Here is a 57,671-nt window from a genome sequence, read left to right as displayed (position 1 = left end):
GATCCTTCATATTGGCCTTGGTAACGAGGTTCGCGCCGGTGTCGACATTCGCCTCGACCTTCTCGCCCTTCGACGCGGCGAGTGCGGTCTTGATGCCGTCGTAGCCCATCCGGTACGGGTCCTGGACGACGAGGCCGGAGATGACGCCATCATTCAAGAACTTGATCAGCTTCTCGTCGCTGTCGAAGCCGATCAGCCCGACCTTGCCGGCAAGGTTGTTCTCGGCGATCGCCTGGCCGACGCCCTGCGCCATGATCAGATTGGAGGCAAAGATGCCCTTGAGGTCGGGATTAGCGGTGATCAGGTCGGTGGCGATGTTGAGGCCGGTGGTGGCCTGACCGTCGGCGTATTTGTCGGCGATAAGCTCGAGGCCCGGATACTTGGCCTTGATCTGTTCGATGAAGCCTTGCTTGCGCTGCTCGAGCGAACCAGCGCCGGGAAGCGCCGTGATCAGCGCGACCTTGCCTTCCACCTTGCCCCCATTGGCGGCACCGATGGCGGCGGCGAGACCGTCAGCGGCGACGCGGCCGCCCTGGACGTTGTCGGTGGTCAGGAAGGAGGTGAAGGCCTTGGAGTCGGCGCCAGAGTCGATGCCGATGACCTTGACCTTGGAGGCCGCCTCGTCGATCGGCTTGCCGAGCGCCTTGAACTCGGTCGGCGAGATGACGACGGCGGCCGGGTTGCTGGCGACGGCGTTTTCGAGGATCGAGATCTGGCCGTTGACGTCGGTTTCAGCCTGGGCGCCGAGCTCCGGCACATTGACGCCGAGATCCTTGCCGGCCTTGCGGGCGCCGGCCAGAACGATCTGCCAGTAGAAAGAGGTCGTATCCTTGACGATGATCGGAATGGTCACGTCGGCCGCCGAGGCGGGCGCGGAATGCATCGCGCCGGCAAGCATCGACGCTGCTGCCAGGGCCACGAAAGCGCGGCGGTTGAGAAGGCTGGTCACGAATTTCATTAGGTTCCTCCCTAAGTCGCCTGGTGAAGGTTTAGCTCCGTTCGGATAGGCGTGGCCCAAACGGAACTTTATCAATAAAAAACAGTTGCACTGTTTTGATAGTGCATCGATCCAGCCGATGCAAGCGGTGTTTCCAGTCAGTCCTCCAAAGGCCTGACAATGCCTCGCCTACCAGCGCGGCTCCTTCCCTTGTCGTAGTCAGGCGCTCCCGTTTCCGTTCCGAGAACGTATGGAATATTAATTCCATATGTCAGTCAATATGGAATGTTCGTTCTTTTCTGGATCGCGACATTGTGAAGTCGGCCCCTGACCCTATGGACATCGCGAAGTACGGGGCCTCAAGCCAGTTCCTGCACCACCGTGTAGGGACGATACTTGGCATATTCCGTCTCCGGCACGTCGATATCGAGCAGTTCGAGGTTGCGCGTCAGGTTCGCCAATTTTGCCGTGCCGGTCAGCACGGTGGCGACGGCTGGCTCGTGCAAGGGAAACTGGAACGCGGCCGCCGGCAGCGGATAACCGCCTTCGCCGGCGATCTTCTCCATGGCGTCGACACGGTCGAGCACATCGTGGCTGGCGGGCTGATAGTCGAAATGGGCGCCTTGCACCGGCCCGGTCGCCAATATGCCCGAGTTGAAAACGCCACCGATCACCAGCGACGTCTGTTGCGCACGGCACAGGGGCAGCAGTTCGGCTTCCGCGCTGCGGTCGAGCAAGGAATAACGGCTGGCGAGCAGGACGCAGTCGAGCGGCGCCCGGCGCATCACGTCAAGGCAGATTGGGACTTCGTTGACGCCGAGCCCATAGGCGGAAATCGTACCGGCCCGCTTCAACTCCTCAAGCGCCTTGAGCCCGCCATCCATCAGCTGGCGGAAATGCAGCTTGGTCTTCTCCACACCATGCGTGTAGACGCCGATGTCGTGCACATACAGGATGTCTATCCTGTTTAGCCCGAGGCGCGCATAGCTGAAGTCTACCGACCGCATGATGCCGTCATAGGAATAGTCGTAATCCAGCGCGAAGGGCAGCGGATCGACATAGGAGTGGTCGGGAACCTGGTCTTCCGGCACCGGGCGGAACAGGCGGCCGACCTTGGTCGAAAGCACGTAGGAATCGCGTGGCTTGTAGCGCAGGAAGCCGCCGAAGCGACGCTCCGACAGGCCGAAGCCGTAGAAGGGCGCGGTGTCGAAATAGCGCAAGCCCGCCTCCCAGGCGCCTTGCAGCGTTTCCATCGCCGCCTCGCGCGAACAGGCGCGGTAGAGGCCGCCGATCGCGGCGCCGCCAAAGCTGATCTCTGTGACCTCCAGCGCTGTCTGGCCGATGCGGCGTCTTTCCATGCACAACCTCCCCGTTCCCGGCCGTTGTCCAGCCCGGCAAGTTTATCAGATATTGCTTGAATTTCAGAGTGTCGCGCCGAGATGCCAGGGCACGAACTCGTTGTCGCCATAGCCGAAATCCTCGCTCTTGGTCTTGCGGCCCGAAGCCGTCTCGACGATGAGTTCGAAGATCTCGCGGCCCATGCCGGCGATGGTCTTTTCGCCGGAGGCGATGACGCCGCAATTGACGTCCATGTCCTCTTCCATCTGGTGATACATGGTCGAGTTGGTGGCGACCTTGATCGAGGGTGTCGGCCGGCAGCCGAAGCAGGAGCCGCGGCCGGTGGTGAAGACGATGACATTGGCGCCGCCCGCGACCTGTCCCGTGGCCGAGACCGGGTCGTAACCGGGCGTGTCCATGAACACCAGCCCGTTGCCGGTGACCTTCTCGGCGTAGCCGAACACGCCGTTGAGCGGCGTCTGGCCGCCCTTGGCGACGGCACCGAGCGACTTTTCCAGGATGGTGGTGAGGCCGCCGCGCTTGTTGCCGGGCGAGGGGTTGTTGTCGATCGAGGCGCCATGCTTGGCGACGTGATCTTCCCACCATTTCACATAGCCATCGAGCTTCTTGGCGACCTCGGGCGTCGCCGCACGATAGGCGAGCAGATGCTCGGCGCCATAAATCTCCGTCGTCTCGGAGAGGATGCCGATGCCGCCGACGCCAGCGAGAATGTCGACCGCCGCGCCCAGCGCCGGATTGGCCGTGATGCCAGACATGCCGTCGGAGCCGCCGCATTGCAGGCCGACGACGATCTCGCTGACCGGAATCGGCTCGCGCTTCAACTGGCCGACTTCCTCTGATATCTCGGCCAGCACGCCCATCGCCTTTTCCACCGATTTGCGCGACCCGCCGGCATCCTGGATGTTGAAGTGGCGCTTGCCGGCGGCGGCACCCTTCTGGCCGTAGAGGGTGAGCTGGTTGACCTCGCAGCCGAGGCCGACCATCAGCACGCCGCCGAAATTCGGATGGCGGGCATAGCCGGCCAAGGTCCGGTGCAGCACCATCATGCCGTCGCCGGTACCGCTCATGCCACAACCCTGGCCATGGACGATCGGCACGAAGCCATCGATGCCGGGATATTTCGGCAGCAAGGTCCTGTTGGCCGTGTCGGCGATCGAATGGCAGACGGTGGCCGAACAATTGACGCTGGCGATGATGCCGATGAAGTTGCGCGTGCCGGCGCGGCCATCGGCTCGGCGATAGCCCATGAAAGTGCGGGCGCGGTCAGCTTCGGTTGCGTGCTCGGCTTCGCTCGGCGGCACCACCGGCAGCCGGCCGGCCTCGAAAACCAGATTGTGCGAATGGACGTGCTCGCCCGGCGCGATGTCCTGTGTGGCGCGGCCGATCGCCTGGGCGTATTTGACCACGGCTTCACCCGCGGCGATCGGCTTGATCGCCACCTTGTGGCCAGGCTCGATGACGGCGGCAGCGAGCGCGCCGCCCGGCAGCGTGGTGCCGATCTCGATACGGCCATTGGCAACGGCGACATTGTCGGCGGGAGATAGAAGAATGGTGTTCGAGGCGTTCACGGGCGTTTCCTGGGTGATCCTGGGATGCGCGGATTGACACGCGCCTGTTAAGAGATAATGTCTTTTATCGTGAAAAAACAGTTTTGCGTCAATTGTTTTTTCGCTCGGGTCGGCCCTTGGTGGCGCTGGAAACAATGAGCCTGGCCCAGTGAAAGCGATTCCTGCTTTCAGGGTCCTGGGAAGATCATATTGCGCTTCAAGCCGGCCGCCGCAAGCGCGGGGATGAATGGGTCAGGGATGTCGAAGAGCAACAACGTCTACAAGGATGCCTACAACCGGTGCCTCAGGCTGCTCGACGAGACGCGCAGCCTGCCGTCGGAACCCGAGCTGGGCGCGCTGCTCGGCGTCAGCCGCACGACCGTGCGCAGCATCCTGGCGCGTATGGAGGAAACCGGGCTGATCGCCTGGAACAAGCGCGCCAAGACGGTGCTGCGCGACCCGCATCCCGACGATTTCTTCCCCGAGGAAGAGACCGACACACTGGCCGAGATCATCGAGCGGTCGTTCATGCGGAGGCTGCTTGCCGGCGGCGCCGAGGCCGGCATGCAGATCAACGAGCTCGAACTGGCGCGTGAGATCGGTGTCGGCACCACCAGCGTGCGCGAGTTCCTGATCCGCTTCTCCCGTTTCGGCCTGATCGAGAAACGCCGCAACAGCCATTGGGTGCTGAAAGGTTTTACACGCGCCTTCGCGCTGGAACTGACCGAGATCCGCGAGATATTCGAATTGCGCTCGGCCGCCGCGTTCACCGCGCTGCCGCGGGATAGTCCGGTCTGGGGGGATCTCGACCGGCTGGAGGAGGAACACCGCGCTCTGGCGCGCGAGATCGCAACGCGCTTCAATGAGTTCTCGGAGCTGGACGAGCGCTTCCACCGGCTCATCCATCGCGCATCGCACAACCGCTTCATCGTTGATTTCTACGACGTCATCGCCATGATCTTCCATTACCATTACCAGTGGAACAAGGCGCAGGAACGCGAGCGCAACGAAGTCGCGATCGGCGAGCATCTATTCTATATCGAGGCACTCAAGTCGCGCGACCTCGGCAAGGTCGATGCAGCCTGCCGCAAGCATCTGAAGTCGGCACGCCAGACATTGCTGACCTCGATCCCGGAAAGCCGGCAACCCCAAAAGAGCTGATCCTGCCGCGTTGCCGCAGCAGCGAATTGGCGATTTTCGACCTGTCTCGGCCGTGCTAGGTATCGTCATCGATTGTTTGAAGAGGCAGATGGCTTGATCGGCCCGGGGAGACGGTGGAGCATTCCGGTCGCGCTTGTCGCGGCCTATTTGCTGTTGCTCCAGTCGACACTTGGTGCGTTCGCCTTCAGCACCGTGTCGAGTGCCGCGCAGCTCGACGCCTTCGGCAACGTCATCTGTACCCACGACGGCGCCTCCCAGCTTCCCGGCGGCGACCAGCATCCGTCCCACCTGCCGGCCTGCTGCACACTTGGCTGCAGCATGTTTTCGCCGGCCTATGCGCCGCCGCCCGATGCCGGGCTTGCACTTGCGTCCTTTTCCTTCGAGACCGTCGCCTTTGTCTTCCCGGCGGCCACGCATCTCGACTTCGCCCGCGAACGCTTCCCGTCGAACCCGCGCGCGCCGCCGCTGGCGGGTTGAGCCTGCTTGCTTGCGGAACCTTTCGCGAGCGTACTCATCCAAGATCAAAACCATTCGCGACCGGCGACGGCGCGATCACCACGTCATGGAGCAACCATGTCCCATTCTTTCCCTCTCGCGGTGGGCACTTTGTTCAGCCGCATTCTGTCTCGCGTCCAGGAACGTTTCGGCGTTGCCGCCCTGGCTTTCGTGATCATGCTCGGCGGCGTCCAGACTGTCCTAGCGCATGAATTCAAACTCGGTGATCTCGAGATCGGGCATCCGTGGTCGCGTGCCACGCCGACCGGCGCCAAGGTGGCCGGCGGCTATTTCACCATCACCAACAATGGCAGCACGCCGGACCGGTTGCTGTCGATTACCTCCGACGTCTCCGAAAAGGCCGAGCTGCATCAAATGGGGGTCAAGGACGGCGTCATGACCATGCGGCCAGTGGACGGTGGCTTGGAAATCCCGGCAGGCGGCAAGGTGGCGCTCGCGCCCGGAGGCTATCACCTGATGTTCATCGGCCTGAAGCGGCAACCCAAGCAGGGCGAAAAATTCGCCGCGACACTGACCTTCGAGAAGGCCGGTAAGGTCAGCGTCGAGTTCGCCGTCGAGGGCATGGGCGAAATGGGTGGCATGGACGACCACGCCAATTGATCGTGTGATCGTGCCGATCCACCAATTTCGACATCAGAGGGACCATCATGAACAGATATCTTTTGGCGGCCGGCGCGTTTCTCGTGCTGGGGACAAATGCCGCCTTCGCGCACATCACGCTCGAGACCCAGGAGGCGGCGGTCGGCTCGACCTACAAGGCAGTGCTGCGCGTGCCGCATGGTTGCGACGGCAAGGCGACGACCGCCGTACGCGTGCAGATTCCGGAAGGGGTGATCGCGGTCAAGCCGATGCCCAAGCCTGGCTGGACGCTGCAGACCAAGAAGGGCAAGTACGAGAAGTCGTACCAGCTCTACGGCCAGGCGGTGGCCGACGGGGTGAAGGAAATCGACTGGAGCGGCGGCAATCTGCCGGATGAATTCTACGACGAGTTCGTCTTCCGGGCGACGCTGACGGCGGATTTGCCCGCCGGCCGGAAACTCTACTTCCCGGTGGTGCAGGAATGCGGCGATGCCGCCGCCCGCTGGATAGAGGTTCCGGCGGCCGGACAGGATGAGGACGCGCTTGAGAACCCGGCGCCCGGCATCAAGCTCACGCCGAAGAAATGATTTTCTGGCGGCGCGCCTGTCGGCAAGGTGCGCCGCCAATTCCATGGCGACAGCATGAACGAGAGATCCCCACTTCAAAGGCCCGCAACGACCAGCAAGCGATTCGGCTGGCCCTGTTGGCTTTTCGCGATGGTCATCGCGTTCATCGTCATGGCCTCGACAAGCCAGGCCCTTGCCCATGCGGCGCTGATCAAGACCGACCCGGCCGACGGCGCCGTGCTGGCACAGGCGCCGGCGCGGTTCTCGCTGACCTTCAGCGAGCCGGTCTCGCCGCTGGTGCTGACGCTGGTGAGGCCCGACGGCACGCCGGTTGCGCTGACATCCTTCCGCCTCAGCGAGCAGACGGTCGAGATCGACAATCCGCGGGCGCTCAAATCGGGCACGCATGTGCTGAGCTGGCGTGTCATTTCCGCCGACGGCCATCCGGTCGGCGGCTCGCTCTTGTTTTCCATAGGTGCGCCAAGCGAGCCGCCGGACGTCTCCGAAGCGATCGACTGGCCGCTGCGGTCAGCGATCTGGATCGGCAAGGTCCTTCTCTATGCAGGTCTTTTCTTCGGCATTGGCGGCGCTTTCGCCCTTGCCTGGCTGGCCGGGGATGGCCGTGCCGGTCAGCGCTTTGTTGCCGGGGCGATCCTGTGCGGACTGGTGGCGGCGCCGCTGTCGCTGGGCTTGCAAGGCCTCGATGCGCTCGGCGCGCCGCTCTCCCATCTGGCGCAGCCGGTTGTCTGGCGCACCGGTCTTGGGACCAGTTTCGGCTGGACGGTGCTGATCGCCCTGATAGCGCTGGGACTTGGCCTGGTGTCGCTGGCCGCACCGCGCGCGGCTGCCAGGCCACTTGCCCTTGCCGGGCTGGCGGGTGTGGGCGCGGCACTTGCCGCAAGCGGCCACGCAAGTGCGGCCGAGCCGCAATGGCTGACACGGCCGCTGGTTTTCGTGCATGGCGCCGGTATCGCGTTCTGGGCGGGCGCTCTGGTGCCGCTCGGTCTCGCGCTGAAGCGTCAAGCGGCCGGCGCCGTCGAATTCCTGCGTCGCTTCTCATGGGCCATCCTGCCCGTGGTCGCCTTGCTTGCCGCGGCGGGCATCGTGTTGGCCGTGATCCAGGTGCGGACGCCCTCGGCGCTGGTCGACACTGCCTATGGCCGGCTGCTGCTGGTCAAGCTCGCGCTGCTGGTCTTCCTGTTCACGCTGGCCGCCGTCAATCGCTGGAAGCTCACCGCTTCGGCCGAGGCGGGCGCGACCGAGGTGCAACGCAGGCTCACCCGCTCGGTCGGCGTCGAAGTGCTGATCGTGTTGGCGATCTTCGGTGTCGCCGCGGGCTGGCGCTTCACACCGCCGCCACGGGCGTTGGCGATCGCGGCGGCGCAACCGGTTTCGGTCCACATCCACGCGCTGCAGGCGATGGCCGATCTCAGCATCACGCCTGGCCATGCCGGGCCGGTTTCCGTCTCGATGATCATCATGACCGGGGATTTCGGACCGCTCGATGCCAAGGAAGTGACGCTGGTGCTGTCGAAGCGCGACTCCGGCATCGAGCCGCTGAAGCGCGCGGCAACCAAGCCAGGCGACGGCAGCTGGCGTGTCGGCAACCTCGTCATCCCGGTTCCCGGCCGCTGGACGGTGCGCATAGACATATTGGTCTCGGACTTCGACGTGGTGAAGATCGAGGCGCCGATCGACATCAGGCCGTAACTCACGGATGTGATACCATTGTCGAACGGGAAACGTCTGCGTACGGCTGTAACACAATTCGGCGAGGCGGTTGACGCGGCCCGAAACGCTCGTCAATCATCGCCCGCAAAACACGGCCTCAACAAAGCGATCCGAAAGCAGGGAAGAAACGATGGAGAAAGCCGAAATCGGCCTGATCGGCCTTGGCACGATGGGCTCCAACCTGGCGCTGAACATCGCCGAACACGGACACCGCATCGCCGTCTTCAACCGCACCAAAGCACGCACGGACGCCTTCGTCGAGAATGCCGGTGCGCTCAGGGACATGGTCGTCCCCTGTTACAGCCTGGAAGAGCTTGCCGCGGCGATCCGGCCACCCCGCCCGATCATCATCATGGTGCTGGCCGGCAAGCCGGTGGACGAGCAGATCGAAGCGCTGCGCGGCGTGCTGTCGGCCAACGACATCGTCATCGATGCCGGCAATGCCAATTTCCGCGACACGATGCGGCGCTTCTCCGAGCTCTCCGGCTCGGGTTTGACCTTTATCGGCATGGGCGTCTCGGGCGGCGAGGAAGGCGCGCGCCATGGGCCGTCGATCATGGTCGGCGGCACCGAAGACTCCTGGAAGCGTGTCGAGAAGGTGCTGACCGCCATCTCCGCCAAGTTCAAGGACGAGCCGTGTGCCGCCTGGCTCGGTACGGACGGCGCCGGGCATTTCGTCAAGACCATCCACAACGGCATTGAATATGCCGACATGCAGATGATTGCCGAGATCTACGGTATCCTGCGCGATGGCCTGGGCATGGGGCCGAAGGAGATCGGCACGGTATTTTCCAACTGGAACAAGGGCCGGCTCAATTCCTACCTGATCGAGATCACCGCCAAGGTGCTCGCCGCCGACGATCCGAAGACCGGCAAGCCGGTGGTCGACATCATCCTCGATCGCGCCGGCCAGAAGGGCACCGGCAAATGGTCCGTCATCGAGGCGCAGCAGCTCGGCATTCCGGCGACCGCGATCGAGGCGGCGGTGGCGGCGCGCGTGCTGTCGTCGATCAAGGACGAACGGCAGGCAGCCGAAAAGGCCTATGGCAATATCGGCGTGACGAAAATTTCTGGCGACAAGGATACGCTGCTGAAAGACCTCGAACTGGCGCTGTTCGCCGGCAAGATTGCTGCTTACGCGCAGGGCTTTGCCGTGATGGCCGGCGCCTCGAAGGAGTTCAACTGGAACCTGCCGATGCCGACCATCGCCAAGATCTGGCGCGCCGGCTGCATCATCCGCTCGCAAATGCTCGACACAATGGCCGAGGCCTTCAGCAGTGGCGGCGCTTCGACCAACCTGCTGATGGCGCCGGCTTTCATCAGCTTGATGCAGGAGGCGCATCCGTCGCTGCGGCGCATCGTGGCGAGGGCTTCCGAAGCCGGGACGCCGGTGCCGGCGCTGTCTTCGGCGCTTGCCTATTTCGACAGCTATCGCCAGGGCCGCGGCACCTCGAACCTGATCCAGGCGCAGCGCGACTTCTTCGGTGCGCATGGTTTCGAGCGCATCGGCGAGCAGGGTGCGTTCCACGGCCCTTGGGGCAGCGGCGCGGCGCGTTAGTCGCCTGAGCGCCGATAGGCCACAACGCCCTTCGGCTCGCTCAGGCTCTGCAGCGAGCCGGGCGCGGTGCCGCCGATCCAGCCGAGCACCGAGCGCGCAAGCTCGGAGCCGGCCAGCCGGAAATCTTCGTTGACGACCAGCAATTCATGCCGGAACAGATGCAGCAGATCCGACGACTGCTTCGACACCACGTCGACGTCGCGGCCGAGCTTGAAGCCGGCATCCTCTATACCGGCGACGATGGCGAGCGTCGCGGCGGCGGCGCTGCTGATAATGCCGTCCGGTCTGATATCGCGCCGCATCAGCTGCGCGGTCCTCATCCTGATCTGTTCGATCGAATGGTCGATCGAGATGGTGTTGAACGGCACCTCGCTGGCGCCGACTTCGCTCAGCGCGTCGGCAAAGCCGTCGACCGTATGGCGGTAGTAGCTCAAACCGGCCGGCGGCGTCACCAAAGCGAGCCGGCGGCGGCCCATGCCGGCGAGATGGCGCACGGCCTCGGCAGCGAAGGCGTAGTTGTCGAAATCATGGTAGGGATGAACCAGCCCCATATCGGTGCGGCCATGCGTGGCAAAGGGAATGCCGCGCTCCAGCATGTAGCGGGCGCGGGGATCGTTCGGCTGCGTGCGCGAGATGATGACACCGTCGGCCGAACCGGTCTCCACGAGATAGCGCACCGGATCCAGCGGATCCTGCGAGCGCGAATAGGGTGTGACGATCAGGTGGTAGGGCGTGTCGGCGATGACTTCGGTGACGCCATAGATGATGTCGGAGACGAAGCTCATGATCTCCTGCTCGGTGTTGAGCACGAGGCTGATGACATTGGTCTTGCCGGTCCTGAGGCGCACGCCGGCGCGGTTGGGCCGGTAGCCGATCTGCTTGGCGACGAGCTGGACGCGGCGCCTGGTCTCGGCGCCGATCTCCGGGGCATCCTTCAGGGCGCGCGATACGGTGGTGACGCCGAGCCCGGTCATGAAGGCAAGCGTCTTCAGCGTCGGCCGCTTTTGCGCCGACGCCTCTTCGGTTTTTTTCGTCCGCTGTTTGTCCATTCTTCCCGCCCGTCAGGCGCATAGCAGCCGCAGGCCGGGTCGGCAATCGCCGCAATCCGCAATCCGGCGTGATTTCAGGCCTTGTGTGGTTGCAATATACTGAAACGTTACAGATTGCCAATCTCGGCTTGTCGTGCGCCAATATGGTCACGGATGTCTGGCGGGCAGATTCCTCCGGGAATCCAAGGTGAAGGCTGTCCTGGCGGCGACTTTGCCGAGTTTTACAGGCAAATTGACCGTTTTGCACTGCAATCGCTACGTGTTGCGGTGCAGCACGCCCGTGAGCTCCAGGAATTTATTCGCGCTTCGAAAAAATGTAAGGTCACCGGCACGACCGGGGTTGCACCATCGGCGCAATTGCCGTATCGAAAATCTGTAACGTTTCAGATTTCTGGGAGGAAGCCGAAATGCGATACAAATTCCTGACCGCTGCCTTTGCCGCGACAGTTGCGCTCAACGTTGCCGGGCCGGCGGCCGCGACCGATCTGGAAGTCACCCATTGGTGGACCTCCGGTGGCGAGGCGGCGGCGGTCGCCGAACTCGCCAAGGCATTCGACGCCACAGGCAATCACTGGGTCGACGGTGCCATCGCCGGGTCCGGCGGTACGGCGCGGCCGATCATGATCAGCCGCATCACGGGCGGCGATCCGATGGGAGCCACCCAATTCAATCATGGCCGGCAGGCGGAAGAACTGGTGCAGGCCGGCCTGATGCGCGACCTCACCGATGTCGCCACCAAGGGCAAATGGACGGAAGTGGTGCGGCCCAAGAGCCTGCTCGACAGTTGCACGATCGGCGGCAAGATCTATTGCGTGCCGGTCAACATCCATTCCTGGCAATGGCTGTGGCTGTCGAACGCGGCCTTCGAGAAGGCCGGCGTGCCGGTGCCGAAGAACTGGAATGAATATGTGGCCGCGGCCCCGGCGCTGGAGAAGGCAGGCATCGTGCCGCTCGCGGTCGGTGGGCAGGCCTGGCAGGCATCGGGCGCCTTCGACGTGCTGCTTGCCGCGGTCGGCGGAACCGACACCTTCCTCAAGGTCTACAAGGACAAGGACGCCAAGTTCGCAGCCGGTCCCGAAGTCGCCAAGGTCTTCAAGGCGGCCGACGATGCGCGCAAGATGGCCAAGAACACCAATGTGCAGGACTGGAACCAGGCCACCAACATGGTCATCACCGGCAAGGCCGGCGGCCAGATCATGGGCGACTGGGCGCAAGGCGAGTTCCAGGTCGCCGGCAAGACCGCCGGCAAGGACTATACCTGTCTTCCCGGCCTTGGCCTGAACGAGGTCATCGCCACGGGCGGCGACGCCTTCTATTTCCCGCTGCTCAAGGATGCCGACAAGGCCAAGGCGCAGGAAGTACTGGCCGAAACCCTGCTCGATCCCAAGACCCAGGTCGCCTTCAACCTCAAGAAGGGTTCGCTGCCGGTGCGCGGCGACGTCGACCTCGCCGCGGCCAATGACTGCATGAAGAAGGGCCTCGCCATCCTGGCCAAGGGCGCGGTCATCCCGTGGACGGACCAACTGCTCTCGCAGGACAGCCAGAAGCAGAAGGAGGACCTGTTCTCGGAGTTCTTCGCCAAGCCCGACATGACCCTCGAAGAGGCGCAGAAGCGCTTCGCCGACATCATCGCTTCCGCCGATTGATCTCAGGCGCCCCCGCCAGCTCCCGGCCCTTGTCCATCGAGGGTCGGGAGCGTGAGGCTCTTATTGTCCCAGCGAGGCTGCCGAGATGAGCAACAGCGAACGCCCCAACCGGCTTTTCCGCAATCTCAACGCGAAAATCGCCTCGATCCCGATGGTGCTCACCGCCGGGGTGGTGTTCGTCGGCGGCACGGCGTGGACGGTGCTTTATTCCTTCACCAATTCGAAGCTCCTGCCGCGGCTGAATTTCGTCGGGCTCGACCAGTATTACCGGCTGTGGGCGACGCCGCGCTGGCTGATCTCGATCGAGAATCTCTTGATCTACGGCGTGATCTCACTGGTGTTCTCGCTGGTGATCGGGTTTCTGCTGGCAGCCCTGCTCGACCAGAAGATCCGTTTCGAGGACACGTTCCGCACCATCTTCCTCTACCCCTTCGCACTGTCTTTCATCGTCACCGGCCTTGTCTGGCAGTGGCTGCTCAATCCGGATTTCGGCGTCCAGGGAGTGGTGCGAAGCCTGGGCTGGACCAGCTTCGACTTCAATCCGCTCTACAATTCCAGCATCGTCATCTACGGCATATCGATCGCCGCGCTTTGGCAAGGCACGGGACTGATCATGTGCCTGATGCTGGCGGGCCTGCGCGGCATCGACGAGGATATCTGGAAGGCCGCACGGGTGGACGGGATACCCATGTGGAAGACCTATCTCTTCATCATCATCCCGATGATGCGGCCGGTTTTCATCACCACGCTGGTGATCATCGCGTCCGGCATCGTCAAGGTCTACGACCTCGTCGTTGCGCAGACCAGCGGCGGTCCCGGCATCGCCTCCGAAGTGCCGGCAAAATATGTCTACGACTACATGTTCTTCGCCCAGAATCTCGGCCAGGGCTTTGCCGCCTCGACCATGATGCTGCTGTCGGTGATGATCGTCATCGTGCCGTGGGCCTATCTCGAATTCGGAGGCCGCAAGCGTGTCTGACCATGCCGTCTCCTTGTCCGCCACGTCGTCAAACCCGCAAGCCGGCGTCTCCGGACCGAGCGGACCGAAGCCGCGACACGTGTTCTCGCGCCGCAACATTTTCCTCTACGGTACGCTCATCGTCGTGGCGCTCTACTACCTCCTGCCGCTCTATGTGATGGTCGTCACCTCGCTCAAGGGCATGCCGGAAATCCGCCTCGGCAACATCTTCTCGCCGCCGCTCGAGATCACCTTCGAGCCCTGGGTCAAGGCGTGGTCGCAGGCCTGCACCGGCCTCAATTGCGACGGGCTTTCGCGCGGTTTCTGGAACTCGGTGCGCATCACCGTTCCCTCGGTGATCCTGTCGATCGCCATCGCCTCGGTGAACGGCTACGCGCTGGCCAACTGGCGCTTCAAGGGCGCCGACACATTCTTCGTCATCCTGATCGTCGGCGCCTTCATTCCCTATCAGGTGATGATCTATCCGATCGTCATCATCCTGCGCGAGATCGGCCTCTATGGCAGCCTTACAGGCCTGGTGATCGTGCATTCCATTTTCGGCATGCCGATCCTGACGCTTCTGTTCCGCAATTATTTCACCTCGATGCCGGAGGAGCTGTTCCGGGCGGCGCGCGTCGACGGCGCCGGCTTCTGGGGCATCTACCTGCGCATCATGCTGCCGATGTCGCTGCCGATCTTCGTCGTCGCCATCATCCTGCAGGTAACCGGCATCTGGAACGACTTCCTGTTCGGCGTCGTCTACACCCGTCCCGACACCTATCCGATGACGGTGCAGCTCAACAACATCGTCAACTCGGTGCAGGGCGTGAAGGAATACAACGTCAACATGGCCGCCACCATCCTGACCGGCCTGGTGCCGCTGGTCGTCTATTTCATTTCCGGCAAATTGTTCGTGCGCGGCATTGCCGCCGGCGCGGTGAAAGGGTGATGGCGATGGCGGCGAACGGCACCAGCGTTTCGATCCAGGACTTGTCGCTGAACTTCGGCGCGGTCTCGGTGCTGCAGACGCTCAACCTCGATGTCGCCGAAGGCGAGTTCATCGTGCTGCTCGGACCTTCCGGCTGCGGCAAGTCGACCTTGCTCAACTGCATTGCCGGCCTGCTCGACATTTCGGAAGGCCGCATCTTCATCAAGGGCAAGAACGTCACCTGGGAAGAGCCCAAGGACCGCGGCATCGGCATGGTTTTCCAGTCCTATGCGCTCTATCCGCAGATGACGGTGGAGAAGAACCTGTCCTTCGGGCTGCGTGTCGCCGGCATCGCCAAGGACGAAATCGCCAAGCGCATCGCGCGTGCCGCCGAGATCCTGCAGATCGAGCCGCTTTTGCAGCGCAAGCCGGCGGCACTCTCGGGCGGCCAGCGCCAGCGCGTGGCGATCGGGCGGGCGCTGGTGCGCGATGTCGATGTCTTCCTGTTCGACGAACCGCTGTCCAATCTCGATGCCAAGCTGCGTTCGGAGTTGCGCGTCGAGATCAAGCTTCTGCACCGCAAGCTGCAGAACACGATGATCTACGTCACCCACGACCAGATCGAGGCGATGACGCTGGCCGATCGCATCGCGGTGATGAAGGGCGGTGTCATCCAGCAGCTCGACGCGCCGCAGACCATCTACAACCGTCCGGTCAACCGGTTCGTTGCAGGGTTCCTCGGCTCGCCGGCGATGAATTTCGTCGAGGGGCAGCTGGAGGCTGGCACGACGGCGGTGTTCAAGACCGGGGATTTGACCATACCGCTCGATCGCTACGGCTTCGACGGCGCCGGCACCAAGAGCGGGCCTTGCGTGTTCGGGATCCGGCCGGAGCACGTTGCCTTTGGCGAGGCCGCGAACTCCATGCCCTTTGCCACCGATGCCGCCGTGGAAATCGTCGAGCCGATGGGCTCCGATACGCTGGTGTGGACGAAACTCGGCGGGCGCAATTTCTCCTTCCGGGTCGAGGCGGAAAAGACGCTGCGCAACGGCGATCCGATCCGGATCGGCTTTGATCCCGCTCGCGCCTCGCTGTTCGATACCCCATCCGGCAACCGCATGTAGCTCCCAAGAAGACCATCCTCCCAAAGACAATCCCCAAGCAGAACGGACAGAGACGATGAACTGGTCATTCCAACTTTATAGCGCCCGCAATTTCTTGCCTTGGACCGATGTGCTCGAAATGCTCGGCAAGCTCGGTTACGCCGAGGTCGAAGGCTTCGGCGGCGTCTATGACGATCCCAAGGCCTTCCGCGCCGAACTCGACAAGAACGGCCTTGCCATGCCGACCGGGCATTTTTCCATCGATGCGCTGGAGAAGGATTTCGACGGCGTGCGCCGGATCGCCGAAACGCTCGGCGTCAAGCTCTTGATCTGCCCCTATCTGATGGCGGAGGACAGGCCATCCGATACCGCCGGCTGGCGCGGCTTCGGCGAGCGCCTGGCCAAGGTCGGCGAGGTGGCCTCGAAGGCCGGCTATGGTTTTGCCTGGCACAACCATGATTTCGAGTTCAAGGCGCTCGCCGACGGCTCGCTGCCGCAGGATCATATCCTGTCCTCCGCCCCCGACATTGGCTGGGAAATGGACGTTGCCTGGGTGGTGCGCGGCGGCGCCGACCCGCTGCCCTGGATCGAAAAGCACGGCAAGCGCATCGTCGCCGTGCATGTCAAGGACATGGCGAAGCCGGGTGAGGGGCTGGATGAGGATGGCTGGTCGGATGTCGGCCACGGCACGATCGACTGGGCGGACCTGATCAAGGTGTTGCGGGCCAAGAGCGCGGCGAAATACTTTGTCATGGAACAGGACAATCCCAACGACATCGAGCGCTTCGCCCGCCGCTCGATCGCAACCGTCAAGAGCTACTAGGAACAACCACCATGGCAAAGAAACTGGGTATTGGCGTCATCGGCTGCGGCAACATCTCGAAGGCGTATTTCTCGCTGGCGCCGCTGTTTCGCGGCATCGAGATGCGCGCCTGCGCCGACATCAACATGGACGCGGCCAGGGCACGGGCGAAGGAATTCAAGCTCCGTGCCGAAACCGTCGAGGATCTGCTCAAGGCCGACGATATCGACATCATCGTCAACCTGACCATTCCGGCCGTGCACTACGAGGTGTCGAAGCAGGTGCTCGATGCCGGCAAGCACGTCTATTCGGAAAAGCCGTTCGTGCTGTCGCTCAAGGAGGGCCAGGACCTCAAGACGCGGGCCGAGAAGAAGGGGCTGCGCATCGGCTCGGCGCCGGACACGTTTCTCGGCGGCGCGCACCAGTTGGTGCGTGAACTGATCGACGAGGGAAAGCTCGGCCGGATCACCAGCGGCACCTGCCATGTCATGGGCCATGGCATGGAACACTGGCACCCCAATCCGGACTTCTTTTTCCAGCCGGGCGCCGGGCCGGTGCTCGACATCGGACCGTACTACATCACCAATCTCATCCAGCTGATCGGGCCGGTGAAGCAGGTGGCGGCTTTCGCGACGACCCCCGCCAAGGAACGGACAATCAGTTCCAAGCCGCGAGCGGGTGAAAAAATCCCGGTCAACACGCCGACCACCATTCACGGCCTGCTGGAATTCGAGAACGGCGCCGTGGTGACGCTGAACACAAGCTGGGACGTCTGGGCTCACGGCCACGCGCCGATGGAGCTTTATGGCGAGGCCGGAACGGTGTTCGTGCCGGATCCGAACTTCTTCGGCGGCGACGTTCGCTTCACCGAAGAGGGAAAACCGGTCAAGAAGCAGCCGAAATGGAAGCATCCGCTGGGCATCCCCAATGAGATGCACGGCCAAGGCATGATGGCCAATTACCGCACGGCGGGCCTGGCCGACATGGCGCTGGCGATCGCCGAGGGGCGGCCGCACCGCTGCTCGATGGAACTCGCGCTGCATGCCGTCGATGTCATGACTGGCCTCCTGCGCTCCGGCGAAACCGGCAAGTTCGTCGCCATGCAGACCACATGCGAGCGTCCGGCCGCGCTTGGCGTCAAGCAAGCCAAGGATCTCCTGGCCAAGAAGAAGTAGTCGCGGAGATTATCGATAATTTTGCTTGCCCTCTCCCCGTTCCTCCGGGGAGGGGGTAAAGGATGGCGTACGGGCACGTTCATCGCCTCTGCGATGACGGTGCCCTGTCCGTTCAGATCCGAGGATTTCCCATGCCCTATATCGCCGCTGAAAACCGCTACGAAAACATGATCTACAACCGCTGCGGGCGGTCCGGCCTCAAGCTGCCGGCGATCTCGCTCGGGCTGTGGCACAATTTCGGGAACGACACGCCGCATCGGACCAAGCAGGCCATCGTCCGCAAGGCTTTCGACCTCGGCATCACCCATTTCGACCTCGCCAACAATTATGGTCCGCCGCCCGGCTCGGCGGAGACCGCTTTCGGCGAGATCCTGCGCACCGATTTTTCCGCCTATCGCGACGAGCTGATCATCTCGACCAAGGCCGGTTACGAGATGTGGGCCGGTCCGTACGGCGAATGGGGCGGGCGCAAATACGTGCTGGCCAGCCTCGACCAGAGCTTGAAGCGGATGGGGCTCGACTATGTCGACATCTTCTATTCGCACCGTTTCGATCCCGACACGCCACTCGAAGAAACCATGGGCGCGCTCGACCATGCGGTGCGTTCGGGCAAGGCGCTCTATGCCGGCATCTCGTCCTACAATTCGCAGCGCACCCGCGAGGCCGCCGACATATTGAGGCAATTGGGCACGCCCTGTGTCATCCACCAGCCGAGCTATTCGATGTTGAACCGCTGGGTCGAGGAGGACGGGCTGCTCGACACGCTCGAAGGGCTCGGCGTCGGCTCCATCGTGTTTTCGCCGCTGGCGCAAGGCATGCTGACCGATAAATATCTCGGCGGCATTCCCGATGGCAGCCGGGCCTCCCAGGGCAAGTCGCTGAAGACGGCTTTCATCAACGATCGCACCATTGCCAACATCAAGTCGCTCAACGCGATTGCCGGCAAACGCGGCCAGACGCTGGCGCAGATGGCGCTGGCATGGGTGTTGCGCAAGGGCAAGGTGACGTCGGCGCTGATAGGCGCCAGCCGGCCCGAGCAGGTCGAGGATTGCGTCGGCGCGCTCAAGGTGCTCGATTTCAGCGACGCCGAATTGGCCGAGATCGATACTTACGCGCGCGAGTCCGACATCAATCTGTGGGCGGCCTCCGCCGAGCGCAAAGGTCCGCCAAGGAAATAGGCTCGCTCGGTAAGCCGGCAAACAAAAACGGCGGGATGTTCCCACCGTTTCCCGTGGCAATCCGAAGCGGTCGCTTCAGGGCGACTTTGGCTTCTGGGCGGTACCGAGCCCAGCCTTGGGCTTTTCGGGCGCCGGGGCGGATGTCTTCATCTTGGCCTCGATCCAGCCGGTGTAGTTGGCCAGCCGCGTGTAGATGCCATAGGCGTCCTTGTGGCCGCAGGCAGCGCTGCCATCGGCCGGGCCTTCGCCCCAACTGACGACGCCGACCTGGATCGGGCCGCCGGCGCCGGTCATGAACAGCGGTCCGCCGCTGTCGCCATTGCAGGCGTCACGCACGCCGCTCGTGGTGCCGGCGCAGATCATGTTGCTGGTCAGCGGATCGGTCATGTCGGCGGCAATCGCATTGGCCGCGGCATCGATGCCCTTTTCCGAATAGCGCATGCGGTGCGACAGGTCTCCGAGAGCCGCTTTCAGGTCATGGGCATAGATGGCCTTGATGCCGCTGTTGCAGGCGCTGTTTGGCTGCAGGTCGAGATCGGCGACCATCAGCGTGGTCGGGAAGGTGCCGTCCTGCATCTTGCCCCAGCCGGTGACGGTGGTCTTGCCGGTGTCTGGTGTCGCGTCATGGGTAAGCTTGATGGTCGGCGCATCGGCCGGGTCGGCGAGCCGGAGCAGGCCGAGATCGTTGTCGAGCGTCTGTTCGCTGTAGCCCTCGTTGACGATGACTTCGACAACCTTGTGCCGCTTGCCTTCGCTGAGATCCGTGGCACCGGTCAGCACGGTGACGGAATCGGGCGAGATCGGGCGGCCCTTGTCGTTGAGGCAGTGCGCAGCCGTCAGCACCCATTGCGGCGCGATCAGGCTGCCGCCGCAAAACTGCGCGTTGGCCTGAGAGGCCGGATTCTCGTCCAGCCTGGCGGTGGTGAGGAGTGCCACCTGGAAAGGATAGGCGCCCTTTTCAGCCTGATTGCCGCCATAGACGCGATCGGTGCCGTCGGGGTTCTCCGCCGCTGCCTTGGCCCTGGCATCGGTCACCCGCTGCATCGGCGAAACGGCCGCTTCCGGCCTGACGGCGGCCTCGTCCGCCTGGCCGGCGTTGATGAATGCAACGGCAGCGGCGATGCCAAGCAGCGATGCGGCAACGACCTGCCCGAACCGATTTGTGATGTGCACCCGAACCCCCTCCTGAGACAATTCTCCCGCGCGGATCGACGCCGGGCATTGTGCAACCAGAGGCCGCCGGTTCGGCGATCCGGACACGCACCCTATCGAACGGCGCGCGATCGGTCACAAAACCGAATCCCACTTTTGCTAACCGTGCCCGCGAGCAGAACCCGCACAAAACTCTATAGCCCCCCACGGGCTACGTGGAAGCGATTTATCATTGCCAATTTTGGATTATTTTAGGCAGTATGTCGCGGCAGGGTCTTAGGCGGGGGCTTTAGATTGACCGAGGCAAACAACGATCCGGTACGTTCGCCGATAGCCTTTGCCGATTTTTCAGCACCACCACGATCTCGACAATATTTCTGTATTTTGATCCAGTCCTTGCTGACTTTTGGGAGAGTCTCACCATGACAAAACTGACAAAGCTTATGATTGCTTCCGCATTGCTTTCCACCGCAATGTCGGCAGTCCCTGCTTTCGCCGCCGATCCTGGCTCCGCCAGTGCCGGCAATGGCGAAAGCATGCGGGACGTGACTTCGGGCGACTACAAGCCCGGGCGGGCCAAGCCGATCGCGCCGCCGACGCTGACTGACGAAGACAACCGCGCCGCGCCGATCACCGACGAGAAAGCGGCTGTCAAATCCTATGGCATCGTCGGACGTTCAGCCGATGGCAAGGAGATCAAGATCGAACCGAGCGAAGCGCTGCGGGAGATCATCATCAAGGAACTGAATGCGCCGGCCAATGGCGCCGAGGGCGACCCGCGCAAGACCGAGGATCCTGACCTTGGCGAAGGCGAAGCCGGACGTCAGGTTTTCGGCACCGACGATCGTGAGCAGGTCAAGAACACCAAGACCTATCCGTTCTCGGCAATCGGCTATCTCGAAGCCAAGTCGAAGACCGGCTATGGCAGCTGTTCGGCAACGTTGATCGGCCCGCGCACCGTGCTCACCGCCGCGCACTGTCTCTACAGCCACGAGGACAAGGACTGGCTGTCCGACTACCTGTTCGTGCCGGGCCTCAATGGCAGCACCGCCGATGACGCTCCGTTCGGCGCCTTCGAATACGAAAGCGCCTATGTGCTGCAGGGCTTCATCGACAACTACCAGGGCTATTACGGTTCGGTGATCCCGTGGGATCTCGGCATCATCACGCTGAAGCAGGATGTCGGCACCAATCTCGGCTGGCTGGGCTACGCCAACTATGACGATCTCGGCGACTTCACCGCCAACCTCGTCGGCTATCCCGGCGACAAGCCGATGGGTACGATGTGGAAGGCGAGCTGCGAAGTCCATGCCGAAAACATCGCTCCGGAGTATTTCCAGTATGACTGCGATACTTTCCCGGGGTCGAGCGGCAGCTCGGTCTATGCCTATGACACCAAGTCCAAGCAGCGCATCATTACCGGCGTCAACGTGGCGGAAAGCCCTGAGGCCAACACCGCCGTGCGCCTGAACGCCGCCAACGTCCAGTGGATCAACAGCCTCTACAAATGACGGCTGCCGACGGTCGCGGCGCGTGCCGCGACAGAGAAACAAAGAACCGGCGGCGGGACGTTCCCGCCGCCGGTTTTCTATGCGATGGCGTGCACGGTCGGAGCCGTCACTTGCGCCAGCCCACCGCCACGATTACGCTTGGTCATCCAAGGGGTTGGGCGTTGAGGGGTGGGATATGGCAAGGCCAGGAATCTTCGCAATGAGGGCAATGGCTGCCGCTCCCCTGCTGGCGGCGTTGATGTTGTCGGCATCTCTTACCGGACAGGCCTTCGCCAACGGAGGCAGTTCGCAGCCAGCCGGCGCCTGGGCGGAGCGCGTGCAGGTCCTCTATCAGAGCCGGACGCGTTCGGTGCTGCGCAGGATGGTGCGGGTGTGGGATTTCCAACCGGAAAAAAATCTCGACTTCACCTGGGAGCCGGCCGCTGGCCAGTCTCCCGATCGGACGATCGCCGAAGACGGCACCGTCAACGGCAAGGGCCGCCTGGTCTGGCGCGTGCGCGGCTCTGCGAACTATGACCCGAAGACCGTCTATTCCAGTTATTTTGGCTCCGTCAGGAACGGCCGGCTGGATGGGCAAGGGCGGCTCGAGCTTCGTTCGGGCGAGGTCTTCGACGGGCTGTGGCTTGAGGGAGAATTCAACGGAAAGGGCATCCATATCGATGCCGAGGGCAACCGCTATGAAGGCCAGTTCGTCGCTGGCGTCGCGAATGGCGAAGGCCGGCTCATGTCGAAGACCGGCGAAATATTCGCCGGCTCCTTTGTCGACGGATTGAAGAACGGCAAGGGTCGGACCCGGCTCGCCGGCGGCACGGTCTATCAATCGCAATGGGTGATGGGCAAGGAGGTCGGCAGCTCGCGTCCAGACGTGCTGGCCGATGCCCGGGTCGGCGGCCTTTTGAAGGCGCAGACCGGCGGCGGCGACGCCGACAAGGTCGAGATCGGGGTCGTGGTGGATCAACGTATGACGCAGCAATCCGACATGCAGTACCAGCACCTGGTGCGCGACGAGGACATCGCGATCTATCCGCAGGCGGATGAGGACAATGACAGCTGGAACGGCACCGGGCAGGTTACGACCAGCAATGTCTTTGGCCGCAAGGACTGGGACGAAGCGCCGGCCTTCGCCGAGGTCGACCTCAAAACGACGGACCAATCCAAAGTCAGGCTCGACCGGCTGGAAATGAAGGTCGCCTCGAGCGATGCCTACCGCAAGCCGATGCTGTCGATATCGGAGCATTTCGGCTGTGTCGGCTTCCGGCCGGATTTCTCGATCATCAACAATGGCTGGGGCGACGCCAAGGACATGAAAATGTCCATCCAGTTCACGACCGTGGACGAGGATGGCAATCCCAGCGGCCAGCCAAGCCGTATGTTCAGCAAGGACATTGGCAGTTTCGGCGAGGGCGTCGACGTGTCGATCAAGAGCGTGCTCACTGAAGCCGGCGTCGACACCGCCAGCCTGGAGACGGGGCGGTTTCCCTGTCCGTCGGTGGACAGTCTCAATGTCTGCCGCAGTCAGTTGGCCAACAAGATCAAGTTCGGCGAGGTCGCCGACTATCTCGGCAATATGCAGCAGGCGATGACACTGAATGCGATCGGCAAGCTCGATTATTCCTGGACAGATGACGAAGGTCATATCAATCAGAACAGCGAGCCGTTTCGCACCTCGGTGACCGTGGCGGTTTTCGAGACCCCGGAATCGATGGCCGAATGCGGCGATGGCGGTGGCGGCACACCGGAAGCGATGCGCTACCAGAACATCGAGTTTCCAATCGGCAAGCACGACTACACGATCGCCATGCCGGTGCGCGGCAACAAGAACATCAGCGCCTATACGGCGCGGCTGAAGATGTGGTCGTCGATGTCGTCCATCCACAACTTCAGCATCGCCGCGCATTTCGCCGATGGCAGCGTTCGCGAGAGCAAGCCGGTGACCTTCTTCTATTTCAAGCCAAAGCGGTCGCTGTTCGAGACCAAGACCGAGCCGGCGGCGTGTTATCTGCCACGCGACATGGTCGGCTGCAGCGGTTAGGACGTATCGATATTCAGGTGATGCCGGCCCGATCTTAAGCCTGGCGCATCCTGATCCAGGAACGGCTATTTGCGGCCCATCTCGAAATAGTTGGGCAGGGGAATGAGCCGGGCGAAGATCGTGCCCTGGGGAAAGACGCGCAGTTCCAGCATCGATCCGGACGAGCGTTCCGCCTTCTGGTCAAATAGGAAATTGCCGAGCGAATAGACTTCAGCCACATCGCCGCCGCCGAGCGGCACGATTGCCTCGCTCGACACATGCGGATGGCCGCCGACGATGGCCGACACACCGCGCAGCCGCATCTGGTCGGCGAGCATCTCTTCGCGCGCCGACGGCTCGGTCTTGTATTCGCGGCCCCAATGGACGAAGGCGACCACCGGGCGTTCGGCATTTTCGTGCAGCAGGCGGTCGAGCAAGGCAGGGGTGAGCAGGTCGGTGTTCTTCGAGCCGTTGGTGTCGATGTCGGTCAGGCCGACCAGGTCGAGATCGGCGAGCGCCAGCGTCTCGCCCTGGGCGACATGGGGGATGCCGGCTTCGTCCAGCGCCTGCAGCGTCTCGGCATAGCCGGACGGGCCGAGATCGTAGGCATGGTTGTTGGCGAGGCTCACGCCGGCGACATGCAGCCGCTTCAGCATGTCGACAGCGAGGCCCTCCGGCATCGCCAGCGTCATATCGTCGATCGCCTCCGGCACGTTGGGCAGGATGACGCCTTCGAGATTGACGATCAGCGGCCGCGAGTTGGTCAGCGACAGGATGCTGTCGACGATGCGGTCGGCAACACCGTCGCGGACCAAAATCTTCTTCATGGCGCGGCCGAAATTCACGTCGCCGGCGAGATAATAGATTTTGTCCTTGGGCCGTGTGGGGTTGTTGAAGTCGGGGCCGAAAGCGCCGAACAGCGCCACCACATAGCTGGTGGTGCGCTCGACATAATCCGATGTGTGTTCCTGCGAGTTCTCATTGGCGACGACCAGCGGCAGGGCGCCGAACAATTCGCGCTGCAGCCTGGTCTGGATGTAGAGCGCGCCGACCGAATCGGCATGATCGGGCTGGCGCAGTGCCGCGATGCCGTCGAGCGAGCTGGCGGCCAGCATGTTGAGCGACTGCTGGTCGAAACGGTGTGCCTCATGCTGCGGCAGATAGTGCGAGAAGTCGGTGGATTCGACGATCAGCGTGTCGTGGTCGACAATTGTCTTAAGTGCCTCGGCAAGCCTGTCCCAGTCGCGGCGCCGCGCCTTCACCGACATCGCCACCGGCACGATTTTCGCCTCGGGGAAATAGTGGTGCAGGAAAGGCAGCATGGCACGTACGCCATGCTCCTTGTCGAACAGGCAGGACTCCTCGACCATGTCGCTGTTCTTCTCCAGAAGCCGCACGGCATCGGTGTCGGCCTTGACCGGACCAAGCACGGTATCGAAGCCGCGCGCCGTGGTGGCGTAGAGCTTGTGCGTCTTGTGGAAATGGTCCGGCGACAGGATGACGATGCGTTTGTAGCGGAAGCCCGAGGCGGCATGAAAACCCAGCGCCACCAGGTCGGCGGCCAGGAGATGATGCGGCACGGTGATGCCGGTCAGTCGCTGATTGGATGGCTGGACCTCGGCCGCGCTGGCGATGGCATTCTCGAACAGCTTGGCGTCGTCGTAGAAGGGCGGGAAGTTTGAGCTGCCGGACGGGCAGATGACGGGTGCGGTGAAGGCGGGCAGGGGGAGGAGGGTGAACAGGAGGGCTGCCAAGATCTGCAAAATGTCGGCGCCCAGTCGGCCCCCCTCTGTCCTGCCGGACATCTCCCCCTCAAGGGGGGAGATTGGCAGCTTCATTGGCGGCGCTCTCTTTCTCAACGCCAGGGTTTGGCGAAAGCCAGGAAACAGCTGATCTCCACCCTTGAGGGGGAGGTGTCCGGCAGGACAGAGGGGGGTCCCTTGGCGCCGACGTTTGATGGTCACGGCTCGGCCAGCACGATGTTTTCCACGCCGCCGACATAATAGAACGGCTTCTGCTTCGAAGCGGTCAGCCGCACCACCTCGTGCGAAATGAAATCGGCCAGCCCGAACAGCGTGACGCCGCCATCCGGGGTTCTCGCCTTGCCGCGCAGGCCCTCGAGGATCGAATAGGTGAAGACGCCGTGGCCGAGTTCGGGCAATTCGGCGGCGGTGTTGTTGGCGGCGGTGGCCGAGAAGACGACGATGCGCGCGTCCTGCGCATCCTTTTCCAGCCGCGGATTGAAGGCGTTGGCGGCGTGGCAGGTGTCGAGCAGCATGAAGCGCATGCCTTTGGCCCGCTCGACCGATTTCTGGATGTCGGACCAATCCACCAGCGAAGAGCGCTTCCAGCGCTCGGCGTCCTGTTTGCGGCCATCGGTCGGGATGAAATAGTAATCCTCGTCGATGTTGATGCCGTGGCCGGCTACGAAGATGATGGTGGTGTCGTGCTCGCCAGGCCGGTCGAGGAAATCGGCGAGCTGGTCATCGATCGTGTGCGAGTCCGGTTCCATGATGCTGCCGGCACTGGCGACGGTGTAGGTCTGCTGCGCCTTGTCGGGGCTCTCGTCGAGCGCTTGGCGGTTGACCAGCACCAGCGATTCCATCGACGAGAACAGCGGCGCCGACTTCTGCGCAACCACCTTGAGAAACTCGGTGGCATCGTCGACGGGGTAGCGCAGGTCGCAGGCGTGGCCGGAACAGGCATCGGTCAGGAACGGGTATTTGTCGACACCGATGACCGCGACATAGAGCTTGCCCTTGGCTTGGGCCTTCTCGGCCTTCCTTGCCAGCGTCGTCACGCTGCGCTCGGTCAGATAGCCGTATTCATTGGTGCCGGTGATGCGAATGGTGTTTTGGCCATCCTCGACCGGAACCTCGACGATGGTGTTGTTGCCGTCCACCGAGCGGGCGGTGACGTCGCCGACATTGCGGCTGTTCGAAAGGATCGAGAAGCCGGCGGCATCAGCGCCAGCCTCCCTGGCGCCCGTGATTTCGACCGCGACGTAGCCGTCTCGCACCTTGCTCTGATCGCCGGCGAGGCGGATGCCGAACTCCGGCGGCTTGCGCTGGAGAAGCTTCTGCAACTCGTCGTCGACGCCGGGCCGCATCTCCTTGACCGCCTGCCTGGCGCTGCGCAGGATGATGGCGCGGCGCACCATTTCCGGGCTCCAGAGGTATTTCTTCAGCTGGCCGGCGCGGATGAAGCGGCCTTCATGGTCGCGACCCTGGTTGACGTGCCAGCCGATCAGCTTGTCGCCCTCGTCGGAGGAATAGTAATAGCCCTGCGGCATCCAGGCGATCCATTGCGACCCGGCAAAAAACATCGACACGATCAGTTCGTGCGTCTTCAGGTTCCAGAGCCGGAGCGTCTGGTCGGCACTGCCGGTGACCAGCAGGCTGGCCTTTTCGGAGGCGACCATAGCGTTGACCTCGCCGGTGTGGCCGGTGAATTCACCTGATACCCTGGCGGTCGCGGATTTGTACTCCAGCAGCGTGCCGTCATTGCCGCCGGTGATCAGGCCAAGCCCGTTGTCGATCAGCGTGAAGGCGGAATGGGCAAAGCCGTTGGTGGCGTCGTTCTCGATCGTGCGCACGACCTTACCGCCATTGGCGATTTCCAGCACTGCGTTTTCCAGCGCGTCCTTGCCGCCGACCGTGGCGTGCAGCGACCACTGGCCGCTGGTCAGTGTGGCGCGGGCAAACGAGTTTTGCTCCGTCAGCAGCTGGGGGTCGTCGAAGAACCGCTCGGCGGTCGGCAGTTCCAGCTTCTTTTCCAGCGCGCCCATTTGTTCCGGGCAGGCGACGCGCTCGGGGCAGGGGTTGGCATCGCCCCAGCCGATGATGCCGTTCGCCGCGTCGATGCCGACCGCGGTCACCGGCTCCCCCGATCCTTGCAGCAGGGCCTTGCGTTCACCCGTCGCCGGGTCCCAGACCTGGATGGCGTTGCGGGTACCGCCGGCCGTCGCCACCAGCGACCCGTCGGCATTGGCGGCGCTGGCGTAGACTGTGCCGTCATGGCCGGCATAGTCGAGCAGCTTGTCTCCAGTGTCGGTGTTCCAGACGATGGAGCGGTGCTTGTTGGCGCAGCGGTAGCCGCAGGAAGCGATCAGACGTGACCCCTTGGCGAAGGTCAGCGAACCGATGAGGAAATCCTGCTTCGGCATGGCGCGCACCAGAGTGCCGTCAGCCGCACGCCAGATTTGGACCTGCCCGTCCTTGCTGCCGGTGCCAAACTGGCTGCCGTCCTGCGAAACGGCCAGCGCCATGACGCTGACGTCCCGCAGCTGCTCCGCTTCGGCCGGTAAGGCGATCTGCTCGCCCTTCGTGATGTCCCAGAGCCGGATGCCATTGTCCGTCGTTGTCGCCGCCAGTCGGGTTCCCACCGCGGCGAAAGCCAGTTTGTCGATATGCCAGGAATCGGCGTCGAGCTTTTTGTCCAGCGTCCATCCGGCCGTGGATTTGTCGTCCAGCCTCCAGAGATAGACGACGCCATCGGCGCCACCGCCGGCCAGCATCTTTCCATCGGGAGAGAAGGCAAGGTCATAGGTCGCGTAGTCGGCTGCCTTGAGTACGGCCTTCATCTTGCCGGTGGCGAAGTCGAACAGCCTGATGTCGCCATAGGGCGGCCTGTCGCCGAGACCAGCGCCGAAATAGCCGCCGGCGGCGATCGTCTTGCCGTCCGGCGAGACCGCGACCGCGAAGATCTTGCCGTCGTTGCCGTTGCCGAGATAGCCACGGATGGTGCGCAGGCTGACGCCGTTTTGCCAGTCCCAGATACGGATGGTCTTGTCGTCGGAGGCCGAGACGAGATTCTCGCCATCGGGCGTGAAGGCGAGATCGGTGACCCGCGCGCTGTGGCCGCCAGTGTCGAGATCGAGGTGGAAATCCGGGGCGTCCTCGGCACGGGCGACCGACGCGGCGACCAAGGCTCCAGCCATGGCGAGCCAGCGGAAGGCACGCATGAGGCGGAGGCTCATCCTTGTCATCGTTATTTGGCTTCAGCCGACGGTCGCCCGCTGCGCACATAGGCTTCGATCGCCGTGGCGAAAGTGGGGGAGCCGGCCTTGCGCTGTTTGTCGACATAGCCGGCAAAGTAACTCCAGAAGGAGACGGCATAGTCGCGGAAATAGGCGTCGGTCACCTTGCGCGAACACAGGTCGCCATCGACGCAGAAGGACAGCCGGTTGAGGAAATAGACGATGCGGTCGAAATTCTCGCCGAAGTCGGCGAGCGGCATGTCGCCACCGGAAGCGCTCATCGCCTCGATGCCGATACGTTGCCGGAATACCTGCTCCTCGGTCGGCGAAGGGTTGGCGCTGAGCAGATTGTCGTATTTGGAATTGAGGGCCGCGAGGCGATCCTTGAGCGCTCGTTGCGCCTGCTGATAATCCTTTGTCTCCCAAAGCTCGACCAGGGACATGGTCTGCTCCACGCGCTTCTGCTCCTGATTGGCCAGGAACTGATAGACCGAGAATGCCAAGGTGAAGATGATGGCGAAGCGCACCAGCATGCCCGACCAGGCATAGACCAGCATGCGCCAGTCGCGGTCGGTGAAGGGGTTGCTTTCCTTCTTGATCTCATGGCTGCTCGGCCACGGGAAGCCTTCGGTGGTTTCCGGCAGCGCCTGCTTCGCAGCCGCGTCCTTTGCCGGTGTCACTGCTGCTGCCTGCTTCGTCGTGCCCCCCGGCTTCTTCATTTGCAGCTATCCAGTTCGATGGTGGCGGAGGGATCGAGCACGACGCCCGGCGCTTCGAGCTGCTTCTTCAGGCACGCCAGTTGCGGGCGCGAGACAATGAACTGCACGTCCGGTTCCGCCGGGGCCTTGTTCGGCGACGGCAAGGCCTCGACGATGCCGCGCGAGGCGCAGCCCGAGAGATCGACGACGATCGCGTCGCTGCTGGCCTTGGCGATCTGGTCGTACTGGTCGAGAAAGCAGGTCGCCAGTTCCGAATTGATGACCACCTGCTTGGCGCAGAGGCCGCAGGCGTCCTGTGCCGACGCGTCGGCAACCAGCAGCAGGCCGGCGGCGATGCCGCCAACCGTGGCACTCCAGGAAAATAGGCTATAGCTCACGAACCACCCCATCCATTGCGCCGGCCGTGTCATCTCCCGACGCTGCGGCTAAAAGTTTTCACCCCATCGTGCCGGCAGTGCAAGGCCTGGCCATGAACACCCCCGCCTGGATTCTCAGGCGCGCGGCACCGTCTCCATCGGGAAGATCATCACCGCTCCCCTCGGGCCGCTCTTGTCGGCAAGCCGCATCACCGATCGGGTCGACGGCGCCACGCCGATATCGGCAAGCATGTCGGAGAAGCTGGCGGAGCCTATCCCGCGCGTCATCGACGCGACACCGTCCTGCGCCAGAAAGCTCAGATCCTCCTTTTCGCTTTCCGGCGGCGCCTCGGTCAGCACCGCGATCATCCGCTCCATGCCGAAGCTGGTGTCGGTGAAGGCGAGCAACCCTTCCTCGACGGTAGCCTGCGGGGCGAGGCGCTCGGCAACGATGTGAGTGATCGAATAATCGCTGCCGACATAGAGCACATTGATGTCGACCAGCTGGTCCGACCTGTTCTTCGCCAGCACATGCACCTCGTCGCCGGGCGAGACGCGTGGCACCACCGAGGCCTGCAACGGCTCCAGCCCGTCCTTGTCACGACGCTTGACCTGGAATTGCACGTCGACGTCCTCTGGCTTGTAGTCGGAGGCGGCCGCCAGCCTGGAAAGACCGGTGGCCCGGAAGATGGTGCGCAAATTCCTTACCGTCGCATCGACAAGCTTCTGGCGGTCGTCGGGGTGGATGATGATCAGCGGCGGCCTACCGCCATCCTTCAAGGTCACGTCGCCCGAAGCCGGCAGGAACCACAGGGCCGGCTTGTCGGTCGCGTTCCCGTCGGCGCCGGCAATGGCATTCTCGCGCATCACCGCGAAGCGAAGTTCGGCGCTCTTGCCCGGATCGACCAGTTCGATGTTGAAGCCGGTCTCCTTGGCCGCTGCAAGTTCGTCGAGAACCGAATTGACGAGTGCCGTTTCCGTCTCCAATCCCTTGGTCGCGGCCGGCCGTGCAACGGCGAGCATGTAGTCGACGGCGATCTCCGCCACCCGGGCATACGCATTGGCGGGGATATCGGCAACCTTGAGTGCGGGCTTCTTGTCGAAATCGACCGGCTTGACCCGGCTCTCCAGGTTCTTGGCCGATTCCACTTCGAGATAGCCGACGGCGTCGGATAGCGACGACAGCGCCGACGGCAGGATGGCGAGCTTGCTGCCCGGCGTGAGGCGATGCAGCAGGCCGGCGCCGATCGTCGCCTCGCCGTCCTTGACGATAATGGGCCATTGCATGACCGCATCCGTCTTGTCGGTGCCGAAGACGCGCGCGTCGAGTTCGCCTTCGAACAGCGGCGTCGGCCGGGTACGGCTGTCGGCCGAATATTGCTGCAGCACGGCCTGGCCAAGCTGGCGATAGGTGACATTGGGATTTTCGGCGAGCTTCGACAGGATGGTGAACGTGAAGAGGCCGAAGCGTGGCGCGTCGGCCGTGCCCTTGGGCAGCGGCATCTCCGGTGTCGTCTCGACTGTCTGCGCGGCATAGAAGGCGACCAGTTTGCCCTTGGTGATTGGCTCGCCGCCAGTCGGCGTCAGGTTGAAGGCCGGTTTGCGCTGGCCATTCTCGTCGAGGCCGCGCGATGCGCTTGCAACGGTGTTGTCATACGCCTTGACGGCTGCCGCCCTGGCCGCCTCGTCGCCACCGACCAGGTCGGCGAACTCGACCTTGCGTTCCAGCTCGTCATCGACATCGACGGCGCGGGTGGCGGTGCCGGAATGGCAGCAGTCGAACACCGCCCAGACGAAGGCGCCCTTGTCGCGGATGGCATCGAGCGCATCGCCGATCTCGTTGTCGACCAGCGCGTTCGGAACGCCGGCATCCCTGTTGATCCACTTCTCGATGTCGACGGGCAGGAAAATTTCGTCGAGTCCGTCGGTCTCGTCGCCCTTGACCCTCTCGGGCTGCTGGGCGCCGTGGCCGGACAGATGCAGGTAGACGAAGTCGTCGCGCCGAACCTTGGCGGCGAGATCGGCCAGTGCCGTCTTGATCGCGGCATGGGTCGGCAAACCCTTGGCGCCGGGCACGTCCTTGGCCAACAGCGTGACGTTTTCCGGCGCGAAGCGCACCGGATCGGGGACGTTCTTCAGAAGGTATTCGTGCACCAGGCCGGCATCGTTCTTCGGCCCGATCAGCCAGTTTCTCTGCGGCAAGGCCGGATATTCGGTGCAGGCGACGAGCAGCGCATGGTAGGTGCGCGACGCGGCCAAAGCCCGGAACGAAACCGTGCCGGCAGCCACCAGCGCGGACGTGCCGACAAGCAGCCTCCGGCGTGTCAATTTGATCATGTCGCTTCCCCAAGCCCGATCGAATTTCCCAAGCGAGACCATCCTCGTCGAGGATTTTGGCAGTATTTTGAATGTCGCTCCGTCATCAAGCCTGCCATCACCAATGTGTCGGCATGTCATCGATCGGCTCGGGACAGCAACAGAAGAGTAGCAAAGAAGGCGGTTCGTCGCTATCTGAATGGGATCAGGCCGTTTGCGTGAGCAAACAGCCTTGGGATGGCGCAGGGCAGGCTGGAACAGAACCATGGCGGCAAGGGATGTGCTGACGAAAAACCAGTTGTGCGTGCTCGAGAAACTCGAGACCGCCAGCGGGCCGCTCAGCGCCTACACCTTGCTTGATCAGCTGCGCGAGCGCGGTTTTCGGGCGCCGCTGCAGGTCTATCGGGCGCTCGACACGCTGGTGAAGTCAGGCTTCGTGCATCGGCTGGAGAGCATCAACTCCTTCGTCGCCTGCGCCGAGCCGCACGACCACAGCCACTCGATGACCGCCTTCGCCATTTGCGACAGCTGCGGGCAGGTGACGGAGATGTCGGACCACGACGTCGACCACCGGCTGAACGAATGGGTCAACTCGACCGGCTTCGCCGCCAGGAAGGCGGTGATCGAATTTCGCGGGACGTGCGCGAAATGCCGCGCTGAGGCCGCCTAGAGCGCCGCGTATACTTGCTAAAACAGCATAGCTACGTTTGCAAATGTGACGGCAGTCGGAGAGGTTCTCACTCTAACGAACACGAAAGATTCGCTCGGGTCGTTGGAGTCCAAGTATGGTGCCAGCGACGCAGTTACTTCTTTTACAGAGCTGTCATCATCCATAACGCAGTACCATCGCGAATTTGGTTCCAGGTTCGCTACAATCTCACCTTTTTGAGTGGGTGCGCGTAATGCGTCGATTATTCGCTTTACCCGATTGTCCAAATCGCCGCTGCTTATGACTGCCTGCTGGGGCAAGCCTGTCAGTAGTTTGATCTCCAATCTTACACCTACGCCGACCGCCTCCCCATAAAATGGGACGAATACCTGGTCACCGATCGAGCGTAAAAAATTTGGTGCCTGTGCTGCGAAATTTGAATCTTCCCATCTTTTCAGAACCGCAAATGGCTCTTTGCCCCATAGTGTCTCCAATTGCCGGTGAAAGCTCTTTCGCATGTTCCAGACCGCATCAAGACTGCTTGCTTTCGAGGGGATTTGGCCGCGATAGGTGAGGTATATGTCCACCTCAATGCGCCTCGTCCCAGTTGTTGGCGGCACGGGCGTCGACATGCAGCGGCACCGACATCGAGACCGCGGGCATCGCGGCGTTTTCCATGACGTGGCGCACGACCGGGATCGTCGCCTCGACTTCCGCCTCGACCGTCTCGAAGATCAGTTCGTCATGCACCTGCAGGAGCATGCGGGCGGACAGCTTGGCCTTGTCCAAGGCTTCCTCCATGCGGATCATGGCGCGGCGGATGATGTCGGCGGCGGTGCCCTGCAGGCGGGCATTGATGGAGGCGCGCTCGTTGAAGGCGCGCAGTGACGGGTTCGACGACCTGATGTCGGGATAGTGGATGCGGCGGCCGAAGATCGTTTCGACAAAGCCGTGCTCGCGGGCATAGGCCTTGGTCTCCTCGATATAGTCGCGGATGCCGGGGAAGCGCTCGAAATATTTCTTGATATAGGCGCTCGCCTCCTCGCGCGGGATCGACAGCTGGTTGGCGAGGCCAAAGGCCGAGATGCCGTAGATAATGCCGAAATTGATCGCCTTGGCGCGGCGGCGCACTTCCGATGGCATGCCCTCCACGGGCACGTTGAACATTTCAGACGCGGTGATGGCATGGATGTCCGCGCCATCCGCAAAGGCCTGGCGCAATTGCGGGATTTCGGCGACGTGGGCGAGCACGCGCAGTTCGATCTGGCTGTAGTCGGCTGAAACCAGCCGGTGGCTCTTGTCGGTGATGAAGGCGGTCCTGATCTTGCGCCCTTCAGCCGTGCGCACCGGAATGTTCTGCAGGTTCGGGTCGGAGGACGACAGACGGCCGGTCGTCGTTGCGGCAAGCGCGTAGGAGGTGTGGACGCGCTTGGTGTCAGGATTGACGAAGCCGGGCAGCGCATCGGTGTAGGTCGATTTCAGCTTGGTCAGCTGGCGCCAGTCGACGATCTTGCGCGGCAGTTCGTGACCTTCGGCGGCGAGATCTTCGAGCAGCTGCGCCGAGGTCGACCACTGGCCGGTCTTGGTCTTGGAGCCGCCGGGCAGCCCCATGCGGCCGAACAGGATGTCGCCGAGCTGCTTGGGCGAGCCGATGTTGATGCGCTCGCCGATGAGCTGGTAGATTTCCTCTTCCAGCCGGGCCGCACCTTGCGCCAGTTCCCCCGACAGCCGGGACAGGATCTGCCGGTCGACCGAGATACCGCGCTGTTCCATGCGCGCCAGCACCGGCACCAGCGGCCGCTCCAGGCGTTCATAGACCGAGACCAGTCCCTTGGCGGCAAGCCGCGGCTTCAGCACCAGCCACAGCCGCAACGTCACGTCGGCATCCTCGGCGGCGTGAGCGGTCGCCCTGTCGATGTCGACCTGGTCGAAACCGACAGAGCTCTTGCCGGAACCGGTCACGTCCTTGAGTTGAAGGGGGGTATGGCCAAGCCATTTGTCGGCAAGGGCATCCATGCCGTGGCCATGGGGGGTGCCGGCGTCGAGCACGTAGGAGATCAGCATGGTGTCGTCGAAGGGTGCGACATCGACGCCGTAGCGGCTCATGATGACCAGGTCATATTTCAGGTTCTGTGCGATCTTGAGGACCGATCCGTCCTCAAGCAGTGGTTTGAGCACCGCCAGCGCCTCGCGAAGCGGGATCTGGTTTTCGAGCATGCCGCCGCCGAGCAGGTCGCCATTGCCGCTCTTGTGGGCGAAGGGGATGTAGGCGGCGCGGCCGGGCGCCGTGGCCATTGCCATGCCGATCAGTGAGGCCTGCATCGGATCGGTCGAGGTGGCCCTGACGTCGAAGGCCGCGATACCGGCCTCCCGCGCCTCGGCGACCCAGGCTTTCAGCGTCGCGATATCGCGGATGCACTGATAGGCCGAAGTATCGATCTTGGCGGTCGCCGCGCCCTCCAGCCGCAATGCGGCCAGGAGGGAAGGGGTGTCACCTTTTTTTGGCGTCTCCGTCTCGGCTTCAGCGGCCTGGCCCGGCTCGGTGGCCGCCCCGTTTCGGGCGACGGGCGGCGTTCCGGCCCCGACGTCGGGGCCATGTGCGTTGTCGGCGCGTTCGACGGTCACCGCGACGGCCTGGACGTCGCCGGCCTCGGTGCCGGTCGCTTCCGCCACGCGGCGGGTCAGCGAGGTGAATTCCATGGTCTTGAGGAAGCCGATCAGCTTCGGCCCGTCGGGAGCATGCAGCACGAAATCGTCCAGTCCCTCGGCCACCGGCACGTCGTTCTTCAGCGTCACCAACTGGCGCGAGATGCGTGCCTTGTCAGCGTTGGCGATGATCGATTCCCGCCTTTTCTCCTGCTTGATCTCGCCGGCTCGGGCGAGCAATCCATCGAGATCGCCGAACTGCTCGAGCAGTTGCGCCGCGGTCTTTGGCCCGATGCCGGGCACGCCAGGCACATTGTCGACGGAGTCGCCGGTCAGCGCCTGCATGTCGATCATCTTTTCGGGTGGCACCCCCCATTTCTCGATGACTTCGGGGATGCCGATCTGGCGATCCTTCATCGGGTCGTACATGCCCACCGTGTCGCCAACCAGTTGCATCAGGTCCTTGTCGGAGGAGATGATGGTGGTGTCGCCGCCGGCCTCGCAGGCCAGCCGGCAATAGGTGGCGATAAGATCGTCGGCCTCGAAGCCTTCCATCTCGACGCAAGGCAGGTTGAACGCCCTGGTTGCCTGGCGGATCAGGCCGAATTGCGGGATCAGATCCTCGGGCGGCGCCGAACGGTTGGCCTTGTATTCGGGATAGAGGTCGTTGCGGAAGGTTTTCGAGGAATAATCGAAGATGACTGCGAAATGCGTCGGCACAATGCCCACATCGGTGTTGCGGGCATCCTGCATCAGCTTCCACAGCATGTTGCAGAAGCCGGAAACGGCACCGACCGGCAGGCCGTCGGACTTGCGGGTCAGCGGCGGCAGTGCGTGATAGGCCCGGAAGATGTAGCCAGAGCCGTCAATGAGGAAGAGATGATCGCCTTTTTTCATGCCGGCAGGGATAGCGCGGCGCGATGGCTTGGTCCATGCCAAAGACATCGCCAGACATAGGTTCCGTCAACACCCTGACAGATCGGGAACCCTGACAGATCGGGGTTATACAGGGCCGCTCACGGGTACGTTACAAAAGTGTAACGTTAACGCCCTTGAATCGCCATGTTCAGAGACCCAAATACACGTCATCGGCAGTTTTCGCCGAAGTCCGGAGCAAGGCCCGTCCCCCGCCTATACCGGACAACTGCGGCAGCCTATCCCCCCTCTCCGGGCTGCCGCATCGTTTCGAGTACAAGACCGCCGTGGTTCCCCCTCCACCACGGCGGTCTTTTTTTGCCCGCGGCCGCCGGCGCGGGCCGTGGTCCAATTGTCCCGGGCTTTTCGTTTCGCCGCTCTGCCTTTACGGTTCCGGCACTGAATCGAAAGGCTATGCACATGTCCGCAGTTTCCCCTGTCCTCGACCGCCTCGACAAGAATCTCGATCAAAGCCTGGAACGGCTCTTCGGCCTGCTCGGGATCAAGTCGATCTCCACCGATCCAGCCTATGCCGCCGACTGCCGCAAGGCGGCGGAATGGCTGGTGGCGGAACTCAAGCTGATCGGCTTCGACGCCAGCGTGCGCGACACGCCTGGACACCCGATGGTGGTTGCGCATCATGACGGGCCGGCGGGCGCGCCGCATGTGCTGTTCTACGGCCATTATGACGTGCAGCCGGTCGACCCGATCGAACTGTGGGAAAACGACCCCTTCGCCCCCGCGATCAAGGAGATCGGACCTGGTCACAAGGTCATCACCGGGCGCGGCTCGGCCGACGACAAGGGCCAGCTGATGACCTTCGTCGAAGCCTGCCGTGCGTGGAAACAGGTGCACGGCAGTCTGCCGTGCCGCGTCACCATCCTGTTCGAAGGCGAGGAGGAATCCGGGTCGCCCTCGCTGAAGCCGTTCCTCGAGGCCAATGCCGAGGAACTCAAGGCCGACTTCGCGCTGGTCTGCGATACCAGCATGTGGGACCGAGACACGCCGTCGATCTGCGTCGGGCTGCGCGGTCTGGTCGGCGAGGAGATCACGGTGAAGGCCGCCGACCGCGACCTGCATTCGGGCCTCTATGGCGGGGCTGCAGCCAACCCGATCCGCATCCTGGCCAAGGTGTTGGCCGACATCCACGACAAGGACGGTCATATCACCATTCCGGGTTTTTATGACGGTGTCGAGGAAACGCCCTCGCAGGTGCTGAAATCATGGGAGACACTGGGCGAGACGGCCGAGACATTCCTCGGACCTGTCGGCCTGTCGATCCCGTCGGGCGAAAAAGGTCGCTCGGTGCTGGAACTGACCTGGGCACGGCCGACCGCCGAGTTCAACGGCATCATCGGCGGCTATACCGGCAAGGGGTTCAAGACTGTCATCGCGGCGGAAGCCTCGGCCAAGGTTTCGTTCCGCCTCGTTCACAAGCAGGATCCAAAGAAGATCCGCGCGGCTTTCCAGAAATTCGTCGAGGAGCGTATCCCGGCCGATTGTTCGGTCGAATTCCACGCCCATGGCGGTTCACCGGCAATCCAGCTTTCCTATGACTCGCCTTTCCTGGCCAAGGCCAAGATCGCGCTCTCGGACGAATGGCCAAAGCCCGCGGTGACGACCGGCAGCGGCGGCTCCATTCCGGTGGTGGGCGACTTCCAGACCTATCTCGGCATGGAATCGCTGCTGGTCGGCTTCGGCCTCGATGACGACCGCATCCATTCGCCCAACGAGAAATACGAGCTCAGCTCCTTCCACAAGGGGCAGCGCTCATGGGCGCGCATTCTGGATGCTATGACACGGTAAGGCGGACAACCCTGGACAGCGGAAAAATCAACTTTCTGTTGATTTTTCCGCCGATCACGGCGAGGACGGGTCGACAGCGCAATGTGTTGGAGCGCGTGTGCGCTTCTTCGATGGAGGCGCGACGCCGAAGGCCGCGACCCGGAGAAGACGATGAGCGATATCCGCTTCCATAAAAACGATCTGCCTGACCTCTCCCACTACAATGTCGCGGCGGTGGCCATCGATACGGAAACGCTCGGCCTCAACCCGCACCGCGATCGGCTCTGCGTGGTGCAGATTTCGCCTGGCGACGGCAGCGCCGATGTCATCCAGATCGCGCCGGGCCAGAAGAAGGCGCCGAACCTTGTCAGCCTGTTGAGAAACCGCACCATCACCAAGCTGTTCCACTACGGTCGCTTCGATCTCGCCGTGCTCTACAATGCGTTTGGCGTAATGCCCGAGCCGGTTTTCTGCACCAAGATCGCCTCGCGGCTGACGCGCACCTACACCGACCGGCACGGGCTGAAGGACATCTGCTTCGAGCTTCTCGGCGTAGGCTTGTCCAAGGCGCAGCAATCGTCGGATTGGGCGGCCGAAACGCTGTCGCCCGAGCAACTCGAATACGCCGCCTCGGACGTCCTCTATCTGCATCGGTTGCGCGACGTGCTGGCCGGACGGCTGGCGCGCGAGGGGCGCACGAAGGAGGCGGACGCCTGTTTCCGCTTTCTGCCGACCCGGTCCAAGCTTGACCTGATGGGCTGGGCCGAAGAGGATATCTTCGCCCACAGCTGAAAAAGGGATGAGATGGCTGACAGAAAGCCGATATCGACCGCGCCGACCGACGGCTCCAAGGTCACCGTCACCTGGAAGGACAGCGACGGCGTCCTCAATGAATCCATAGCGCAATACCGCGACGGCGGCTGGTGGGTCTACACCGACAGCTACACCCAGAAGAAGGTCGAGCCGACCAGCTGGCGGCCCACTGCCGGCGACGACGACGACCAGTGAGCGCGCCGCTGGCTAGGCCGGGTGCTTTCGCATAGCCTGAAGCCGTTGATATCGAGGCCGATTCGGAGCCTTCCGCTCCGCGCTCGCCCTCTTGCTCGGAGGAAACCGCTATGGGTGTCGAAAGCCTTCTCGTCTTCATCATCATTGGTGCCATCGCCGGCTGGCTCGCCGGTCTCATCGTTTCGGGTTTCGGCTTCGGCCTGATCGGCAACATCATCATTGGCATCGTCGGCGCGTTCATCGCCGGCTGGCTGTTCCCACGGATCGGCTTCTCGATCGGCGGCGGCATCATCGCCTCCATCATCCACGCCACGATCGGCGCCATCATCCTTCTGGTTCTGGTCAAGGTCCTGAAACGAGCATGAGGCTCGGCACGACAAAGGGCGCGCCATGAAGCAGAACACACTCTATCTCATCATTGGCGCGCTCATCGTCGTGGTCGTCGCGCTGGGCGTCTACGTCTACCGCGAGCAGACCAGGCCGAAAGGCGTCGAACTCAAGATCGACGACAAGGGCATTTCGATCCAGCAGAACTGAGCCTGCCGCCGATTGGGCGGCGACATCAACCATATGGCGGATCGGGCACCAGCGTCAGCGCAAAGGCGGCGGATATCCAACCGTTATGGCCTGGAACCCCTGCATTGCGCTTGACCGTCGAGCGCGCGATCGGGCTTAGTCGGCGACATCAAAGCGGGGCAGACAGTCGTCAATGGACAGCGAGCAGTTGGACGGTTCTCGATCCCTTCCAGCGTTCGATCCGCTGGGCGGGTCGCAAATGATCCCGGGGATCGCTTTCAAGGCCAGCGCGGCGGTGAGGGCGGCGCTTTCGGCGATCGGACGTACGGAGGACCTGCGCTTTTCACCGGACAATCGATTGCTGGCAATCGCCGGCTATGCGCGCAAGCGCCTGCTGGTCCTGCGCATCGACGTCGAGGCCGGATCGGATGGTCCCGATGTCACGATCCATGGTTTCATGGAGCTGACATCAGGCAACATGGGCGAAATCCATGGCCTGGATTTCATCGATGACCGCACCCTGGCGATTGGCAACCGCGATGGACTGGTCGCCATATTCAACCTGCCTCGAGAGCAACCAGCCGGCCAGAGTCGCGAGATATCGGCCATTCGGCGGGTAAAGGGCCGGCGGCCTTGCAAACTGAATTCGCCGGGCTCGATTGCCGTCAGGCCGGAGTCGCGCGGCCGCGTCAGCCTGCTGGTCTGCAACAACTATACGCATCTGGTCACCCGGCATGTGGTCAACCGGTGGCTCGGCTATCGCACGACGAGCAACCAGCGGCTGCTCGAACGTGGTCTCGACATACCCGACGGCATTGCGCTCAGCCATGACGGAGGCTGGATCGCCGTCAGCAGCCACGGCACCCAGGATGTAAAACTCTACCGCATGTCCTCCTCGCTTGGGCCTGACAGCGAACCCGCCGGCGTCCTGCAGCACGCCGGCTATCCGCACGGCGTGCGCTTTACAGCGGATGATCGGCACATCCTCGTCGCCGACGCGGGCAGCCGTATGGTGCATGTCTATGGCGGCGACGGCGATTGGAGGGGCCAGCGAGCACCCGCGGCCTCGGTGACCGTGCTCGACGAGGAGACCTTTCTGCGAGGCAGGGCCAGTGCCGAGGAAGGCGGCCCGAAGGGTCTCGACATCGACCGCTCGAACAACGTCGTTGCGGTCACTTGCGAGGAGCAGGCGCTGGCCTTCTATCCGCTGGCGTCGATTATCGGAACAACAAGGTCGGGGATCGAGCCGGGCGTGGCGCGCCGTTAAGCGCCTGATCGATCGGAACAACGCACCGGAAAATGGCCATGCTTACTTGCGTAGCCTGGCGGCAAAGGCCTTCATGCCCTTCTTGATTGCCCTGCGCGCTTCACCGGCATCCTGCCAGCCTTTGAACTTGATGGTTTTGCCGGTGCCAAGCACCGACGACAGAAAGAACTGTTCGATCTCGCGCCTGAGATGCTCGGGCACGCGGTCGGCGGCCACGGGCTCGTCCTCAGCGTCCTCCTTGTGAGGACAGAAGACGTAACGGTCGTTGCGCAGGGCCTCGCCGCCGTGATCCTTCTGCTTGACCCGCAGCGCACCCAAGAGGTTGCATTTGATGACGGTGCCGGGACCCGTGGCGGCCTGATGGATGACTAGCCCATCCAGGGGATCGCCATCGTCCCCCAATGTGGAGGGAATAAAACCCCAATCGTAGGGGTAGGTCATTCCGACCGGTAAAGGGCGGACATAGCCGAATACCTGGATAGCCGGCTCATAGGCTACCTTGGCCGCGGCACCGCGCGGAGTTTCGATGACGACCCTGACAAGGCCCTTCGTCGTCGTCGGCAGCTTGAGGTAGTCGGGCATGAGGCGCCTCTGTCGCGTTCCGGGTTGATCCGGGATGGAACTCCAAGGCGCAATGAATGTTCCCAAGAGCAGGCCGAGGAGATTTCAGGGCATGACAAAAGCTTCTTTGCACTTGCTCAAGGGCGTGGGTTATCTGATCTCAACCCTGAGCGTTGTGCTGCTGGCCATCGTCAGTTGGTCGAGCGCTTCCAAAAGCCCGCTGCTGACCACATGTCTGCTTGTCGGCGCGGCGGCTTCGATTGCCGGCATGTTCTGCCGATGGCTGACCTATGAGATCGAAAAACGTAGGGAAGGCAAATAAGGCGCGCGTTGCGGCCAAGAGGTCCAGCAGAGGCTTCGCATCGCATAAGCCGGCTGTCATCCGGCCACCAAGACCGGCGGCAACAGGATTAACAAATTCCTAACGAAATTCAAAGGCTTGGCCGAAGGCCTGCTTAACCCGCCCTTAAATCGCCGCATCTACTCTTCAACCCGAGCGCCATTGGCACCGGGGATATCAGCGCAGCGCATGGCGAACCGCAGAGACAGCCGCATCGAGCCCAGCTTCGAGGGACCGCCACGGGCGAAATCCCAGACGGGTCTTTCGGTGAGCGAGGAGGACCGCGTCGTGCCGAGCAACCGCAAAGCCTCCGCCAAACGCAAATCATCGAAGGGGAAATCGGCCCGGGGGAGGCGCGGTGGAAGCGGGCGCGGCCTGTTCGGCGTGCTCGGCCGGCTGGTCTACTGGTGCTTCGTGCTCGCCATATGGGGCGGCATCGCGGTCGCGGGCGTCGTTGTCTACTACGGCGCCAAGATGCCCGCGGCCACGACCTGGTCGATCCCGGACCGCGCGCCCAATATCAAGATCGTCTCGGCCGACGGGCAGCTGCTGGCCAATCGCGGCATGAGTGGCGGCGAAGCGGTCGGCCTGCACGAAATGTCGCCCTATATTCCCGAGGCGGTGATCGCCATCGAGGACCGCCGTTTCTATTCGCATTTCGGCGTCGATCCGATCGGCCTGTCGCGCGCCATGGTCACCAATCTCGCCGGCGGGCACTTCTCGCAAGGTGGTTCGACGCTAACGCAGCAATTGGCCAAGAACCTATTCCTGAAGCCCGACCGCACGCTGGAACGCAAGGTGCAGGAAGTGCTGCTGGCGCTGTGGTTGGAGCATAAGCACACCAAGGACCAGATCCTCGAAATGTACCTCAACCGGGTCTATTTCGGCTCCGGCGCCTATGGTGTCGAGGCGGCCTCGCGGCGTTATTTCGGCAAGAGCGCGCGCGACGTCACCCTGTCGGAAGCCGCACTCCTGGCTGGCCTGCTGAAGGCGCCCTCGCGGCTGTCGCCGGCGCGCGATCCCAAGGCCGCCGAGGAGCGCTCGCAACTGGTGCTCGCCGCCATGCGCGAGGAGGGCAAGATCAGCGAGAAGGAGCTGAAGACGGCGCTGAGCGCGCCGGCGACGCGCTCGCCGTCCTACTGGACCGGCTCGGAAAACTATGTCGCCGACACCATCATGGAAGAACTGCCCGACCTGATCGGCGACGTGCGCGGCGATATCGTCATCGACTCCACCGTCGACCTGAACCTGCAGAAGCTTGCCGAACAGTCGATCCGCCGGCTGATCGACGACAGCGGCAAGAAGCTCAACGTCACCCAGGGCGCGCTGGTATCGATCGACGATTCCGGCGCGGTGCGCGCCATGGTCGGCGGCTATGACTATTCGACCAGCCAGTTCGACCGCGCCTCCGAGGCGCGCCGGCAGCCTGGCTCGGCGTTCAAGCCGTTCGTCTACATGGCGGCGCTCGAGGCCGGCCGTACGCCCGACAGCGTGCGCAACGACGCGCCGATCAAGATCGGCAACTGGACGCCCGACAATTACGGCGGCAAGTACTTTGGCAAAGTCACCTTGGCGACGGCGCTGGCCAAGTCGCTGAACTCGGTTGCCGCGCAGCTGACCATGGAGGTCGGGCCGAACGCGGTGGTGGAAGCCGCGCACCGCATGGGCATCCAGTCCGATCTGCTGGCCAACACCTCGATCGCGCTTGGCACCTCGGAAGTGACGCCGCTGGAGCTGACCTCGGCCTATGTGCCCTTCGCCAATGGCGGCTACAAGCCCGACATCCACTTCATCCGCCGCGTGACGACAGCCGACGGCAAGGTGCTCTATGACAGCGCCGGCGGCAGCGCGCCGCGTGTGATCAAGCCCGAGATCGTCGGCATGATGAACTCGATGATGACCGGTACGGTCGAGGTCGGCACCGCCAAGAAGGCGGCCTTCGCCTGGCCGTCGGCCGGCAAGACCGGCACCAGCCAGAATTCGCGCGACGCCTGGTTCGTCGGCTACACCGCCAATCTCACCACCGGCGTGTGGTTCGGCAATGATGACGGCACGGCGATGAAGAAGGTCACCGGCGGCGCGCTGCCGGCGCAGGCCTGGCACGAATTCATGGTCGCGGCGCATGAGGGCGTGCCGGTGCGGCCGCTGCCCGGCACCTGGAAGTCGACGCCGCCGGATACCATTGTGCCCGACGACATTCCCTCGGCCGACAACAACCAGCCGGCACCGGTTCCGTCGGCTTCGGTCGGACAGCAAGCGCCGACCGTGCAGGCGTCGGCACCGGCCAGGCCAGCGCCGGTCCGCGCGGCGCGACCCGCCCAAACCGTCGATGCCGATGGTTTTGACATGCCGGCTGACAATGGCACGACCGCCTCGGTCGGGCATCCGGTCCCTCCGGGCAGCGTTGGCGGTCCGTTGAAGAAGAAGCGGACTTCGATCCTCGACATTCTCGGTGGCGGCTGAGCGTCAATCCGCCTCTCGCCAGCGCCACGGTGTTCGGCTACACCTCCGGCCGGAGACCGCGACATGGCTGAACTCGACACCAGAAAAACCATCGTGCTGACCGGCGCCAGCCGAGGCATCGGCCATGCCACGGTCAAGCGCTTTTCGCGCGAGGGCTGGCGCGTCATCACCTGCTCGCGCCAGGCCTTCGCCGAGGATTGCCCGTGGCCTGCCGGTCCCGAGGACCACATCAAGGTCGATCTCGCCGATCAGGAAGATGTCGGTATTGCCGTGTCGGAGATCCGTCATCGGCTCGAAGCGCATGGCGGCCAGCTCAATGCGCTGGTCAACAATGCCGGGATTTCGCCCAAGCTCAGGGATGGCAACAGCCGCATGAACTCGATCGACACGCCGATGCATGTCTGGCGCGACGTGTTCCAGGTCAATTTCTTCGCGCCGATCATGCTCGCGCGGGGGCTGTTCAAAGAGTTAGCCGCGGCCAAGGGCTCGATCGTCAACGTCACCTCGATCGCCGGCACCCGCGTGCATCCCTTCGCCGGCACCGCCTACGCGACGTCGAAGGCCGCACTTGGCTCGCTGACGCGCGAGATGGCGCATGATTTCGGCCCGCACGGCATCCGCGTCAACGCCATCGCACCGGGCGAGATCGACACGGCGATCCTGTCGCCGGGCACGGACAAGATCGTCGAGACCATCCCGCTCAGGCGCCTGGGTACCACGGCGGAAGTCGCCGACATCATCTTCTTCCTGTGCTCGGCCCAGTCCTCCTATGTGTCCGGCTCGGAAATCCACATCAATGGCGGCCAGCACGTTTGAACTGGTCGAGCCAAGGCCTGCTCATCCGGCCAGGGTGAGAACGGCCTTGCCGCTGAAGCTGCGCTGGCGCAGCGCGTCCAGGGCTTGTCCGATCTCCGTCCACCGCGCGGTCATAGCCACGCGGGTTTCCAGCCGTCCGGCGGCGACCAGGGCAAGCAGCGCGGCGATGTCAGCGCCGATGGCGGAACCGGACGTGTAGTAGGCGAATGTCTGAAGCCTTGCCCCTTCGTGACCCGGAACGAACTGGCGGAATCCAACCGGCGTGAGTTCGCCGCTGCTCGAACCGAAGATGACGATTGTCCCACCGGGCGCGACGCGTTCGATCGCATGTGCGAGGCTTTTGCCGCCGACCGACTCGGTGATCAGCGAAAACGGCCCCTCGGCCTGCTCGATCGACTCGACGATCTGCTCGGCTCCCAGCCCACGCAGATCCTCGTGGTGCCGGCCGGCGGCGATGGCGGTCACTGAAGCACCCTGCTCGCGGGCGATCTGGATCTGGAAGCGGCCGACGGCACCGCTTGCACCGGTGATCAAGACCTTTAGGCCGGCCAGGTCACCGCCATGGCGCAAAGTCCTGAGCGCCGTCGTGCCCGCCACGGGGAGCGTGGCTGCCGAGACGAAGCCGACCTCATCCGGCAGGACGGCGAGACGGTCGGTTGAAACGGCGACCCGTTCGGCCCAGCCGGCCTGGTCGACCAAGGCCGCGACCCGGGTGCCCGCAGCCGGCCCGGAGCCATCGGCGGCCGCGCGTTCGACAATTCCAACGATGTCCTGGCCGGGTCTCCAGCCGTTCGGACGGATGGTGAGCAGGCGCAGTTCACCCCGGTTCAACGAGGTTGCGTGGACAGAGACGAGCGCTTCGTCCGCGAGGGGCCGAGGTTCTTCCACCTCGGCCAGCCTGAGCTGCGTGGCGCTGTCGGAAGATATGACTAAGGCGAGCATGGCTACGCACCCTTCTTGCTGGACGCCGGACCTTACCGGCTTCGCAGCTCGAGGAATTTAGCTATCATGGCATTTAATCGCTAAAAGCAGTCGATCATGAGACAGCCTCTTCGCTACCCATGGCTCAATTTCGATGTCGATGACGTGCTGGCGCCAGCCATCGCCGTTCGTGTCGACGTCACCGAAACCAGTGCAGAGGTTCCCGCTCATTGGCATCGCAAGGGCCAGCTCGTCTTTGCGCTCGGAGGCGGCGTCACATGCCGCGTTCCGAGCGGCCTGTGGATGGTGCCGCCACATTGCGGGGTATGGATCCCCGGCGCCATGGAGCACAGCAACATCGCCACGGCCAATGCCCGGATCTTCTTCGTCTATATCGAGCCGGGAGCCGCCGAATTGCCGGACCGGTGCTGCACGCTTTCAATTTCGCCGCTGCTGCGCGAACTGATCGTCGAGCTGTCCGACAGCGTGCAGGACGACAAGGCAAGGGATGACCTCCTGACCAGGACCCTGCTTGCCGAACTGCCGCGCATGCCTGTCCAGCAACTGCATCTCCCGATTTCAGCCGAGCCGCGATTGAGGCGGATCGCCGAGGCGTTGGCGCAGGACCCCGCCGATCGCAGCACGCTGGCACAATGGGCCAGCCGCGTTGCGCTCAGCGAAAGCAGTCTGGCGCGTCTCGTCGTCAAGGAGACCGGCTTGAGCTTCGGGCGCTGGCGCCAGCAATTGCACCTGATCGTCGCCATTCGGGAGCTGGCCTCGGGTGCGAGTGTGCAGCAGGTCTCGGGCGATCTCGGCTATGGCTCGGTCACCGCCTTCATCACCATGTTCAAGAAGGCGCTTGGCAAGCCTCCGGCAAAATACCTCGTCAGCGTCGCGCAAAACGGCGGTTCGGCATTCGTGGCATGATCAGCGCGCCTGTGGCACGTCGGTTCAGGCAGCGGACGGTTCAGCGGCCCGCGGCTTGTGGCCAAGCACCTCTTCGACAATGCCGCGCGCGATCTCGCGTTCGCCCATGATCACCGTATCGGCGCCGAGCCCCTTCAGATGCTCGACCTCGGCGTCGGAATGGGCGCGGGCGACGACGTTGATGTTGGGATTGGCGGTGCGTGCCCGCAGCACGATCTGGCCGGCCTCGAAGGCATTGGGAATGGCAAGGATCAGCCGCTTTGCGCCCTCCGGATTGGCGGCGGCGAACACTTCGGCATTGGCGGCATTGCCGGCGATGGTTTCGATGCCATCTGCTTTCAGCTTCGCCAGCGTCTTGTCGGCATCCTCGATGACGAGGAAAGGCAGTGCCGCTTCCTTCAGCGCGGCACCGACGAGGCCGCCGACCCGGCCATAGCCGATCAGGATGGCATGACCGGCAAGCGCCGTCCTCGGCGGCGGGCCGTCTTCCTTGCTGGACGTCGCGGCAACGGAGGCCACCTGACCCGGTTCCGTCGCCGGACCAACCGGCTTGGCGTCCACCGGCGGTGCCGTCCTGGCGGCGCGGGCCTCCAGCCAAGGCTTCATCCAGTCGATGACCAGGAACATCAGCGGGTTGAGCACGATCGACAGGATGGCCCCCGCAAGGATGAGGTCGCGGCCCTGTTCGGGCAGAAGTTTCAGCCCGACGCCGAGTTCGGCCAGGATGAAGGAGAATTCGCCGATCTGGGCAAGGCTGGCCGAAATCATCAAGGCCGTGGCCAGGGGATAGCCGAAGGCGACGACGATGACGAACGCCGCCAGCGACTTGCCGATGACGATGATGGCCAGCGTCGCCAGGATCGGCAGGCCGTTGCTGATCAGGCTGAACGGGTCGAACAGCATGCCGACGGAGACGAAGAACAGCACCGAGAAGGCATCGCGCAGCGGCAGCGATTCTTCCGCCGCTCGGTGGCTGAGCTCGGATTCGCTCATGATCATGCCGGCGAAGAAGGCGCCCAGCGCCAGCGAGACGCCGAACAATTTTGCCGCGCCGAAGGCGACGCCGAGGGCAATGGCGAGCACCGAGAGACGGAACAGCTCGCGCGACCCGGTATGGGCGACGTAGTGCAGGATCCACGGAATGACCCGGCGGCCGACCACCAGCATGACGACGACGAAGGCGGCAACCTTGGCCAGCGTGATGCCGACGACACCCCAGATGCCATAGCTGGCCGGCAGCGTCAGCAGGCCGCTCGAATGGGCATCGGCCTGTTCCTGGCCGCCGAGCACGCCGGCAAGCGCCGGCAGCAGCACCAGCGCCAGCACCATGGCCAGGTCCTCGACGATCAGCCAGCCGACGGCGATGCGGCCGCGCTCGGTCTCGATCAGCCGGCGTTCCTGAAGTGCGCGCAGCAGCACCACGGTCGAGGCGACCGACAGCGCCAGGCCGAACACCAGGCCCGCGCCCATCGACCAGCCGAGCATCCAGGACAGCCCGGCGCCGAGTGCGGTGGCAAAGCCGATCTGGACGATGGCGCCAGGCACGGCGATGGCGCGGACCGACAGAAGGTCCTTGAGCGAAAAATGCAGGCCAACGCCGAACATCAGGAGGATGACGCCGATTTCGGCCAATTCGTTGGCAAGCCCGGCGTCGGCGACGAAACCGGGCGTGTTCGGCCCGACCAGCACGCCGGCTACGAGATAGCCGACCAGTGGCGGAATGCGGAAACGATTGGCGAGAGCGCCGAAGACGAAAGCCAGCCCCAGACCGGCGACGATGGTGGCGATAAGGGGCGTGTCATGCGGCATTGTCTATGGAGCGCCTTTCAAGCTAGCGATGTCGGATATGCGCCGCCCGAAGCCGTCGCCTGGCTTGCAATATGGTGGAAGCGGTAACGATGATGCAACCCGCAAGGGTACGAAAAGCGACGCCGCGGCGACAAAATGCTGGACCGGCGAACGGATGCCGCCGATTTGTTCCAGCTCGCGATGGTATTCGTCCTGTTGCCGGCGATCAGGCTGCTTGCAACAAGGCCTCGATCTCGGAGATGCCGTGATTTGTCATGGTCTTCGGGATCTCGGCCGTCACCTTGTCACCAACCTCCTTATGCAGCTTCTTGCGCATGGCACCGAGCACCACCGGTGGGGCGACAAGCACGATGCTGTCGAACTCGCCGTCATGGGCAAGCTTGTAGAGCCGGGCGGCAATCTCCTGGGCGAAGCGTTCCTTGCCGATACGGTGCCAGTCGGTCTCCTCGACCGCGCTGCGGTGTACGGATGGGCCATCATTGTATCGGCCCGGGCTGTCGCTTCCCTGTTCGCGGGTGGGCGGGTTTTCCTGTTCCATCACCTGCACCACTTCAAGGTTGGGAAATTTGGTGTCGCCGGCATTCTTGAGCAGGAGCGCCTTTTCACCGTCGGCCACCAGAACCCAAATGCCATGCTTCAAATTGATCGTGTTCATGAAAACGCTCCTTGTTGAGTGGTGGCTATTCCGGGAACGCGTTCTGGCCGGTCACGTTCCAACTGAAACGGCGGACCGAGCGGTCGCGAAGACGGGCGGCAAACATGAAATCGCCTCTGCACGACTTTAATCTACTGAATTGGTAGAATTTAGAAAAAACTATTTTGCGGGACAGGTCGCCGGCAGCTAAAAGTGCCTGAAATCAAGGCCTGTTTCGACGGCCCTGGTGTGCTCAGGACATGGGCGTGGAATATTTTTCTCCTGCTCTTCGCGGTTGCGAAAAAGCGATTGCCTGCCATCACCGGATGAGCGAGTGCTTTGCTTCTGCTTTTTTATGCCTGGGCGTAAAACTGCGAAACTGTTCCCGGATTGCTTTTCTGATGCCGCAAGCCACCACCAAGCTCAATGCCTTTCCCGTCTTCGTGCGGGTCGAGGGCGAAGCCGTGGCCATTGTCGGCGGCGGCGAGCAGGCGCTGGCCAAGGCGCGGCTGATCGCCCAGTCGAGCGCGGTTCTGTACATCATCGCCGCAAATGCCGAACCGGAGCTGTTGGCCTTCATCGCCGAGACCGGCGCGAACCATGTGGCCGCCGGGTATGACGCCTCGCGGCTCGAAGGCGCCGTGATGGTGTTTGCCGCCAGCGGCGACGAGACGCTCGATCGTCGCGTGGCCGCCGACGCGCGCCGGCTGGGCATTCCGGTCAATGCGGTCGACCGGCCGGACCTCTGCGATTTCTTCACGCCTGCGCTGGTCAACCGCGCGCCGGTCGCCATTGCCATCGGCACCGAAGGCGCAGGCCCGGTGCTGGCGCAGATGCTGCGCGGCCGCATCGACCGCATGCTGTCGCCGTCGCTTGGCGCGCTGGCGGCGCTTGCCGCCTCGTTCCGCAATGCCGCCGAGAGATTGCCCAGGGGCAATATACGTCGCCGTTTCTGGAGCGACTTCTTCGGTGGAGCGCCGGCGCGCGCGGTCGAGGCTGGCGAATTTTCGCGGGCGCGCGAAGCCGCCGCCGATCTGCTGACGTCCGACGCGCCCGTTCGCGGCCACATCGCCCTGGTGGGCGCCGGTCCCGGCGCCGAGGATCTCCTGACCCTGCGGGCGCATCGTCTCCTGATGGAAGCCGACGTCATCGTCCATGACGCGCTGGTGCCGGAGGCGGTCGTCGCCATGGGGCGCCGCGATGCCGAGCGTCTGCCGGTGGGAAAGCGCAAGGGCTGCCACACCAAGAGCCAGGCCGAAATCAATGCATTGCTGGTGGAGCTCGGCCGTGCGGGCAAGCGCGTCGTGCGGCTGAAGTCGGGTGATCCGCTGGTGTTCGGGCGCGCCGGCGAGGAGATGGCGGCGCTGCGCGATGCCGGCATCGCCTATGAGGTGGTTCCGGGTGTCACCGCGGCCTTCGCCGCTGCCGCCGATTTCGAGCTGCCGCTGACGCTGCGCGGCGTTTCCTCCTCGATGGTGTTCACCACTGGCCACGATCTCAAGGGCAATTCATTGCCAGACTGGGCCAAGCTCGCCATTTCCGGTGCTACCGTCGCCGTCTATATGGGCCGCTCGGTCGCGGCCGAAGTTGCCGGCCGGCTGATCGAGGCCGGCCTGTCGCCGGACACGGCGGTCGCCGTGGTCGAGAATGCCAGCCTGACCAATCGCCGACGCTTCCACGGCACACTCGCCGACCTGCCGTCGCTGGAAGCGCGCGCGGATCTGTCGGGACCGGTCATGACCATCATCGGCGACGCTGTCGCCGGGGCCAATTTCGAGCGGTCCGAGCCGCTCGCGGCTCACAGGCATGCGCCCGTAGCGGCCACCGAGGGAGTTCAGCCATGAAGATACTGACCGCCAATCGCCTCGGCGACGGCATCGCCGTCTGGTACGCCGATGGCGGCTGGGCCGAGACGGTGGACCATGCAGACCTTGCCCATGACAAGGCGGCCGAGGATCGGCTGGAGGCGATCGGCGCCAAGGCCTATGCCGACAATGAAGTGGTCGACGTCAATCTGATCGACGCGGAAGTCGTCGACGGCGTCGTCGAGCCGGTGCGGTTGCGCGAGAAGATCCGCGCCGCCGGTCCCACTATTCGTGGCGATCTCGGCAAGCAGGCTATACGGGCGGCGTAAGCCAGACTGAAAGTGAAAGTGGGCGGACGCGCCCTGAAAGACGAAGCATGTACCGTTACGATGAGTTCGACCACGATTTTGTCCAGGCCCGCGTCGCCGAGTTCAGCGACCAGGTCCAGCGCCGGCTGTCCGGCGAGATCACCGAGGACCAGTTCCGGCCGCTCAGGCTGATGAACGGCGTTTACCTGCAGCTGCACGCCTATATGCTTCGCATCGCCGTGCCCTACGGCACGCTGAACGGCAAGCAGTTGCGCATGCTCGGCCACATCGCCCGCAAATACGACAAGGGCTACGGCCATTTCACCACGCGCCAGAACATCCAGTTCAACTGGCCGGCGCTGTCGGACATTCCGGTGATCCTGGCGGACCTGGCCAGCGTCGAGATGCACGCCATCCAGACCAGCGGCAACTGCATCCGCAATGTCACCGCGGACCATTTTGCCGGCGCTGCCGCCGACGAGGTCGCCGATCCGCGCCCCTATGCGGAAATCCTGCGGCAGTGGTCGTCGGTGCATCCGGAATTCTCGTTCCTGCCGCGTAAGTTCAAGATCGCGGTGACGGGAGCCGAGCGTGACCGCGCCGCCATCCAGACGCATGACATCGGCCTGCACCTGAAGAAGAACGCCGCCGGCGAACTCGGCTTCGCCGTCTATGTCGGCGGTGGCCAGGGCCGCACGCCGATGGTGGCGAGGAAGATTCGCGACTTTCTGCCGGAGGCCGACCTTCTGTCCTACTGCACGGCGATCCTGCGCGTTTACAATCTCTATGGGCGCCGCGACAACAAGTACAAGGCGCGCATCAAGATCCTGGTGCACGAGACCGGCGCCGAGGAAATCACCCGCCAGGTCGAGGCCGAGTGGCAGGAGTTGAAGGATGCGGAACTGAAGCTGCCTGAGGCGGACATCCGCGCCATCGAGGCCTATTTCGCGCCGCCGGCGCTGGCCGGGCGTCCGGAAGGCGACGCGGCCGTCAAGGTGGCGCGGTTGGATTCCAAGGGCTTCTCGGACTGGCTCGACCAGAACGTGGTGACGCATCGCCATCCCGATTATGCCGCGGTGACGATTTCGCTCAAGGGCATCGGCGAGGTACCGGGCGACGCATCGGACAGCCAGATGGAAGCCGTCGCCGATATCGCCGAAAGATACGCCTTCGACGAGTTGCGCGTCAGCCATGAGCAGAACCTGATCCTGCCACATGTGGCGCGCGCCGACCTCAAGGCGGTCTATGACGCGCTGGTCGACATCGGGCTGGCGACGGCCAATTCCAACCTGATCTCGGACATCATCTCGTGCCCGGGCCTCGATTATTGCGCGCTGGCGACGGCGCGCTCGATCCCGATCGCGCAGGAAATCTCGCAACGCTTCGCCTCGCTGGAGCGGCAGCGCGAGATCGGCGAATTGAAGCTCAAGATCTCCGGCTGCATCAATGCCTGCGGCCACCACCATGTCGGCCATATCGGCATCCTCGGTGTCGAGAAGAAAGGCTCCGAGCTCTACCAGGTGACGCTCGGCGGTTCGGCCGACGAAAACACCTCCGTCGGCGAGATCATCGGCCGCGGCTTCTCGTCGGAAGAGATCACCGACGCCATCGAGACGATCGTCGATACCTATCTCGGCCTTCGGCTCAACCCACAGGAAATATTCATCGACGCCTACCGCCGTGTCGGTCCCGCGCCGTTCAAGGAGGCGCTCTATGCTGGCGAAGCCAAGGCCGCTTGACCGTGTTGCCGACGTCGAGGACGGCGCCGCCGCCAAGGCGGCGGGCCTCGATGCGCTCTATGGCCATTTGAAGCCGCTTGAGATCATCGAACGTGCGGCCAGGGACCTGTTCCACGACGAGATCGCCGCCGTGTCTTCGTTCGGCGCGGATTCGGCGGTGCTGCTGCACATGATCGCGGAGATCGACCGCACGCTACCGGTCATCTTCCTCGATACCGGCAAGCATTTCGAGGAGACGCTCGGCTATCGCGACGCGCTGGTCGCCGATTTCGGGCTGACCAACATCCGGGTGATCAAGCCCGACGAGGCGGCGCTCGAACGGATCGACCCGACCGGCAATCTGCATCAGAACAACACCGATGCCTGCTGCGACGTGCGCAAGGTCGAGCCGCTGGCACGTGGCGTCGCCCCCTTCCGTGCCTGGTTCACAGGTCGCAAGCGCTTCCAGGCCTCGACACGGGCCGCACTTCCGGTGTTCGAGGCGGTCGGCCCGCGCATCCGCATCAATCCGCTGGCGCACTGGACGACGTCGGATCAGGCCGACTACATGCGTTCGCATGCGCTGCGCGAAAATCCACTGGTCGCCTATGGCTATCTGTCGATCGGCTGCTTTCCGTGCACGCAGCCGGTGCAGCCGGGCGAGGACGCGCGCAGCGGCCGCTGGGCCGGTCACGCCAAGACCGAGTGCGGCATTCACCTGTCGGGACTGGAAGTGTCGCTGACCGACGCATCACTATAGGGTATGTTGCAATTCAGGTGAGGCCGGCCTGCAAACGGCAGCTTCCTGCGCTTCCGGGGCTCACGTACTTCAAGTACGCTCCGCTCCGGTTCTCGGAAGCAGCCGTTTTCGAAGCGGCCTGACCTGAATTTCAGCACACCCTTGAGCTCTTTGAATTTTTAGGAATTTTGATGACTGAACCGACGACACCGGAGACCCGGCTCTGGACCCCTGAAGGGTTTCGCGAGGACGAGTGGACCCATGCCGAAAGCGCCGACGCGCTGGCAGGCAACGGCCGCTTCATCCTGCCGTTGCAGGCATTCCTCGATCTTGACCCGGAGGTGCGCCGCTCGGCGAAGGAGCGGCTCGGCGTCGTGCTGCAGCCCGGCGATCAGCTCGAGAAGATCGCCGACCTGCTCGACCAGCTGTCGCTGGTGGCGCTGGCCTTCCCGGCTTTCGGCGACGGCCGGTCTTTCACCAAGGGCGAACTGCTGCGCAACCGCTATCATTTCACGGGCGCGCTGCGTGCCACCGGGCAGATCCTGGTCGACCCGTTGCCGCACATGCTGCGGCTTGGCTTCGACGAGTTCGAGATCTCGAATCCAGTGCTCTTGAAACGCCTGGAGGAGGGCCGTACCGGCGGGTTGGGGCTTTACTACCAGCCGGCCGCCATATCGGAGCCCAAGGGTCCGAGATATTCCTGGCGGCGGGCCCGCGGCAACTGACGCGGCGGTAGGTCCACGCGTCTTTACATCGCCCGCGATCGGGCCTTCTCTGATCGTCCGGATAGAAATATCCGCCTGACGATCTGGGAGGGGTCTCATGCGCTACGACTATGTCATCGCCGGTGGCGGGTCCGCCGGCTGCACGCTTGCCGCGCGGCTCTCCGAAGATACCTCGAAAACAGTTTGCCTGATCGAGGCGGGAGGAGCCGGCAAGGATCTGCTGATCCGCGCACCCGCCGGCGTCATCGCGCTGCTGCCGGGCCGGCCGAAGATCAACAACTGGGCGTTCGAGACGGTGCCGCAGCCTGGGCTTGGCGGCCGCAAGGGTTACCAGCCGCGCGGCAAGACGCTCGGCGGCTCCAGTGCCATCAACGCCATGCTTTACACGCGCGGGCACCGTGGCGACTATGACGAATGGGCCGATCTCGGCTGCCAGGGCTGGTCGTGGGACGACGTGCTGCCCTATTTCCGGCGCGCCGAAGGCAATCAGCGCGGTGCAGACGCACTACATGGCAGCGAAGGACCGCTGCGGGTCGGCGAACAGCAGGAGCCGCGTGCGCTCTCAAGGGCCTTTGTCGAGGCCTGCGGCGAAAACCAGATACGCCGCAACGACGATTTCAACGGACCGGAGCAGGAAGGGGCGGGGCTCTATCAGGTGACGCAATTCTGGGACGAGCGCCGCAATGGCGAACGATGCTCGGCGGCTGCCGCATATCTGCATCCGGTCATGAGCCGGCCCAACCTTACCGTCATCACCGGAGCACAAGCCACGGGCATCGTGCTTGACGGCAAGCGGTCGACCGGCGTTCGCTATCGCAAGGGCAACAGCGAAGCGATTGCACAAGCCGGGCGCGAGGTCATTGTCTGCGGCGGCGCTTTCGGTTCGCCGCAACTGCTGTTGCTATCGGGCATTGGCCCCGCCGCCGAACTTGCCGTGCACGGTATTCCGGTTGCTCACGAACTGCCCGGAGTGGGCAAGAACCTGCAGGATCATCTCGATTTCATCCTGGGCTGGACGTCGAAGGACGCCGACATGATGGGCATCGGTGTGCGCGGTCTGCCTGGCCTGCTGCGGCATATGCTGCGCTGGCGCAGGGATGGCGGCGGCATGATCGCTACGCCCTACGCGGAAGGCGGCGCCTTCCTCAAATCCGACCCAGCGATCGACCGGCCCGACCTGCAACTGCATTTCTGCATCGCCATCGTCGACGATCACGGCCGCAAGCTGCATATGGGTTACGGTTTTTCCTGCCACGTCTGCGTGCTGCGGCCATATTCGCGGGGCGAGGTCGGGCTGTCGAGCGCGGATCCGCTGGCGGCACCGCGCATCGACCCGCGCTTTCTATCGGACGAACGTGACGGCGAGCTTCTGCTGAGGGGTGTTCGAATGATGCGCGGTGTCCTGGAGGCGCCGGCACTGGCCAAATACCGCCACAAGGAAATCTACACTGCCGGCGTGTCGAGCGACGCGGAGCTTATGTCCCATATCCGTGCCCGCGCCGACACGATTTATCACCCGGCCGGCACCTGCAAGATGGGCATCGACGATATGGCGGTGGTTGATCCGGAACTGCGTGTCCACGGCATGCAAGCCTTGCGCGTCGTCGACGCCTCGGTGATGCCGAGGCTGATCGGCGGCAACACCAATGCGCCGACCATCATGATCGCCGAGAAGGCCGCGGGCATGATCAAGGCGGTTGCCTGACCGTAGTCTGGTCGAACCAATGATTCCATTTTGGCCTTTTTAACGACTCGAATTTGCTGGTGATCGTGCCCGTCTCCGAAAACTGGTCTTACCAATAGGGCGATTTCCGCTTCCCCTTTCACCGTCCTGCCCTTACGATAAGTCGATTATTTCGTCATCCGAAATAAATGGCCACAAAGGGAGGAACCGGGAATGGCTGGTAAGAAAATATTGATGCTCGTTGGCGAGTTCAGCGAGGAATATGAGATTTTCGTCTTTGAGCAGGCCATGCATGCCGTCGGCCACACCGTGCATGTCGTGTGCCCGGACAAGAAGGCGGGCGATGTACTGAAGACATCGCTGCACGATTTCGAGGGCCACCAGACCTACACCGAAAAGCTCGGCCACGATTACATCCTCAACAAGACGTTTTCCGAGGTGGATCCGGGCCAGTACGATGCCGTCTACGCGGCGGGCGGGCGCGGTCCCGAATACATCCGCATCGACAAGCGCGTGCAGGCGCTGGTGCGGCACTTCCATGAGACCGGCAAGCCGATCTTCACCATCTGCCACGGCGTGCAGATCCTGATCGCGGTCGACGGCGTGGTGCGGGGCAGGGAAGTGGCGGCGCTTCACTATTGCGAGCCGGAAGTGACGCTGGCCGGCGGTATCTATATCGACGTCGCGCCGAACGGAGCCCATGTCGACGGCAATCTCGTATCTGCCAAGGGCTGGCCGGGCCTGTCCAATTTCATTCGCGAATGCCTGAAGGTGCTGGGCACGGAGATCCGCCATGGCGAGATCCTGATGCGCGACGAGCGGCAGGCGGCCTGAGGCTCTGAGAACCGGCTGCTCTTCTACGCTTTCAACTCAGGTTGGAAAGCTTTGCGCTGCTTCCTCATGCGGCCCTTGGGCATTGTTCGAAAAGCCAGGCAATTGGCTTTTCGTCCGCTGCGCGGACCGCACTTCACCTCTCCGTTGATGGGAAGCAAGACAAGCGCTACAGCGCCGCGTGTGCCTCTCGGAACGATATCAGCTTGCTGCGGCTTTCGTCCCACAAGGCCAGTTTGACGCAGCGCAGGCTGTCGAGCAGCGTGACGCGGCCGATACCGCGCAGTTCCGGATAGTCTCGCAGCACTTCCTGCAACCGGTAGCCGGGCACCTTGGCGGAGAGGTGGTGGACGTGGTGGACGCCGATATTGCCGGTGAACCAGTTCAGAACCGGCGGCAGGTCGTAGTAGGACGAGCCGTGCAGGGCGGCATGCTGGAACTGCCATTCCTCGTCCTTCGCCCATTCGGTCTCCTCGAACTGATGCTGGACGTAGAACAGCCAGATGCCGGCCGAACCGGCGAGGATGACGATCGGCAGATGGACAATCAGGAACGCGCCGGGACCGACGGCCCAGATAAGCAATGCCGCCGCAAGCGCAATGGCGAGATTGGTGGTCATCGACGACACCCAGGGCGTAAAGCCGCCGCGCATCATGCCGATGGGCAGCCTTTGCGAGAAGATGAACAACCAGATCGGCCCGAGCCCGAACATCACCAGCGGATGGCGATAGAGGCGATAGGCCAGGCGCCCGCGCCAGGACAGGCGCC

Annotated in this window: 50 protein-coding genes (2 of these 50 cut by a window edge); 33 read left to right on the top strand and 17 right to left on the bottom strand. The window is 63.4% G+C overall.

Translation table 11 applies throughout. The features are described 5' to 3' along the window. The 3 genes from EN861_RS23465 to EN861_RS23455 all read right to left on the bottom strand — a co-directional run. Positions 1-958, bottom strand: partial view of an ABC transporter substrate-binding protein gene (locus EN861_RS23465; RefSeq protein ID WP_127872337.1) — the 5' portion only. It extends 38 nt beyond the left edge of the window; the window shows 958 of its 996 coding nt (coding positions 1-958); the start codon lies at positions 956-958; its stop codon lies off the left edge, out of view. 338 nt (positions 959-1,296) lie between these two features. After that, positions 1,297-2,295 carry an aldo/keto reductase gene (locus EN861_RS23460; RefSeq protein ID WP_135865793.1) on the bottom strand — a complete coding sequence of 333 codons (999 nt, stop codon included), beginning with the start codon at positions 2,293-2,295 and terminating at the stop codon, positions 1,297-1,299. Between the two features lie 63 nt (positions 2,296-2,358). Further along, positions 2,359-3,864 carry an altronate dehydratase family protein gene (locus tag EN861_RS23455; RefSeq protein ID WP_127872338.1) on the bottom strand — a complete coding sequence of 502 codons (1,506 nt, stop codon included), beginning with the start codon at positions 3,862-3,864 and terminating at the stop codon, positions 2,359-2,361. Between the two features lie 237 nt (positions 3,865-4,101). Here EN861_RS23455 and EN861_RS23450 point away from each other — a divergent pair, with 237 nt between their 5' ends. From EN861_RS23450 to gndA, 6 genes are all read left to right on the top strand, one after another. Then, positions 4,102-5,004 carry a GntR family transcriptional regulator gene (locus EN861_RS23450; protein ID WP_127277044.1) on the top strand — a complete coding sequence of 301 codons (903 nt, stop codon included), beginning with the start codon at positions 4,102-4,104 and terminating at the stop codon, positions 5,002-5,004. 120 nt (positions 5,005-5,124) lie between these two features. Further along, positions 5,125-5,481: a DUF2946 family protein gene (locus EN861_RS23445; protein WP_135865886.1), complete on the top strand. Its 357-nt coding sequence runs from the start codon at positions 5,125-5,127 to the stop codon at positions 5,479-5,481. Between the two features lie 96 nt (positions 5,482-5,577). Further along, complete coding sequence (locus tag EN861_RS23440) at positions 5,578-6,120, top strand: copper chaperone PCu(A)C (RefSeq protein WP_135865791.1); 543 nt, start codon at positions 5,578-5,580, stop codon at positions 6,118-6,120. 47 nt (positions 6,121-6,167) lie between these two features. Continuing rightward, a complete protein-coding gene (locus EN861_RS23435) occupies positions 6,168-6,686 on the top strand; it encodes a YcnI family protein (protein ID WP_135865789.1) in 519 nt (172 codons plus the stop codon). 129 nt (positions 6,687-6,815) lie between these two features. Further along, entirely contained in the window at positions 6,816-8,375 is a 1,560-nt protein-coding gene (locus EN861_RS23430; RefSeq protein WP_135865787.1) for a copper resistance CopC/CopD family protein, read from the top strand. A 151-nt stretch (positions 8,376-8,526) separates the two neighbouring features. Continuing rightward, entirely contained in the window at positions 8,527-9,954 is a 1,428-nt protein-coding gene (gndA, locus tag EN861_RS23425) for an NADP-dependent phosphogluconate dehydrogenase (RefSeq protein WP_127277050.1), read from the top strand. Here the strand turns inward: gndA and EN861_RS23420 are convergent. Beyond that, positions 9,951-11,003: a LacI family transcriptional regulator gene (locus EN861_RS23420; protein WP_127277052.1), complete on the bottom strand. Its 1,053-nt coding sequence runs from the start codon at positions 11,001-11,003 to the stop codon at positions 9,951-9,953. The genes gndA and EN861_RS23420 overlap by 4 nt on opposite strands. A 407-nt stretch (positions 11,004-11,410) precedes the next feature. Between EN861_RS23420 and EN861_RS23415 the strand changes: the two genes are divergently transcribed. From EN861_RS23415 to mgrA, 7 genes are all read left to right on the top strand, one after another. Beyond that, the gene (locus EN861_RS23415) at positions 11,411-12,649 is read left to right on the top strand and encodes an ABC transporter substrate-binding protein (RefSeq protein ID WP_135865786.1); all 1,239 of its coding nucleotides are present in this window, start codon (positions 11,411-11,413) and stop codon (positions 12,647-12,649) included. 85 nt (positions 12,650-12,734) lie between these two features. Further along, entirely contained in the window at positions 12,735-13,628 is an 894-nt protein-coding gene (locus EN861_RS23410; RefSeq protein WP_127277056.1) for a sugar ABC transporter permease, read from the top strand. Continuing rightward, positions 13,621-14,556, top strand: coding sequence for a carbohydrate ABC transporter permease (locus EN861_RS23405; RefSeq protein ID WP_127277058.1), 936 nt, complete (start codon positions 13,621-13,623; stop codon positions 14,554-14,556). The genes EN861_RS23410 and EN861_RS23405 overlap by 8 nt, the downstream gene beginning before the upstream one ends. Positions 14,557-14,561: 5 nt before the next feature. Next, positions 14,562-15,659: an ABC transporter ATP-binding protein gene (locus tag EN861_RS23400; RefSeq protein WP_127277064.1), complete on the top strand. Its 1,098-nt coding sequence runs from the start codon at positions 14,562-14,564 to the stop codon at positions 15,657-15,659. A 55-nt stretch (positions 15,660-15,714) separates the two neighbouring features. Next, on the top strand, positions 15,715-16,461 hold the full coding sequence (locus EN861_RS23395) for a sugar phosphate isomerase/epimerase (RefSeq protein WP_127277060.1): 747 nt from the start codon (positions 15,715-15,717) through the stop codon (positions 16,459-16,461). Positions 16,462-16,472: 11 nt separating this feature from the next. Next, entirely contained in the window at positions 16,473-17,615 is a 1,143-nt protein-coding gene (locus EN861_RS23390) for a Gfo/Idh/MocA family oxidoreductase (RefSeq protein ID WP_127872346.1), read from the top strand. 131 nt (positions 17,616-17,746) lie between these two features. Beyond that, positions 17,747-18,793 (top strand): L-glyceraldehyde 3-phosphate reductase, encoded by a 1,047-nt coding sequence (gene mgrA / locus EN861_RS23385; protein WP_127280603.1) that lies wholly within the window; start codon positions 17,747-17,749, stop codon positions 18,791-18,793. Between the two features lie 75 nt (positions 18,794-18,868). Here the strand turns inward: mgrA and EN861_RS23380 are convergent, their stop codons facing one another. After that, positions 18,869-19,966, bottom strand: a complete 1,098-nt coding sequence (locus EN861_RS23380; RefSeq protein WP_127280604.1) for a trypsin-like serine protease — start codon at positions 19,964-19,966, stop codon at positions 18,869-18,871. Positions 19,967-20,367: 401 nt separating this feature from the next. Between EN861_RS23380 and EN861_RS23375 the strand changes: the two genes are divergently transcribed. Together EN861_RS23375 and EN861_RS23370 are read left to right on the top strand one after the other, a co-directional pair. Beyond that, positions 20,368-21,456, top strand: a complete 1,089-nt coding sequence (locus EN861_RS23375) for a serine protease (RefSeq protein WP_127872349.1) — start codon at positions 20,368-20,370, stop codon at positions 21,454-21,456. A 199-nt stretch (positions 21,457-21,655) separates the two neighbouring features. Beyond that, entirely contained in the window at positions 21,656-23,488 is a 1,833-nt protein-coding gene (locus tag EN861_RS23370; protein WP_245511771.1) for a hypothetical protein, read from the top strand. A gap of 65 nt (positions 23,489-23,553) precedes the next feature. Here the strand turns inward: EN861_RS23370 and amrB are convergent, their stop codons facing one another. The 5 genes from amrB to EN861_RS23340 form a co-directional block, all read right to left on the bottom strand. After that, positions 23,554-25,272 (bottom strand): AmmeMemoRadiSam system protein B, encoded by a 1,719-nt coding sequence (gene amrB / locus EN861_RS23365; RefSeq protein ID WP_135865785.1) that lies wholly within the window; start codon positions 25,270-25,272, stop codon positions 23,554-23,556. Between the two features lie 155 nt (positions 25,273-25,427). After that, positions 25,428-28,445, bottom strand: coding sequence for a caspase family protein (locus tag EN861_RS23355; RefSeq protein WP_245511770.1), 3,018 nt, complete (start codon positions 28,443-28,445; stop codon positions 25,428-25,430). 11 nt (positions 28,446-28,456) lie between these two features. Then, on the bottom strand, positions 28,457-29,164 hold the full coding sequence (locus tag EN861_RS23350) for a hypothetical protein (protein ID WP_127281257.1): 708 nt from the start codon (positions 29,162-29,164) through the stop codon (positions 28,457-28,459). Then, positions 29,161-29,541 (bottom strand): hypothetical protein, encoded by a 381-nt coding sequence (locus tag EN861_RS23345; protein ID WP_127872351.1) that lies wholly within the window; start codon positions 29,539-29,541, stop codon positions 29,161-29,163. The genes EN861_RS23350 and EN861_RS23345 overlap by 4 nt, the downstream gene beginning before the upstream one ends. A gap of 114 nt (positions 29,542-29,655) precedes the next feature. After that, a complete protein-coding gene (locus EN861_RS23340; RefSeq protein WP_245464313.1) occupies positions 29,656-31,857 on the bottom strand; it encodes a caspase family protein in 2,202 nt (733 codons plus the stop codon). Between the two features lie 244 nt (positions 31,858-32,101). Between EN861_RS23340 and EN861_RS23335 the strand changes: the two genes are divergently transcribed. Beyond that, the gene (locus tag EN861_RS23335; protein WP_127277494.1) at positions 32,102-32,506 is read left to right on the top strand and encodes a Fur family transcriptional regulator; all 405 of its coding nucleotides are present in this window, start codon (positions 32,102-32,104) and stop codon (positions 32,504-32,506) included. Positions 32,507-32,523: 17 nt separating this feature from the next. On the opposite strand, the gene EN861_RS23330 is transcribed toward EN861_RS23335, so the two are convergent. Further along, the gene (locus EN861_RS23330) at positions 32,524-33,072 is read right to left on the bottom strand and encodes a hypothetical protein (protein WP_127277492.1); all 549 of its coding nucleotides are present in this window, start codon (positions 33,070-33,072) and stop codon (positions 32,524-32,526) included. A 1-nt stretch (position 33,073) separates the two neighbouring features. Further along, positions 33,074-36,028, bottom strand: a complete 2,955-nt coding sequence (polA, locus tag EN861_RS23325; RefSeq protein ID WP_167531309.1) for a DNA polymerase I — start codon at positions 36,026-36,028, stop codon at positions 33,074-33,076. 432 nt (positions 36,029-36,460) lie between these two features. On the opposite strand from polA, the gene EN861_RS23320 reads away from it, so the two are divergent. The 6 genes from EN861_RS23320 (at position 36,461) to EN861_RS23295 (ending at position 40,622) form a co-directional block, all read left to right on the top strand. Continuing rightward, positions 36,461-37,852, top strand: a complete 1,392-nt coding sequence (locus EN861_RS23320) for a M20/M25/M40 family metallo-hydrolase (RefSeq protein WP_189343706.1) — start codon at positions 36,461-36,463, stop codon at positions 37,850-37,852. A gap of 150 nt (positions 37,853-38,002) precedes the next feature. Next, positions 38,003-38,623, top strand: a complete 621-nt coding sequence (locus tag EN861_RS23315) for a ribonuclease D (protein ID WP_127277487.1) — start codon at positions 38,003-38,005, stop codon at positions 38,621-38,623. A gap of 12 nt (positions 38,624-38,635) precedes the next feature. Continuing rightward, positions 38,636-38,839, top strand: coding sequence for a hypothetical protein (locus EN861_RS23310; RefSeq protein WP_127277485.1), 204 nt, complete (start codon positions 38,636-38,638; stop codon positions 38,837-38,839). A gap of 110 nt (positions 38,840-38,949) precedes the next feature. Beyond that, positions 38,950-39,204 (top strand): GlsB/YeaQ/YmgE family stress response membrane protein, encoded by a 255-nt coding sequence (locus EN861_RS23305; protein ID WP_127277483.1) that lies wholly within the window; start codon positions 38,950-38,952, stop codon positions 39,202-39,204. Between the two features lie 25 nt (positions 39,205-39,229). After that, on the top strand, positions 39,230-39,376 hold the full coding sequence (locus tag EN861_RS23300) for a hypothetical protein (protein ID WP_127277481.1): 147 nt from the start codon (positions 39,230-39,232) through the stop codon (positions 39,374-39,376). 238 nt (positions 39,377-39,614) lie between these two features. Then, positions 39,615-40,622, top strand: a complete 1,008-nt coding sequence (locus EN861_RS23295) for a hypothetical protein (RefSeq protein ID WP_135865781.1) — start codon at positions 39,615-39,617, stop codon at positions 40,620-40,622. 42 nt (positions 40,623-40,664) lie between these two features. Here EN861_RS23295 and EN861_RS23290 read toward each other — a convergent pair whose 3' ends face one another. Continuing rightward, on the bottom strand, positions 40,665-41,204 hold the full coding sequence (locus tag EN861_RS23290) for an inorganic diphosphatase (RefSeq protein WP_127277477.1): 540 nt from the start codon (positions 41,202-41,204) through the stop codon (positions 40,665-40,667). Between the two features lie 91 nt (positions 41,205-41,295). Here EN861_RS23290 and EN861_RS23285 point away from each other — a divergent pair, with 91 nt between their 5' ends. The 3 genes from EN861_RS23285 to EN861_RS23275 all read left to right on the top strand — a co-directional run bounded on the left by EN861_RS23285 (position 41,296) and on the right by EN861_RS23275 (position 44,802). After that, positions 41,296-41,505, top strand: a complete 210-nt coding sequence (locus EN861_RS23285) for a hypothetical protein (RefSeq protein WP_127277475.1) — start codon at positions 41,296-41,298, stop codon at positions 41,503-41,505. A gap of 207 nt (positions 41,506-41,712) precedes the next feature. Further along, entirely contained in the window at positions 41,713-43,986 is a 2,274-nt protein-coding gene (locus tag EN861_RS23280) for a transglycosylase domain-containing protein (RefSeq protein WP_135865779.1), read from the top strand. 63 nt (positions 43,987-44,049) lie between these two features. Then, entirely contained in the window at positions 44,050-44,802 is a 753-nt protein-coding gene (locus EN861_RS23275; RefSeq protein ID WP_127870014.1) for an SDR family oxidoreductase, read from the top strand. A 21-nt stretch (positions 44,803-44,823) separates the two neighbouring features. Here the strand turns inward: EN861_RS23275 and EN861_RS23270 are convergent, their stop codons facing one another. Continuing rightward, positions 44,824-45,744 (bottom strand): zinc-binding dehydrogenase, encoded by a 921-nt coding sequence (locus EN861_RS23270; RefSeq protein ID WP_135865777.1) that lies wholly within the window; start codon positions 45,742-45,744, stop codon positions 44,824-44,826. Positions 45,745-45,840: 96 nt separating this feature from the next. Here EN861_RS23270 and EN861_RS23265 point away from each other — a divergent pair, with 96 nt between their 5' ends. After that, the gene (locus EN861_RS23265; protein WP_135865775.1) at positions 45,841-46,650 is read left to right on the top strand and encodes a helix-turn-helix transcriptional regulator; all 810 of its coding nucleotides are present in this window, start codon (positions 45,841-45,843) and stop codon (positions 46,648-46,650) included. A 24-nt stretch (positions 46,651-46,674) separates the two neighbouring features. Here the strand turns inward: EN861_RS23265 and EN861_RS23260 are convergent, their stop codons facing one another. After that, the gene (locus EN861_RS23260) at positions 46,675-48,459 is read right to left on the bottom strand and encodes a cation:proton antiporter (RefSeq protein WP_135865773.1); all 1,785 of its coding nucleotides are present in this window, start codon (positions 48,457-48,459) and stop codon (positions 46,675-46,677) included. A gap of 205 nt (positions 48,460-48,664) precedes the next feature. After that, a complete protein-coding gene (locus EN861_RS23255) occupies positions 48,665-49,114 on the bottom strand; it encodes a host attachment protein (protein WP_135865771.1) in 450 nt (149 codons plus the stop codon). 380 nt (positions 49,115-49,494) lie between these two features. Here EN861_RS23255 and cysG point away from each other — a divergent pair, with 380 nt between their 5' ends. From cysG to EN861_RS23220, 7 genes are all read left to right on the top strand, one after another. Next, complete coding sequence (gene cysG, locus EN861_RS23250) at positions 49,495-50,937, top strand: siroheme synthase CysG (RefSeq protein WP_135865768.1); 1,443 nt, start codon at positions 49,495-49,497, stop codon at positions 50,935-50,937. Then, a complete protein-coding gene (locus tag EN861_RS23245; protein WP_127281321.1) occupies positions 50,934-51,227 on the top strand; it encodes a DUF2849 domain-containing protein in 294 nt (97 codons plus the stop codon). Before cysG ends, EN861_RS23245 begins: the two co-directional genes overlap by 4 nt. A 47-nt stretch (positions 51,228-51,274) precedes the next feature. Beyond that, complete coding sequence (locus EN861_RS23240; protein ID WP_135865766.1) at positions 51,275-52,945, top strand: nitrite/sulfite reductase; 1,671 nt, start codon at positions 51,275-51,277, stop codon at positions 52,943-52,945. Beyond that, positions 52,920-53,684 carry a phosphoadenylyl-sulfate reductase gene (locus EN861_RS23235; RefSeq protein WP_135865764.1) on the top strand — a complete coding sequence of 255 codons (765 nt, stop codon included), beginning with the start codon at positions 52,920-52,922 and terminating at the stop codon, positions 53,682-53,684. Before EN861_RS23240 ends, EN861_RS23235 begins: the two co-directional genes overlap by 26 nt. A gap of 170 nt (positions 53,685-53,854) precedes the next feature. Beyond that, complete coding sequence (locus tag EN861_RS23230) at positions 53,855-54,388, top strand: DUF934 domain-containing protein (protein WP_135865762.1); 534 nt, start codon at positions 53,855-53,857, stop codon at positions 54,386-54,388. 97 nt (positions 54,389-54,485) lie between these two features. Beyond that, entirely contained in the window at positions 54,486-56,093 is a 1,608-nt protein-coding gene (locus tag EN861_RS23225; RefSeq protein ID WP_135865758.1) for a GMC family oxidoreductase N-terminal domain-containing protein, read from the top strand. Between the two features lie 192 nt (positions 56,094-56,285). After that, complete coding sequence (locus tag EN861_RS23220; RefSeq protein ID WP_127280673.1) at positions 56,286-56,906, top strand: DJ-1/PfpI family protein; 621 nt, start codon at positions 56,286-56,288, stop codon at positions 56,904-56,906. 166 nt (positions 56,907-57,072) lie between these two features. Here EN861_RS23220 and EN861_RS23215 read toward each other — a convergent pair whose 3' ends face one another. Then, positions 57,073-57,671, bottom strand: the 3' portion of a protein-coding gene (locus EN861_RS23215; protein WP_127870004.1) for a fatty acid desaturase. Its footprint extends 424 nt past the window's final position; 599 of the gene's 1,023 nt are visible here — the last part of the coding sequence; its start codon lies off the right edge, out of view; the stop codon is at positions 57,073-57,075.

This window comes from Mesorhizobium sp. M8A.F.Ca.ET.218.01.1.1 (assembly GCF_004791165.1).
GTDB lineage: Bacteria > Pseudomonadota > Alphaproteobacteria > Rhizobiales > Rhizobiaceae > Mesorhizobium.
The sequence above is the reverse complement of the archived record's forward strand: the minus strand, read 5'-3'. Positions and strand labels throughout refer to the sequence as shown.

What these genes read in the sequence shown, in the direction of transcription:
- EN861_RS23460 (WP_135865793.1), bottom strand. Translation starts at nt 2,295, where the DNA reads ATGGAAAGACGCCGCATCGGCCAGACAGCGCTGGAGGTCACAGAGATC.
- EN861_RS23450 (WP_127277044.1), top strand. Translation starts at nt 4,102, where the DNA reads ATGTCGAAGAGCAACAACGTCTACAAGGATGCCTACAACCGGTGCCTC.
- EN861_RS23440 (WP_135865791.1), top strand. Translation starts at nt 5,578, where the DNA reads ATGTCCCATTCTTTCCCTCTCGCGGTGGGCACTTTGTTCAGCCGCATT.
- EN861_RS23435 (WP_135865789.1), top strand. Translation starts at nt 6,168, where the DNA reads ATGAACAGATATCTTTTGGCGGCCGGCGCGTTTCTCGTGCTGGGGACA.
- EN861_RS23430 (WP_135865787.1), top strand. Translation starts at nt 6,816, where the DNA reads ATGGTCATCGCGTTCATCGTCATGGCCTCGACAAGCCAGGCCCTTGCC.
- gndA (WP_127277050.1), top strand. Translation starts at nt 8,527, where the DNA reads ATGGAGAAAGCCGAAATCGGCCTGATCGGCCTTGGCACGATGGGCTCC.
- EN861_RS23420 (WP_127277052.1), bottom strand. Translation starts at nt 11,003, where the DNA reads ATGGACAAACAGCGGACGAAAAAAACCGAAGAGGCGTCGGCGCAAAAG.
- EN861_RS23415 (WP_135865786.1), top strand. Translation starts at nt 11,411, where the DNA reads ATGCGATACAAATTCCTGACCGCTGCCTTTGCCGCGACAGTTGCGCTC.
- EN861_RS23410 (WP_127277056.1), top strand. Translation starts at nt 12,735, where the DNA reads ATGAGCAACAGCGAACGCCCCAACCGGCTTTTCCGCAATCTCAACGCG.
- EN861_RS23400 (WP_127277064.1), top strand. Translation starts at nt 14,562, where the DNA reads ATGGCGGCGAACGGCACCAGCGTTTCGATCCAGGACTTGTCGCTGAAC.
- EN861_RS23395 (WP_127277060.1), top strand. Translation starts at nt 15,715, where the DNA reads ATGAACTGGTCATTCCAACTTTATAGCGCCCGCAATTTCTTGCCTTGG.
- EN861_RS23390 (WP_127872346.1), top strand. Translation starts at nt 16,473, where the DNA reads ATGGCAAAGAAACTGGGTATTGGCGTCATCGGCTGCGGCAACATCTCG.
- mgrA (WP_127280603.1), top strand. Translation starts at nt 17,747, where the DNA reads ATGCCCTATATCGCCGCTGAAAACCGCTACGAAAACATGATCTACAAC.
- EN861_RS23375 (WP_127872349.1), top strand. Translation starts at nt 20,368, where the DNA reads ATGACAAAACTGACAAAGCTTATGATTGCTTCCGCATTGCTTTCCACC.
- EN861_RS23370 (WP_245511771.1), top strand. Translation starts at nt 21,656, where the DNA reads ATGAGGGCAATGGCTGCCGCTCCCCTGCTGGCGGCGTTGATGTTGTCG.
- amrB (WP_135865785.1), bottom strand. Translation starts at nt 25,272, where the DNA reads ATGTCCGGCAGGACAGAGGGGGGCCGACTGGGCGCCGACATTTTGCAG.
- EN861_RS23355 (WP_245511770.1), bottom strand. Translation starts at nt 28,445, where the DNA reads ATGAGCCTCCGCCTCATGCGTGCCTTCCGCTGGCTCGCCATGGCTGGA.
- EN861_RS23350 (WP_127281257.1), bottom strand. Translation starts at nt 29,164, where the DNA reads ATGAAGAAGCCGGGGGGCACGACGAAGCAGGCAGCAGCAGTGACACCG.
- EN861_RS23340 (WP_245464313.1), bottom strand. Translation starts at nt 31,857, where the DNA reads ATGATCAAATTGACACGCCGGAGGCTGCTTGTCGGCACGTCCGCGCTG.
- EN861_RS23335 (WP_127277494.1), top strand. Translation starts at nt 32,102, where the DNA reads ATGGCGGCAAGGGATGTGCTGACGAAAAACCAGTTGTGCGTGCTCGAG.
- polA (WP_167531309.1), bottom strand. Translation starts at nt 36,028, where the DNA reads ATGAAAAAAGGCGATCATCTCTTCCTCATTGACGGCTCTGGCTACATC.
- EN861_RS23320 (WP_189343706.1), top strand. Translation starts at nt 36,461, where the DNA reads ATGCACATGTCCGCAGTTTCCCCTGTCCTCGACCGCCTCGACAAGAAT.
- EN861_RS23315 (WP_127277487.1), top strand. Translation starts at nt 38,003, where the DNA reads ATGAGCGATATCCGCTTCCATAAAAACGATCTGCCTGACCTCTCCCAC.
- EN861_RS23310 (WP_127277485.1), top strand. Translation starts at nt 38,636, where the DNA reads ATGGCTGACAGAAAGCCGATATCGACCGCGCCGACCGACGGCTCCAAG.
- EN861_RS23305 (WP_127277483.1), top strand. Translation starts at nt 38,950, where the DNA reads ATGGGTGTCGAAAGCCTTCTCGTCTTCATCATCATTGGTGCCATCGCC.
- EN861_RS23300 (WP_127277481.1), top strand. Translation starts at nt 39,230, where the DNA reads ATGAAGCAGAACACACTCTATCTCATCATTGGCGCGCTCATCGTCGTG.
- EN861_RS23295 (WP_135865781.1), top strand. Translation starts at nt 39,615, where the DNA reads ATGATCCCGGGGATCGCTTTCAAGGCCAGCGCGGCGGTGAGGGCGGCG.
- EN861_RS23290 (WP_127277477.1), bottom strand. Translation starts at nt 41,204, where the DNA reads ATGCCCGACTACCTCAAGCTGCCGACGACGACGAAGGGCCTTGTCAGG.
- EN861_RS23285 (WP_127277475.1), top strand. Translation starts at nt 41,296, where the DNA reads ATGACAAAAGCTTCTTTGCACTTGCTCAAGGGCGTGGGTTATCTGATC.
- EN861_RS23280 (WP_135865779.1), top strand. Translation starts at nt 41,713, where the DNA reads ATGGCGAACCGCAGAGACAGCCGCATCGAGCCCAGCTTCGAGGGACCG.
- EN861_RS23275 (WP_127870014.1), top strand. Translation starts at nt 44,050, where the DNA reads ATGGCTGAACTCGACACCAGAAAAACCATCGTGCTGACCGGCGCCAGC.
- EN861_RS23270 (WP_135865777.1), bottom strand. Translation starts at nt 45,744, where the DNA reads ATGCTCGCCTTAGTCATATCTTCCGACAGCGCCACGCAGCTCAGGCTG.
- EN861_RS23265 (WP_135865775.1), top strand. Translation starts at nt 45,841, where the DNA reads ATGAGACAGCCTCTTCGCTACCCATGGCTCAATTTCGATGTCGATGAC.
- EN861_RS23260 (WP_135865773.1), bottom strand. Translation starts at nt 48,459, where the DNA reads ATGCCGCATGACACGCCCCTTATCGCCACCATCGTCGCCGGTCTGGGG.
- EN861_RS23255 (WP_135865771.1), bottom strand. Translation starts at nt 49,114, where the DNA reads ATGAACACGATCAATTTGAAGCATGGCATTTGGGTTCTGGTGGCCGAC.
- cysG (WP_135865768.1), top strand. Translation starts at nt 49,495, where the DNA reads ATGCCGCAAGCCACCACCAAGCTCAATGCCTTTCCCGTCTTCGTGCGG.
- EN861_RS23245 (WP_127281321.1), top strand. Translation starts at nt 50,934, where the DNA reads ATGAAGATACTGACCGCCAATCGCCTCGGCGACGGCATCGCCGTCTGG.
- EN861_RS23240 (WP_135865766.1), top strand. Translation starts at nt 51,275, where the DNA reads ATGTACCGTTACGATGAGTTCGACCACGATTTTGTCCAGGCCCGCGTC.
- EN861_RS23235 (WP_135865764.1), top strand. Translation starts at nt 52,920, where the DNA reads ATGCTGGCGAAGCCAAGGCCGCTTGACCGTGTTGCCGACGTCGAGGAC.
- EN861_RS23230 (WP_135865762.1), top strand. Translation starts at nt 53,855, where the DNA reads ATGACTGAACCGACGACACCGGAGACCCGGCTCTGGACCCCTGAAGGG.
- EN861_RS23225 (WP_135865758.1), top strand. Translation starts at nt 54,486, where the DNA reads ATGCGCTACGACTATGTCATCGCCGGTGGCGGGTCCGCCGGCTGCACG.
- EN861_RS23220 (WP_127280673.1), top strand. Translation starts at nt 56,286, where the DNA reads ATGGCTGGTAAGAAAATATTGATGCTCGTTGGCGAGTTCAGCGAGGAA.